Raw genomic sequence first — 51,584 nt, forward strand, 5'->3', positions numbered from 1 at the left:
GGACGGGTAGGGGCGGCGGGGGCGAAAACACCCCCTGCTCAGCCCTCCGTCAGGCCCGCCACCAGCTCGTCCGCCGCCCGGTACGGATCCAGCTCGCCCGCCACGATCCGCTCCGCCAGCGCGCCCAGGTGACGGTCACCGTGCAGGTCGCCGATCCGCTCCCGCAGGGCCGTCACCGCTATGGTCTCGACCTCGCGGGAGGCGCGGGACAGGCGCCGCTCCTCGAGCACCCCCCGCTCCTCCATCCAGGCCCGGTGCTTCTCCAGGGCCTCGACGACCTCGTCGAGGCCCTCACCCCGCACCGCGACCGTCTTCACGATCGGCGGCCGCCAGTCACCGGGACCGCGCGACTCGCCGAGCCCGAGCATGTGGTTCAACTCACGGGCCGTCGCATCGGCACCGTCACGGTCGGCCTTGTTGACCACGTACACGTCACCGATCTCCAGGATCCCGGCCTTCGCCGCCTGGATGCCGTCGCCCATGCCCGGTGCCAGGAGCACGACCGACGTGTCCGCCTGGGACGCGATCTCCACCTCCGACTGGCCCACGCCGACCGTCTCGACGAGGATCACGTCGCAGCCCGCCGCGTCCAGGACGCGGATCGCCTGCGGCGCCGCCCAGGCCAGCCCGCCGAGGTGACCGCGCGTGGCCATGGAGCGGATGTACACGCCCGGGTCGGACGCGTGCTCCGACATACGGACGCGGTCACCCAGCAGCGCGCCGCCCGAGAAGGGCGACGACGGGTCCACGGCCAGGACCCCGACCCGCTTGCCCTGCTTCCGGTACGCCGTCACCAGCGCGGACGTCGATGTCGACTTGCCGACACCCGGAGAGCCGGTCAGGCCCACCACGTACGCCCCGCCCGTCAGGGGCGCCAGCGCCGCCATGACCTCACGGAGCTGCGGGGACGCCCCCTCCACCAGCGAGATCAGCCTGGCCACGGCCCGCGGCCGGCCTTCCCTGGCCTGGGCTACCAGTGTGGGGACGTCCTGCATCACAGCTCCCGTTCAGCGAGTCCGAGTCCGAGTCCGGGTCGGTGAGATCCGGAGAATCCAAAGCGGTCAGAGAGACCAGCGAGGTCAGAGAGGCCAGCGAGGTCAGCGTTTATCCGCGGTTGACGTACCGCGCCGCCCTCACGCCTTCGGTACCCGCACGATCAGCGCGTCCCCCTGCCCACCGCCACCGCACAGCGCGGCCGCGCCCACGCCACCGCCCCGCCGCTGCAGCTCCAGCGCCAGGTGGAGGACCAGACGGGCGCCGGACATGCCGATGGGATGGCCGAGGGCGATCGCGCCACCGTTGACGTTCACCCTTTCCGTGGACACTCCGAGGTCCTTCATTGACTGGACGGCGACCGCGGCGAAGGCCTCGTTGATCTCGATCAGGTCGAGATCCGCGACCTCGACGCCCTCCTTCTTGAGGGCATGCGTGATCGCGTTCGACGGCTGCGACTGCAGGGAGTTGTCCGGTCCCGCCACGTTGCCGTGCGCGCCGATCTCCGCGATCCACTCCAGGCCGAGCTCCTCCGCCTTGGCCCTGCTCATCACGACCACGGCCGCCGCACCGTCCGAGATCTGGGAGGCGGAGCCCGCCGTGATGGTCCCGTCCTTGGCGAAAGCCGGACGCAGCTTGCCCAGCGACTCGGCCGTCGTCTCGCCGCGGATGCCCTCATCCTGGCTGAAAACGACCGGCTCGCCCTTGCGCTGCGGGATCTCGACGGGTGTGATCTCCGCCTCGAAGACACCGTTCTTCTGCGCGGCCGCCGCACGCTGGTGCGAGAGGGCCGCGATCTCGTCCTGCTCGGCCCTGCCGATGCCCAGCTTCGTGTTGTACTTCTCCGTCGACTCGCCCATGGCGATGTTCTCGAAGGAGTCGGTCAGCCCGTCGTGGGCCATCGCGTCGAGCATCTCGACCGCACCGTACTTGTAGCCCTCGCGGGACTTGGGCAGCAGGTGGGGGGCGTTCGTCATGGACTCCTGGCCACCCGCGACGATCACGTCGAACTCACCCGCGCGGATCAACTGGTCCGCGAGAGCGATGGCGTCGAGGCCCGACAGGCACACCTTGTTGATGGTGAGCGCCGGGACGTTCATCGGGATGCCCGCCTTGACCGCGGCCTGGCGCGCCGGGATCTGCCCCGCCCCGGCCTGCAGCACCTGGCCCATGATCACGTACTGCACCTGGTCGCCACCGATCCCCGCACGGTCGAGGGCGGCCTTGATCGCGAAGCCGCCGAGGTCGGCTCCGGAGAAGGACTTCAGCGAACCGAGCAACCGCCCCATGGGCGTACGCGCGCCCGCGACGATCACCGATGTGTTGCCGTTCGTTCCAGTCATGAGGTGCGATCCCCTTCCGGCTTCACAGCCGAGGAGTGAACGAGGGTTTACTTCGAATGTACTGAGCGGTAGGCCATCGCGTCATCTGGCCGTCGGTGTGATCGCGCGCACGTTGCGTAACCACGTCGGTAGCGGTGCACTGAGACCATGCTGACGCGAATCGACCACATCGGGATCGCTTGTTTCGACCTCGACGCGACTGTCGAGTTCTACCGGGCCACGTACGGCTTCGAGGTGTTCCACACCGAGGTCAACGAGGAGCAGGGCGTACGCGAGGCCATGATCAGGATCAGCGGCACGGACGACGGCGGAGCGTCGTACCTCCAGCTCCTGGAGCCGACCAGGGAGGACTCCACCGTCGCGAAGTGGCTGGCCAAGAACGGTGAGGGGGTCCACCACATCGCGTTCGGTACGGCAGACGTGGACGGGGACGCCGCCGAGATCCGCGACCGGGGCGTGCGCGTCCTGTACGACGAGCCCCGGCGCGGTTCCATGGGGTCACGGATCACGTTCCTGCACCCGAAGGATTGCCATGGAGTACTGACAGAACTGGTCACTTCGGCGCCGGTTGAGTCACCTGAGCACTGACCCCCGTACATAGGGGCCGGTAGGGTTGGTCTCGGCCGTCGCCTTGTGAGGAGGCGGCCCGGATTCTGCCGCCTTCCGACGACGGGATCCGAGGGCCGGGGTCCAGGTTTCGGGGGACGAGGGTTAGGGCGGCAGCCCGCGCTCCGCCGTTGATCTGACACCATTCCCCGGGGGCCCCGTTCGGCGGTTGGACGGAGCTCGTTTGGAGAAGCTTGCGACCAGGGGACGGATGGGACCGCGGAGTGCGGGGCTACGAACGCCAGGAGCGAGAGCCGGCGGCTGACGTCGACCACCTCTCTCGGTTCGAGGCCGAGATGGAGCGGCTGAAGACCGAGCGGGAAAAGGCGATCCAGCACGCCGAGGACCTCGGCTACCAGGTCGAGGTGCTGCGCGCCAAGCTTCACGAGGCGCGCCGCACCATCATGTCCCGACCCTCGTTCGACGGGTCCGACATCGGCTACCAGGCCGACCAGATGCTCCGTCAGGCCCAGATGCAGGCCGACCAGCTGCGCTCCGAGGCCGAGCGCGAGCTGAGCCAGGCACGCGCGCAGACCCAGCGCCTCCTCCAGGAGCACGCCGAGCAGGCCGCCCGCCTCCAGGCCGAACTGCACGCCGAGGCCGTGTCGCGCCGCCAGCAGCTCGACCAGGAGCTCTCCGAGCGCCGTCAGACCGTCGAGTCGCACGTCAACGAGAACGTGTCCTGGGCGGAGCAGCTGCGCGCTCGCACCGAGCAGCAGGCCCGCCGTCTGCTGGACCAGTCCCGTACCGAGGCCGACCAGGCGCTCGCCACGGCCCGTACCGAGGCCGAGCGGGTCGCGAGCGAGGCCCGTCAGCGGCTCCAGGACGAGGCGGAGTCGGCCCGTGCCGAGGCCGACCAGATCCTGCGCCGGGCCCGCACGGACGCCGAGCGTCTGCTGAACGCCGCCTCCACGCAGGCCCAGGAGGCCACCGAGCACGCCGAGCAGCTGCGTTCCAGCTCCGCGACCGAGTCGGACAGCGCACGCCGCCAGGCCACCGAACTGAGCCGGGCCGCCGGGCAGCGCATGGCCGAGGCCGAGACGGCGCTGCAGAAGGCCCGCACCGAGGCCGACAAGGTGGTCGCCGAGGCCAAGGAGGCCGCGGCCAAGGCCCTGGCGAACGCCGAGTCGACGAACGAGCAGCGCACTCGGACGGCAAAGGAACAGGTCGCCCGTCTGGTCCAGGAAGCCACGAAGGAGGCCGAGAGCACCAAGGCGACCGCCGAGGAAGTCATCGCGGACGCCCGGGCCGAGGCCGAGAAAATCGTCGCCGAGGCGTCCGAGAAGGCGCGCAGCATCACCGCGGAGGAATCCGCCTCCCAGCTCGCCAAGACGGCGAAGACCGCCGAGGACGTCCTCAACAAGGCGTCGGAGGACGCCAGGAACACCACCAAGGCGGCCTCCGAGGAGGCCGAGCGGATCCGCCGGGAGGCCGAGGCCGAGGCGGACCGGCTGCGCGGCGAGGCGCTCGACCTCGCCGAGCAGCTCAAGGGCGCGGCGAAGGACGACACCGAGGAGTACCGCGCCAAGACGGTCGAGTTGCAGGAGGAGGCGCGCCGGCTGCGCGGCGAGGCCGAGCAGCTGCGCGCCGACGGGGTCGCCGAGGGCGAGCGCATCCGCTCCGAGGCACGCCGCGAGGCCGTCCAGCAGATCGAGGAAGCAGCCAGGACCGCCGAGGAGCTGCTCGCCAAGGCGAAGGCGGACGCGGACGAACTGCGGGCGTCGGCGACGACGGACAGCGAGAAGGTCCGCACGGAGGCCATCGAGCGCGCCTCGACGCTGCGCCGCCAGGCCGAGGACACCCTGGACCGGACCCGCAAGGAGGCCGAGCGGCACCGTGCCGAGGCCGTCGAGCAGTCCGAGGCCACCAAGGAAGAGGCCGAGCGCGCGGCCCGTGAGCTGCGTGAGGAGACCGAGCGCGCGGTCGCGTCCCGCGAGGCGGAGGCCGCCGACGAGCTGAACCGGCTGCACTCCGAGGCCGAACAGCGGCTCACATCGGCGGAGCAGGCGCTCAGCGACGCCCGCGCGGAGGCGGAGCGGATCCGCCGTGAGGCCGCCGAGGAGATCGACCGGCTCCGTGCCGAGGCCGCCGAGCGGATTCGTACGCTCCAGGCGCAGGCCGAGGCCGAGGCCGAGCGGGTGCGCGACGAGGCCGCCTCCGACGCGTCCGCGTCCCGGGCCGAGGGCGAGTCCATCGCCGTACGCCTGCGGTCGGAGGCCGCGGCCGAGGCGGAGCGGCTGAAGTCGGAGGCGCAGGACACCGCCGACCGGGTGCGGGCCGAGGCGCTGGCCGCGGCCGAGCGACTGGCCACCGAGAGCGCCGAGACGCTGGCCGCCGCACAGGAGGAGGCCGCCCGGCGCCGCCGCGAGGCGGAGGAACTCCTCGGCGCCGCCCGGCAGGAGGCCGACCAGGAGCGCGAGCGGGCCCGTGAGCAGAGCGAGGAGCTGCTGGCCTCGGCGCGCAAGCGCGTGGAGGAGGCCGAGGCCGAGGCGCTGCGGCTGATCGAGGAGGCCGACCGGCGCGCCACCGAGATGGTGTCGGCCGCCGAGCAGCACGCCCAGCAGGTGCGTGACTCCGTGGTCGGGCTGCACGAGCAGGCCCAGGAGGAGATCGCCGGGCTGCGCAACGCCGCCGAGCATGTGGCGGACCGTATGCGGCGGGAGGCGGAGGAGGAGTCGGACCGGGTCCGCGGCGACGCGTACGCCGAGCGGGAGCGGGCCAGCGAGGACGCGGCCCGGATCCGGCGCGAGGCGGCGGCGGAGTCGGATGCCGCCAAGTCGCTCGCGGACCGCACGGTTTCGGAGGCGATCGCGGAGGCCGAGCGGCTGCGCGCCGACGCGGCCGAGCACGCCCAGCGCGTACGCACCGAGGCGTCGGACACCGTCGCGGCCGCCGAGCAGGACGCTTCACGCGCCCGCGCGGAGGCCCGCGAGGACGCGAACCGGATCCGCTCGGACGCGGCCACCCAGGCCGACACCCTCATCACCGAGGTGACGGCCGAGGCGGAGCGGCTCACCAACGAGACGGCCGCGGAGGTCGAGCGGCGGCGCGCGGATTCCGTCGCGAAGGCCGACAAGCTCCTCTCGGACGCGACCGGCGAGGCCGAGCGGCTGCGCGCCGAGGCGGCCGAGACGGTCGGTTCCGCGCAGCAGCACTCCGAGCGTGTGCGCGCCGAGGCCGAGCGCGTCAGGGCCGACGCGGAGGCCGAGGCCGAGCGGCTCACGACGGCCGGGCGCGATGAGGCCGACCGGCTGCTGGACGAGACCCGCAGGGACGCCAACAAGCGGCGATCCGAGGCGGCCGAGCAGGTCGACAAGCTGATCACGGAGACGGCCGCCGAGGCCGACAAGCTGATCTCCGAGGCGCAGACGACCGCGCACAAGACCACCGCGGACGCCGAGGCGCAGGCCGACACCATGGTCGGCGCGGCGCGTACGGAGGCCGACCGCCTGGTCTCGGAGGCGACCCGGGAGGGCAACTCGCGGGTGGAGCGGGCCCGTAGGGACGCGGACGAGCTGCTGGTCGGCGCGCGCCGGGACGCCACCGCGATAAGAGAGCGCGCGGAGGAGCTGCGCGACCGCATCACGGGCGAGATCGAGGCACTGCACGAGCGGGCCCGCCGCGAGTCGGCCGAGACGATGAGGGCCGCGGGCGACCGGTGCGACGCGCTCATCAAGGCGGCCGAGGAGCAGTTGGAGAAGGCCCGGGCGAAGGCCAAGGAACTGGTCTCGGATGCCAACTCCGAGGCGGGCAAGGTGCGTATCGCAGCCGTCAAGAAGGCCGAGGGGCTCCTGAAGGAGGCCGAGCAGAAGAAGAACACGCTCGTCCGGGAGGCCGAGGAGCTCAAGGCCGAGGCGATCCGCGAGGCGCGGGCCACCGTCGAGGAGGGCAAGCGCGAGCTGGAGGTCCTGGTGCGGCGCCGCGAGGACATCAATGCGGAGATCTCCCGTGTCCAGGACGTCCTGGAGGCGTTGGAGTCTTTTGAGGCCCCGTCGAGCGGCAAGGACGGCGGCGTCAAGGCAGGCGCCGCGGTGGGCGCACCCCGATCGGGTGGCAAGGTGTCAGACAACTAGCCAGAGGCGCCGATCCGTGCTTGTCGGAGCGTGCCGGAGCCCTCTACGCAGGGTCTCTGGTGAGTAATCTGCTGGTTCGCCACGCAAAAGGGGTGTCATTCTCCAGATCAAACGGTGCATCTGCTCGATGACACGCCGCTTCGCCCCCTAGGATTCCACCTATCACCTCACCGGTCTCATTCGACAGGAACCCCATGAGCGACACTTCCCCCTACGGCTTCGAGCTTGTGCGGCGTGGGTACGACCGCGCTCAGGTGGACGAACGCATCTCTAAGCTCGTCTCCGACCGCGACAGCGCTCTGGCTCGCATCACAGCTCTGGAAAAGCGCATCGAGGAACTGCACCTCGAAACGCAGAACGCCCAGGCCCAGGTCACCGACGCCGAGCCGTCGTACGCCGGTCTCGGCGCGCGCGTCGAGAAGATCCTCCGTCTCGCCGAGGAAGAGGCGAAGGACCTGCGCGAGGAGGCCCGCCGCGCCGCCGAGCAGCACCGCGAGCTCGCCGAGTCGGCGGCCCAGCAGGTGCGCAACGACGCAGAATCGTTCGCTGCGGAGCGCAAGGCCAAGGCCGAGGACGAGGGCGTCCGGATCGTCGAGAAGGCCAAGGGCGAGGCCTCCCAGCTGCGGTCCGAGGCGCAGAAGGACGCTCAGTCCAAGCGCGAGGAGGCGGACGCCCTCTTCGAGGAGACGCGCGCCAAGGCCGCTCAGGCCGCCGCGGACTTCGAGACGAACCTCGCCAAGCGCCGCGAGCAGTCCGAGCGCGACCTGGCGTCCCGTCAGGCCAAGGCCGAGAAGCGCCTCGCCGAGATCGAGCACCGCGCCGAGCAGCTCCGTCTGGAGGCCGAGAAGCTGCGCACGGACGCCGAGCGCCGCGCCCGCCAGACGGTGGAGACGGCCCAGCGCCAGGCCGAGGACATCGTGGCCGACGCCAACGCCAAGGCCGACCGCATCCGTTCGGAATCCGAGCGCGAGCTGGCCGCCCTCACCAACCGCCGCGACAGCATCAACGCCCAGCTGACGAACGTCCGCGAGATGCTCGCGACGCTCACGGGCGCCGCGGTGGCCGCCGCCGGTTCGCCGGCCGAGGACGAGCCGATCACCCGTGGGGTTCCGGCGCAGCAGTCCCGGTAACCAGTAGCGACAGCACAGGCCCGCACCGTCCCCGGACGGTGCGGGCCTGTGGCGTTCTGTGGCGTCCTGTCGCGTGCGTGTGCTGCTGCCCGTCGGCGACGGGTCTCAAGTGGCGGCCCCCGGACCCCCGTCTTAGCGTGAGCCCATGATCGAGCTTGAGGCACTGACCAAGCGCTACGGCGAGAAAGTCGCGGTCAACAACCTCACCTTCACCGTCCGGCCCGGCATCGTGACCGGGTTCCTCGGGCCGAACGGGGCCGGCAAGTCGACGACGATGCGGATGATGCTCGGGCTCGACCGGCCGACCGTGGGTGATGTGCGGATCGACGGCAAGCGCTACGACCAGCTCAAGGACCCGCTGACGTACATCGGCGCGCTCCTCGACGCGAAGGCCGTGCACGGCGGCCGCAGTGCCTACAACCACCTCCTGTGCCTCGCACAGAGCAACGGCATCCCCAAGAGCCGCGTGACCGAGGTCCTCGACGCCGTCGGCCTCACGGCGGTGGCCCGGAAGAAGGCCAAGGGATTCTCGTACGGCATGGGACAGCGGCTCGGTATCGCGGGCGCGCTTCTCGGCGATCCCCGGATCCTGATGTTCGACGAGCCCGTCAACGGGCTCGACCCCGAGGGCATCCACTGGATCCGCACCCTGATGAAATCCCTCGCCGCACAGGGCCGTACCGTCTTCGTCTCCTCACACCTGATGAGCGAGATGGCGCTGACCGCCGACCATCTCGTCGTCATCGGTCAGGGCCGACTGCTCGCCGACACCTCCATGGCGGACTTCATCGAGCGGAACTCCCGGTCGTACGTCCGGATCCGCACGCCGCAACGGGAGCGGTTGCTGGACGTGCTGGGTGGGGCGGGGATCACGGCGGTCGAGGCGGACGGCGGGGCGCTGGAGGTGGACGGCGGCAAGGCCGAATGGATCGGTGAGCTGGCCGCACAGCACCAGGTCGTGCTGCACGAGCTGAGCCCGCAGCAGGCCTCGCTGGAGGAGGCGTTCATGCGGCTGACGGCGGAGTCGGTGGAGTACCACGCGCACACGGGCGCCGTCCCGGCCTCCGGCGAGGCGCTGTCGGCGTCCGCGCGGCAGGCGTGGGGCAGCGACTGGCAGAAGAAGGGGGCCTGAACGTGGCGTCGGTACAGGTCGTCCGTTCCGAGTGGACCAAGATCCGTTCGGTGGCGTCCACGGTGTGGACACTCGGGATCGCCGCGGTCGTCACGATCGCGCTCGGCATGCTGATCTCGGCGCTGCTGAGCCGCGACTGGGAGCACCTGCCCGCGGAGGAGAGGGTCGCCTTCGACCCGACGTACGTGAGCTTCGCGGGGATGAGTCTCGGTCAGCTCGCGATGATCGTCTTCGGTGTGCTGGTGGTGTCGAACGAGTACAGCACCGGCATGATCCGCACCTCGCTGGCCGCCGTCCCGCAGCGCGGCACACTTCTCTTCAGCAAGATCGCGGTGGCGGCCGTGCTCGCGTTCGCCGTCGGCCTCGCGACCAGCTTCGTCGCCTTCCTCCTCGGGCAGTCGATGCTCGGCGAGCACCGTACGTCGCTCGACGAGCCCGGCGTCCTGCGCGCGGTCGTCGGGGGCGGGCTCTACATGACGCTCATCGCCGTGTTCTCCATGGGCGTGGCCGCGATGCTGCGCAGCCCGATGCCGGCGCTGGGCGTCCTGATGCCGTTCTTCTTCCTGGTGTCCAACATCCTCAGCAATGTGTCGGCGACCAAGAAGGTCGCCCGCTACCTCCCTGACCAGGCCGGCAGCAAGATCATGCAGGTCGTCCCACGGGCCGGCGAGACCGCGCCGTACGGGCCGTGGGGTGGTCTGGGGATCATGGTGCTGTGGGTGCTCGCGGCGCTGGTGGGAGGGTACGTGCTGCTTCGGCGACGCGATGCGTGAGCGCTGCGCCGGCTGGGTTGGGTTCGCGTCTGCCGGGTTTGTGTGGGTGGGCGACTGCGGGTCCGTCGTGGTTGAGCGCAGTTCCCCGCGCCCCTGAAGGCCTCGGTTGCGCCCGGCGCTTTTAAGGGGCGCGGGGCTGTGTCGATATGCGGCTCCGCCGCGTGGGCGCGACCAGCCACACACAACTCGCACACGGCGACCGGCAGAACCCGGCAGACGCTGAGCCGCTCCACCCCCGGAGGGAACCGTCAGCACCCCGATATGCTTCTTAACCCTTACGGGGGGCGTGCGCCCCGACGTCCTGAACCTTGTGATGGGTGCGGAGCATGATCGAGGCAGTCGGCCTGACGAAGCGCTACGGCGACAAGACCGCCGTGTACAACCTTTCCTTCCAGGTGCGGCCGGGTACCGTCACCGGCTTCCTCGGGCCGAACGGCTCGGGCAAGTCGACGACCATGCGGATGATCCTGGGCCTGGACAACCCCACCTCGGGGCAGGTGACGATCGGCGGCCACCCGTACCGGAAGCTGCAGAACGCCGCCCGCCAGGTGGGCGCCCTGCTGGACGCCAAGGCCGTGCACGGCGGGCGCAGTGCCCGCAGTCACCTGCTGTGCCTCGCGCAGCTGTCCGGCATCCCGGCGCGCCGGGTGGACGAGGTGCTGGGCGTCGTGGGTCTGCAGGACGTGGCCAAAAAGCGGTCCAAGGGGTTCTCGCTGGGCATGGGACAGCGGCTCGGGATCGCCGCCGCGCTGCTCGGTGATCCCCAGGTGCTGCTCTTCGACGAGCCGGTCAACGGCCTCGACCCCGAGGGCATCCTGTGGGTGCGGAACCTGATGAAGTCGCTCGCGGCGGAGGGACGGACCGTCTTCGTCTCGTCCCACCTCATGAGCGAGATGGCGCTGACCGCCGAGCACCTGATCGTGATCGGGCGCGGGCAGTTGCTCTCGGACATGAGCGTCAAGGACTTCATCGCGCAGAACTCGGCGGGCTTCGCAAGGGTCCGCACGCCCGACACCGAGCCGCAGCAGCGGGAGAAGCTGACGGCCGCCCTGACCGAGGCGGGCGGCCAGGTGCTGCCCGAGGCGGACGGTGGGCTGCGCGTGACCGGCCTGCCGCTGCCGCGCATCAGCGATCTCGCGCACGGCGCCGACGTACGGCTGTGGGAGCTGTCGCCGCACCAGGCCTCGCTGGAGGAGGCGTACATGCGGATGACGCAGGGCGCCGTCGACTACCGGTCGACCATCGACCAGAAGGAAGGGCTGATGCAGCCGCTGCCGCCCGGTGCGCAGCCGCCGGCGCCGGTGCCGGGGCAGGGCCAGCCGGGGTGGTACGCCCCGCCGCCGCCCCAGCAGGGCGGCCAGCCGTTCGCGATGCCGCCGGGCATGCCCCAGGGGCAGCCGCCCGCGGGGCCGTACGGTGCCCCGCCCGCGCCCGGTGCGCCGGCCCCGGGACAGCCCAACCCGTACGCCACCGAGGCCCCCGCGGGCCCGCAGCCGCCCGCACAGCCCTCCGCGCCCGCACATGCCCCCGCCGACCCGAACAAGCCCGAGGACGCCCGATGAGCACGCCCCAGCCTCCCGCGCCCCAGCAGCCCGCTCCCCACTGGCAGGGGGCGCCCGGAGTGTCGTACACGTCGCCGATCCCCGTCGTGCGCACCCACCTCGGGCACGCGCTCGCCTCCGAGTGGACGAAGATCAAGTCGGTGCGCTCGACGATGTGGACGCTGGGCATCTTCCTGCTGCTCGTCGTCGGCATCGGCTTCCTGGTCGCGACGCAGACGGAGGACGAGGCCTTCACGGACGTCCCGTTCACCGTCCCGGCCTTCTTCGGTCTGGTGCTGGGGCAGATCTGCCTCATCACGCTGGGCGTGCTGGTGGTCTCGTCGGAGTACGGCACGGGCATGATCCGTACGACGTTCACGGCCTCGCCGCAGCGGCACCGGGTGCTCACCGCCAAGCTGCTGATCTTCTTCGCGGTTGCGTTCGTCGTGTCGGCCTTCGCCATCGGGCTGGTCGGCCTGTTCACTCAGAGCCTGCACGGCGACACCACGGGCAACGAGTGGGGCGGCACGGTCCTCAAGGGCGCCCTGTACGTCTCGCTGCTGGGCGTCCTCTCGCTCGCGGTGGGCTCGATGCTGCGGCACTCCGCGGGTGCGATCACCGCGATGCTCGGTGTCGTTCTGCTGCCCGCGATCCTGCCCGCGTTCCTGCTGTTCTCCGACAGCATGCGCAAGATCGGCGAGAAGATGCTGGACTACAACGCCCCCAACGCCCTCGCCAAGATCTTCGGGCTGGACAACGAGGCGGGCGGGGGCAACGCCCAGCTGGGCCTCCTGGTGGGTGTCACGGCGGCCGCGATCGTGGGCGCGTACGTGCTGTTGGAGCGGCGGGACGTGTAACGGCGGCAACCCACCGGTGAAACACCGCGCAACCGCACCGGACTTCACCCCCTAGAAGCGTGGCGCGTTACGGGACCGCTGCACCCTTGAGGTGCGGCGGTCCTTCGCGTTCCAGCAGGCCTTGTGCCAGTGGCGGCGGTCGTCGACGCCGGCGTGCTGCGGCCAGGCCACCACGTGCGGGACTCCGGAGGAGATCATCTGGTCGCAGCCCGGGCAGCGGTACGTCTTTCCCTCGGAGCTCGCCCCGGCCACATGGCGCACGCTCCAGTCCTCGCCCTGCCAGTTCTCGCTCGACTGCCAGCCGCCGTAACGGTCCGCCCGGTCCTCGTCGGCGCTCCGGCCGGACGAGTCGGCACCCTTGGGTCGATTGCGACGCGGGGACACAGAACACCTCACGGGGCTGTACAAGGGGGACGGGGTCGCGTCCAGCCTACGCGCGCCGACCACGGGTACGCGTACTCCACGAACCGTCACAGACTCCCCTCCGCACGACGCATTCTGCAGACAATCCGCAAATCTCGCCGACAAGCCGTGTCTTCGTCACGTGTCAGGGGGTTATGCCGGGTGGGGGAGCTCCGGGTCGGGGCGCCGAGAAAGCAGGAAACGCGATGCACGTTGGGACATTTGTACTTGCGGCCCAGTTCCCTGGACAGGGCCAGGGGGAGGCGCTCCACCGCGCCGTCCGGACGGCCGAGGTGACCGAGGAGGCCGGCCTCGACGCGGTCTGGCTGGCCGAACACCACTTCGTGCCGTACGGGACGTGTCCGTCGGCGGTCACGTTCGCCGCGCTCCTGCTCGGGCGCACCCGGCGGATCCGCGTCGGCACGGCGGTCAGTGTGCTCCCCACCGTCCACCCGGTGGCGCTCGGCGAGCAGGCCGCGCTGCTGCACGTGACATCCGGCGGCCGCTTCTCGCTGGGGGTGGGACGCGGGGGGCCGTGGGTGGACCTGGAGGTCTTCGGGGCGGGGATCGAGGCGTACGAGAAGGGGTTCCCCGAATCACTCGATCTGCTGGTGCGGTGGCTGCGCCACCCCTCGGTGGAGGCGTCGGGGGAACGATTCGCCTTCCGTGAGGTCCCGGTCGTCCCCAGGCCCTCGGAGGTGCTGAGCGGCGTCCCGGGCCCGGAGGTCGTCGTCGCCTGCACCTCACCGTCGAGCGTCCGGCTCGCGGCCGAGCACGGCCTGCCGATGCTCCTCGGGATGCACGTAGGGGACGAGGAGAAGGCGGAGATGGTCGCACTGTGGCGCAATTACGCGCGTGCGGCGGGCCGTTCGGCGGACGAGATCGCCGTTGCCGGCCATGTGTCGGCCGGTGTCTGCCAGATCGCGGACCGGCGGACGGACGCCGTCGAGGCGCTCACGAAGGCGATGCCGGGCTGGCTGAAGCACGGCCTGGACGCCCATGTGACGGTCGACGGCCGCGCCCGCGCGATGCGCGACCCCCTGGCGTACACCGAACTGCTCTGCGGGCTGCACCCGGTGGGCACCCCGCGCCTGTGCGCGGACCGGCTGGCCGCGACGTCGGAGCGGACGGGCATCTCGCGCTTCGCCCTGCTCGTCGAGGGTTCGGGCGACCTGGCGGCCACCGAGGAGACCGTCCGGCGGCTGGGCGCCGAGGTGCTCCCCCACCTCGGCTGAGCGGACGCGCCAGGGCCTGTTCTGAGTTCCCCGTCGTCCGCGCGAAGCGCGGGCGCAGCGCCCGCGGCGGAGCCGCTGACGTCCGCAGCCGGTGCGTGCCCTCGGCGTGCGGCGTCGCAGGTCATGTGGCGGAGCCACCTGTCCTGTGGCGTCGTGCGGCGAGTGGGGGTACCTCCCACGCCCTTGAGGCAGTGCGGGAGCATGCCGGGCGTCGGGGCGCAGGCGGGGAACTCAGAACAGGCCCTAGGGCCGCGTCCGGCGGGGAGCTTGCCGCCCCGGTACGAATGCACCTCCCGCGTACGGAGCGGCAAGCAGTGCGGCAAGCCCGCCTCAGCAGTCCCGGAGCTCCGGTGACTGGTTCAGCAGCTGGTTGCGCACGGAGGTGAAGCGAGCCAGCGTGTCGTCCACTGAGGGGTCCAGCGGAAACACGGCCACCCGGTGGCAGTTCTGGAAGGCCAATCGCACACCGAAGTGCCGTTGCAGCGCGCCGCGTATCGCGTCGCTCGCGAGCGCACGCAGCAGCTGGCCACGTGCCTGCTCGTCCGGCGGGGGCGTCTGGTTGTCGGCGAACTCGCCGCCGTCGACCTTCAGCTGGGCCACCAGAGAACTGATCATCTCCCATGCGTAGGGCAGGGAGGTCCGGACGCAGTCGACGAAGGCGGCTTCGTCGACCTCGCCTCGCTCGGCCTGTTCGAGTAGGGCCGGTGAGACGTCGAGCGACATGGGTTCTCCTCTCGCACCCCCGCCCGGGCGGGGGTTGACGGACAGGGAGGGAGTTCGCGATATCGAACACGCTGCGTACACGCACCGCGACCTCCCGTTTATACGTTAAGCACCGGGCGGGGGCCGCACCAGGAGAATGGGTATACGGGGAACTCCCACTAGGACCACAATCAGCCATTGCCGCAATCGGGTTGCCTCTGGCACATGCCGATCGACGGCACGCGCCGGGCGCGGGAGGCGCACGCCGGGCGGCATGGGGGTGTACCTGCACTTCCCCGGGGTCACTCAGGTCGCTCAAGGGGTTCTGAGGAGGGCGAATCGCGTACGGCGGCGGATGTCGAGTAGCGTTTCCGTCCATGCGTCTCGTCATTGCCCGCTGCTCCGTGGACTACGCCGGGCGGCTCACGGCCCATCTCCCCTCAGCCCCCCGTCTGATCCTGGTGAAGGCGGACGGCAGCGTCTCGATCCACGCGGACGACCGGGCCTACAAGCCCCTCAACTGGATGTCCCCGCCCTGCGCGCTGAAGGAGGGCGAGGGAGACGGTGAAGGCACGGCGGGCGTCTGGACCGTCACCAACAAGGCGGGCGAGAAGCTCATCATCACCATGGAGGAGGTCCTCCACGACTCCTCGCACGATCTGGGCGTGGACCCGGGCCTGATCAAGGACGGCGTGGAAGCGCACCTCCAGGAGCTGCTCGCCGACCGTATCGAGACCCTGGGCGAGGGCTACACGCTCATCCGCCGCGAGTACATGACCGCCATCGGCCCCGTCGACATCCTGTGCCGGGACGCCGACGGGCAGACCGTGGCCGTGGAGATCAAGCGGCGCGGCGAGATCGACGGCGTGGAGCAACTCACGCGGTACCTGGAGCTGTTGAACCGCGACCCGCACCTCGCTCCCGTACGCGGCATCTTCGCGGCCCAGGAGATCAAGCCCCAGGCCCGGGTCCTCGCCACCGACCGCGGCATCGGCTGCACGGTCCTGGACTACGACGCGCTCCGCGGCATCGAGGACGACAAGCTGCGGCTGTTCTGAGCGGCGACGCACCTCGGGGGCTTCTGACGGATCTCCGTGGAATAAGGAGCGGCGTTAGGTGCGTGCTCTCGGCGTGCGGCGCGGAGGGTCATGTGGCGGAGCCACCTGTCCCTGCGCGCCGTGCGGCGAGTGGGGGGTACCTCCCACGCCCTTGAGGCAGTGCGGGAGCGTGCCGGGCGTCGCGACGCCGCGGAGATCCGCCAGAAGCCCCCTGGTTCCAGGGCCGGGTCCGCCAGCGGACCCGGCCCTCGGTCGTTCGTCAGATCACCGACGCGTCGCTCTCCGTTTCGCTCGGCGAGCCGGGGGCGCTGCTGTCCGGGGCGCTCGCGGAGCTGCTGGTCTCCGCCGGCCGGCTCGAGGCGGGGCCGCTGGCCGAGGTGCTGGTCTGCGGCGGGGGGTCCGACGACTCCGACTGGCTGGGCGTCGGGCCCGGTGACGTCGGGGAGCCGCTGGGCGACTCCGTCTCCGGCTCCGATTCGGACGGCGTGGGCGACGGCGGCTTGGACGGCGACTTCGTGGGCGACTTGGACGGGGACTTCGTCGGCTTGTCCGGCCCGCCCGTCTCACTCGGTTCGTCCGACGGCGAGCCGCTCCGCGTGGGCGTCGGGTCGTCCGCTGTGCCGAGGGTCCCGTCCGGGCCGGGGTCCGTGGGCTCGGACACGGCGCCCGGGTCGTCGCCCGAGCCCTTCCTCACGCGGTCCGCGCCCAGCTCGCCGTCGTCGACGCCGGTGCTGGCCGACGGGTTGACGCCGACCTGCTCGGCCGGGGGGTCGTCGCTGTTGCCGGAGGTCGCCCCCAGGGTCACCACCGTGCCGAGCACGGCCGCGAGCAGCGCGCCCGCGCCGGCGGCCACCAGGTTGCGCCGGGCACCGCTGACCAGGCGGCCCTTGACGCCGCCCTTGCCGGCGGGACCGGCTCCCGCCTGGTTCGTGACCAGTGTCGAGGTGTCGCCGGGTGTCCGGGGCGGGCCGCCGTACCCGGAGACGAAGCCGGAGGGCACGCCACCGGGAGGCGCAGCCGACTCCTCGTGCCGGGCGTCCGGCACCTCCTCCCCCGCCGCCGTGCGCCCCCCGGGCGGGGTCGCCCCGGAGCGGTCGGCGACCAGCGCCAGCGCGCGCCGGCCCGCGACCGTGCCGCGCTTGTCGGCGAGGGCGCCGCGCAGCCCGATGGACGCCTCCAGCTCGGAGCGGGCCCGGTCGAGCTGCCCGGAGCAGAGCGCGAGGACGCCCAACTCATGGTGGAAGTAGGCCTGATCGCCGACCTCGCCGGTGAGCCGGGCCGCCTCGGCGCCGGACCGCAGCGCCCGCTCCCAGACGCCCCACTGCAAGGCAGCGGCGAACGCGGGCGCGGCCTGCCGGCCCAGCCGTACGGCGGCGCTCTCCTCGTCCTCGCCGGGGGGTGAAGTCGAGAGCGGGGGGGAGAGCGGTACGACGGCGGTCAGCGCGGCGAGCACGGCGTCGGCCTCGGCCGCGACCCGCTCGGGCGTGACCGAGGGGTGCCCGGCCCACCAGGCGTAGTGCTGGGCGGCGGTCTCGGCCCGCTCACCCGCGTCGTCCCCGTACCCGGCGACCTCCAGCTGGGTCTGCACCCCGGCCACGAGCCGGTAGCGCGAGCCGACCGGGGTCACCAGGGCGCAGCCCACCAGTTCGGCGAGGGCGGCGTCCGCGCGGGTGTCCCCCACCAGCGCCGGCAGATGGGCCTGGTGCGGCACCTCGCCGCCGAGCGCGACCGCGAACCGCAACGTGGCGCGTGCCGACTCGCTCAGCCGGGACGCGAGCAGCGCGGCGGGTGCGGCGCCCTCCGCGAGGGACGGCAGCGGTACGTCGTGGCCGTCCCCGGCGTCGAAGGGCGCGTCGACCGGGGCCTCCTGGAAGACGCCGAACTCGTCGAAGGCGTCCGCGTCGCCGCGCAGCCGGTCCCGCTGCCGCAGCAGCGCACCGGACTGCATGAACCGCAGCGGCAGGCCCTCGGACTCGAACCAGAGGTCGCCCGCCCAGTTCGACTCCTCCTCGGTGAGGACGCGGCCGACGGCGCGCTCCAGCAGTTCCAGCCCGCCGGCACGGTCGAGCCCGCCCAGGAACATCTCTTCGAGGGGTGAGTCGGCGGAGGGCGCGGGGACGTCGGGCGTGACGGCGAGCAGGAAGGCGCACTCGGGGGTCGCGTCGAGCAGCTCGTCGAGCGCGCTGCCGCCGAACTCCAGGTCGTCGACGACGACGACCGCGCCGATCTCCCGGACGAGGTCCAGGAGTTGCTCCTGGTCCGGGCGGTGCAGCGGCGCCTTGTAGACGGTGGTGAACAGGTCGTGGAGCAGCTCGCCGCTGGTGCGCCGGTAGCCGGAGAGGCGGACGACGCCGTCCGGGGCAAGGTCCCCGCAGTCCTCGGCGACGAGGTCGAGGAGCGCCGTGCGGCCCGAACCGGAGTGACCGGTGAGGCGGACCGACCGGCCGCGTGCGAGGAGCCGTACGAGCCGTTCACGCTCGGTGTCGCGCTCCAGGAGCGACGGCCGGGGCGGTGGGGGTCCCCCCGCTCGTGGGGGTCCCCCCGCTCGAGCGAAATCGAGAGTGGGGGAGAAGCCGAGAGTGGGGGAGGGTCCCGGCGGGACGGGCGGCCGGGCGGCGCGGTCGATCTCCGCCCGCTCGGCGGCCGGGTGCTTCTCGGGCCGGCCGAGGCGCTCCCGCGGCGGGCAGTTCTCCACCTCGCTGCCGTCGATGGGATTGACGGTGAGCAGACAGTCGCCCGAGACGAGCTGGACGGTGCGGGCGAGCGCCGGAGCAGGCTGGCCGAAATCCGGCGTCAGGGAGTCGCGTGGCGGCCGCGGACGCGGCGCCCGGTCTCCGTCGTCATGGCGGTGCTCTTCGGGTCCCCGGTTCATCGGGTCCATCGGTCTTTGCCCCCCAAGAAGCGTGGTGTGCCTGGGTCCTGTCCCCGGACTCCCGCGCACCGCGCTGTCGCTTCTGGTCCGGTGCCCGCTCCGGGGTCGTCAGGGCGGCGGGCAGCCGAACCCTAAACCTTTGCACAGTATCCACGGAATGCCAGGGTCCCGTGCTGTCCGAGACGTCACAGTCTCGTGAGGATTGCGCGTGTGGCGCCTTTCGCCCCGGGGACGTCCGGGTGCTGCCCGTCCACCGGGTCACACATGAGTCCGTACGTGCGTTCCCGCACGTCCGTTCACTTCCGGGCCGTCCTGTTCAGTGGCGTACCGATTCGCCCCGGTCGTGGTCCGGTGTCACACGCGGGGCAGCGACTCCACTCCGATGCCGCCCTCGATGGCCAGGATCCGGTGCAGCCGGGTGGCCACCAACAGGCGTTGCATTTGCGGAGGCACCTCACGCAGCACCAGCCGCCGTCCACACCGCCCCGCGCGCCGGTGGACCCCCATGATCACGCCCAGTCCCGTGGCGTCCCACGAGTCCAGCCCTGACAGGTCGAGCACCAGATCACCGACTCCGTCGTCGATGGCCGAGTGCAGGACCGTACGGGCGTCCGCCGCGCTGCGTACGTCGAGGCGGCCCCCGACGACCAGCTCGGCGTGGTCGCCCCTGATGTACATATGCGCTCCCCGAGAGTGCGTCTTTCGTACGCCGGTCGTTTCTGATTGATGCAACTTCTGACGGTTCGGGAACCCCGGAAGTTGCCCTCTGTAAGCGAACCGATACCGAATTCACCCCAACGGGTGATACCCGAGGGGCTCATGCGGTTCCCGTGACGTCAGTGTGTGTAGAACCCCTGCCCGCTCTTCCGGCCGATGTCACCCGCGTCAACCATCCGGCGCATCAACTCGGGCGGGGCGAACTTCTCGTCCTGGGACTCGGTGTAGATGTTGCTGGTCGCGTGCAGCAGGATGTCGACCCCGGTGAGGTCGGCCGTGGCGAGGGGTCCCATCGCGTGGCCGAAGCCCAACTTGCAGGCGAGGTCGATGTCCTCGGCGGTGGCCACGCCCGACTCGTACAGCTTCGCGGCCTCGACGACGAGGGCCGAGATGAGCCGGGTGGTGACGAAACCGGCCACGTCGCGGTTGACGACGATGCACGTCTTGCCGACGGACTCGGCGAACTCCCGCGCGGTGGCGAGGGTCTCGTCGCTGGTCTTGTAGCCGCGGACGAGTTCGCAGAGCTGCATCATCGGGACCGGCGAGAAGAAGTGCGTACCGACGACCCGTTCGGGGTGCTCGGTCACCGCCGCGATCTTGGTGATCGGGATGGCGGAGGTGTTGGAGGCGAGCACTGCCCCGTCGCGCACGAGCTTGTCGAGCGCGCGGAAGATCTCGTGCTTGACCTCCAGCTTCTCGAAGACGGCCTCGACGACGATGTCGGCGTCACCGACGGCGTCCAGGTCGGTGGTCGCGGTGATACGGCCCAGGGCGGCCTCGGCGTCCGCGGCGCCCAGCTTCCCCTTGCCCACGAACTTGTCGTACGACGCCTTGATGCCGTCGGTGCCACGGGTGAGCGCCTCGTCGGTGACGTCACGCAGGACGACGTCCCAGCCCGCCTGGGCGGAGACCTGGGCGATACCGGACCCCATGAGACCGGCCCCGATGACGGCGAGCTTCCGTGTCACTGCGCGACTCCCCTGCTGACCCTGACTGACACGCTTTTATGTTTGCTTCTCGGGCGGACACTAGCGCTCGTGAGGGGCTGTGTGACCGGTTAGTAACGCGTGTCACTGTCTCAGGGGGTGAGATGGCTCTCACGCTTCGGCCGACGGGTTCCGTCACGGCGGCCCGAGTGCCGATTCCTCCCGAATTCAGGGCCATTCGAGGGTCATCCGGCGTCGGCGAACGCCATACGGTCACCCCGCCTCCCGTACCGCATAGTTGAGCACCTTCTCGCTCAACAGGCCCTCCATGTAGTCCAGGAGCCCGAGCACCTCGTGGGACACTTCGTCCGGTTTGCGCCCCATGACCATCTCGCGTGCGGTACGCGCCGGCGATGAAGGTCACCGCACCCCAGAAGTTCGGTGCGACGATCAATGCCGTCGCCATGCCGTCCGTGCTCCTGCGATGCGGGACGCGTACGTGGGCCAGTACACGACGGCGTCCATGCTGTACGGGGTGCTGGTCACCCTGGGGCTCACGGCGCCGGCCGTGACGGTGGGGACACGGGTGTTCCGGACGGCCGGGCCTGATTAGGGTGGTCACATGGTCAATCTGACGCGCATCTACACAAGGACAGGCGACCAGGGCACCACGAACCTCGGTGACATGAGCCGGGTGCCCAAGACCGACCTGCGCATCGCCGCCTACGCCGACGCCAACGAGGCGAACGCGGCGATCGGCACGGCGATCGCGCTGGGCGGTCTGGACGAGGAGGTCGTCAAGGTCCTGACCCGCGTGCAGAACGATCTCTTCGACGTCGGTGCCGACCTGTCCACCCCCGTCGCCGAGAACCCGAAGTTCCCGCCGCTGCGGGTCGAGCAGTTCTACATCGACAAACTGGAGGCGGACTGCGACCGCTTCCTCGCCGAGTTGGAGAAACTCCGCTCCTTCATCCTCCCCGGCGGCACACCCGGCGCGGCCCTGCTGCACCAGGCGTGCACGGTCGTACGGCGGGCCGAGCGCTCGACGTGGGCGGCGCTGGAGGTGCACGGGGACACCATGAACCCGCTCACCGCGACCTACCTCAACCGCCTGTCCGACCTGCTGTTCATCCTGGCCAGGACGGCGAACAAGGAGGTCGGGGACGTGCTGTGGGTGCCGGGCGGGGAGCGCTGAGGCGCTAACGGCCCCCGGCGGGCGCGCGCACCGACCGGTACAGGCCCATGACGGCCTGCGCACCCCCGACGCACATCATCACCACTCCGACCTTCGTCAAGGTGACGACCGGGACCTCCACGTCCTCCGTGAACAGCCACAGCGCCAGGCCGACGGCACCGGTGACGACCCCCTCCAGCAGGTTCTTCGACGCTCTGGTCATGAACGGGCACTCTCCTTTTCCGCCGTGAGCCGGTGCTCCTCGCCGGTCCCGCCCCCCGGGTCCTTCCTCGGCCAGATCATGTACGACAGGGTGATCAGTCCGTAGATGACGACCGCGCGCACGGCCGCCCCCTGGAAGCCGCGCAGGGAACTGGCGTCGCCGGAGTCGCCGACGTACCAGACGGCGAGTTCGAGGAGCGCCAGCGCCACCGCGCCCCCGAGCACCGCCCTCAGCCACAGCTTCGCCTCGTGGCGGGCGCGGGCACGGCCGTAGCGCGGCGGCTTCGGCGGGGGCGGGCCGCCGCCCAGGCGGTGGGCCGCGTGGCCGTCGAGCCAGCGGATCGTGTAGTGGCCGAACGCCACCGTGTAGCCGATGTAGAGCGCCGCCAGGCCGTGCTCCCAGCTCGGCTCGGCACCGTTCTTCAGGTCGATCGCCGTCGCGACGAACAGGACCAGCTCCAGCACGGGCTCGCACAACAGCAGCACCACGCTCGTACGGCGCCACTTCAGCAGATAGCGCACGGCGAGGCCCAGTGCCAGCAGCACCCAGAAGCCCACCTCGCAGGCGATGATCAACGCGACGACCACGGTTCGCTCCCTCCTGTCACCCTTCAAGGCTCCCGGCGGGCCGCGCGGCATTCGTCGTCGGCGATGACGAAGTCGCGGTACATCGAAAGATGCAGCCCGGGACCCTCCCCCGGGGTCAGGCGCCGGGTCCGTACGCCGTGTTGGATGGGGCCATGGCCGTACGACTCCCCCGCCCGCACCGCTTCGACGTGTACATCGCGGTGTCCGGTCTGCTCGGCGGACTCGTGCTGCTGGCGATCGGACTGGCCATCCGGACGGCCGAGGATCCGGTCGTGCAGTGGGCGGGGCGCTGGCCCATCCTGGTGCCGCTCGTCGTCATGGCGGGCTGTGAGCTGCTGCGCCGGGCCGCCCCGCGTACGGCGCTGCTGACCGGCACGGCCGCGATCATCCTGGACGCCCTCACCCAGGGCAGCCTGGTCACGGTCCTGATGTTCACCGACCTCATGTACGCGGCCGTCCTGTACGGTCCGCCCGCGTCGGCCCGCCGTATCCCGCGGATCACGGGGCTGCTCGCCGTGGTGGGCACCGTGGTGCCGTTCGCGATGTGGCGGGTCCCTGAGGCCCTGCTGATCGGCGTGGTCATCGGCATCGTGTCGTTCAGTCCCGCGGCCACCGGCCTGATCGTCCGCAACCACCGTGACGCCGCCGAGGCCGCCCGGCTGCGCGCCGAGCAGACCGCGCTGCTCGCCGAACTGGACCGCGGCCAGGCCGTGGCCGCCGAACGGGCCCGCATGGCACGGGAGTTGCACGACATGGTGGCCAACCACCTGTCCGCGATCGCCATCCACTCCACGGCCGCGCTCTCGCTCGACGATCCGGGCACCTCCCGGCAGGCCCTCGGTGTCATCCGGGAGAACAGCGTCGCGGGCCTCGCGGAGATGCGGCGGCTGATCGGGATCCTGCGGGACTCCAGCGGCGACACCGAGCCCTCCGCCGCGCCCACGCTCGACGGGCTCGGCGCGCTCGTCGAGGGCGCCCGCGTCAACGGGCTCGACGTCACGCTCGACGCCGCCCCCGCCCAGGTCCCCGCCCCGGTGGAACTCGCGGCGTACCGCATCGTCCAGGAGTCCCTGACCAACGCCCTCAAGCACGCCTGCCCCGGCCGGGTCACCGTGACGCTGGTCCGGCTGGGCCGTTCCCTCACCGTCGCGGTCACCAGCCCCTTCGGCGACCGCGACAGCCCCCGCGCCCCCGGATCGGGCGCCGGACTGGTCGGCATGCGGGAGCGGACCGCTCTGCTGGGCGGCACCTTCGAGGCCGGCCCCGAGGACTCCCCCGACGGCAAGATCTGGGCCGTGCGGGCCACACTCCCCGTGACCGAAGGAGACCCCCCATGATCCGCGTGCTCGTCGCCGAGGACCAGTCCGCCGTACGTGCCGGGCTCGTGCTCATCCTGCGCAGCGCGTCCGACATCGAGGTGGTCGGCGAGGCCGCCGACGGCGAGCGTGCGGTGGCGCTGGCCCGTGAACTCCGGCCGGATCTGGTGCTGATGGACGTGCAGATGCCGCGCCTGGACGGGGTGTCCGCGACCCGGCAGGTCGTCGCGGAGGGGCTGGCCGACGTGCTCGTGCTGACCACCTTCGACCTCGACGAGTACGTGTTCGGGGCACTGCGGGCCGGGGCGTCCGGGTTCCTGCTCAAGAACACGGAGGCGAGGGACCTGCTGGAGGCGGTCCGGGCGGTGGGCCGGGGTGAGGGGTTGATCGCCCCGGCGGTCACCCGGCGCCTGATCGCCGAGTTCGCCGCCAAGCCGGTACGGGAGCCCGCGGCCGATCCGTCCGTCCTGGACACGCTCACCCGCCGCGAACGCGAGGTCCTCTCCTGCCTGGGGGAGGGGCTGTCGAACGCCGAGGCTGCGGTGCGGCTCGGCATGGCGGAAGCCACCGTGAAAACCCATGTCAGCCGACTGCTCGGGAAGCTGAATCTGCGCAGCCGGGTGCAAGCGGCCGTACTGGCACAGGAGTTGGGCGTTTAGGGCCCAGAGGCACATCGAGCGGCATACTGGTCCAGACCTCTTGACCGCTGGTCCAGACCTTTCTATTCTCACCGCACTGCGCCACGTCATGCACATGTCCGAAACACCCCACACCCCACACCCCAAGGGGCGCGACGTGACGAGACCGCGAGTGCGCTGAGGCCCGAAGGGTCGAGCGCGGTCGCGGTCCCGGCACCGGCTCGGCGCCCCGCCCAAAGGACAAGGAGGCGCGCATGCGCTTCAGGCACAGAGTCGCGGCCGGCTTCGCCACCCTGCTGCTCCCCCTCGCGGGTCTGGTCGGCCTCGCCGCACCGGCCCACGCGGCAGGCGAGGCCACCGCCGGCTACACCAAGACCCAGGACTGGGGCACCGGCTTCGAAGGCAAGTGGACCGTCAAGAACACCGGTACGACCACGATCAGCTCCTGGACCGTCGAGTGGGACTTCCCCTCCGGTACGTCCGTGACCTCGGCCTGGGACGCCGACGTCACCTCCTCCGGCACCCACTGGACCGCCAAGAACAAGTCCTGGAACGGCACCCTCGCTCCAGGCGCCGCCGTCTCCTTCGGTTTCAACGGGAGCGGCTCAGGCTCCCCGGCCAACTGCAAGCTGAACACCGGCAGTTGTGACGGCGGCGGCAGCGTCCCCGGTGACGCGGGACCCTCTGCACCCGGCACCCCCACCGCCTCGGACGTCACCAACACCTCGGTCAAGCTGTCCTGGTCGGCCGCCACCGACGACAACGGCATCAAGAACTACGACGTCCTGCGCGGTGGCACCAAGGTCGCGACCGTGACCACGACCTCGTACACGGACACCGGCCTCACCGCCGGCACCGACTACTCGTACACCGTGCAGGCCCGCGACACCGCCGACCAGACCGGCCCGGTGAGCGGCGCCGTCGCCGTACGGACCACCGGCGGCACCGATCCCGGCCCCGGCGCCGGCTCGAAGGTCAACCTCGGCTACTTCACCGAGTGGGGCGTCTACGGCCGCAACTACCACGTCAAGAACCTGGTGACCTCGGGCTCCGCCTCGAAGATCACACACATCAACTACGCCTTCGGCAACGTCAAGAACGGCCAGTGCGTCGTCGACGACACCTTCGCCGCCTACGAGAAGGCCTACACCGCCGACCAGTCCGTCAGCGGCATGGCCGACACCTGGGACCAGCCGCTGCGCGGCAACTTCAACCAGCTGCGCCAGCTGAAGGCCAAGTACCCGAACATCAAGGTGCTGTACTCGTTCGGCGGCTGGACCTACTCCGGCGGCTTCGGGCAGGCCGCGCAGAACCCGGCCGCGTTCGCCAAGTCCTGCAAGGCCGTCGTCGAGGACCCGCGCTGGGCCGACGTCTTCGACGGCATCGACATCGACTGGGAGTACCCGAACGCCTGCGGCCTCACCTGCGACACCTCAGGTCCCGCCGCCTTCAAGAACCTCATGCAGGCCCTGCGCACCGAGTTCGGCTCGAACTACCTGGTCACCGCCGCGATCACCGCGGACGGTTCCTCCGGCGGCAAGATCGACGCGGCCGACTACGGCGGCGCGTCACAGCACCTCGACTGGTACAACGTGATGACGTACGACTACTTCGGCGCCTGGGCGAACACGGGCCCGACCGCCCCGCACTCGCCGCTCACCTCGTACTCCGGCATCCCGACCGCCGGCTTCAACTCCGCCGACGCGATCGCCAAGCTGAAGTCGAAGGGCGTCCCCGCGGCCAAGCTGCTGCTCGGCATCGGTTTCTACGGCCGCGGCTGGACCGGCGTCACCCAGTCCGCGCCCGGCGGCACGGCGACCGGCGCGGCCACAGGAACGTACGAGGCGGGCATCGAGGACTACAAGGTGCTCAAGAACTCCTGCCCGGCCACCGGCACCATCGCGGGCACGGCCTACGCCCACTGCGGCAGCAACTGGTGGAGCTACGACACCCCCGCCACCATCGGCACGAAGATGACCTGGGCCAAGGACCAGGGCCTGGGCGGTGCCTTCTTCTGGGAGTTCAGCGGAGACACCAGCAACGGAGAGCTGGTGAGCGCCATCAACAATGGCCTGAAGTAGTGACCGTAAGAACTACGCGACATTGACGCTCCCCCAGACTTCGTCCGGGGGGACCCCCACCCAGCGAGTGAATGTGGCTACGCCACATTCACTCGCTGTCCGGGCGGAGCCGCTTCCAGCCAAGCGAGGAAACCGGTCAGCGCGTCCTCGCTCATCGCCAGCTCGAGCCTGGCCCCCCGGTGAAGGCAGGCGAGGATCACGGCGTCGGAGAGCAGAGCGAGTTCCTCCTCGCCCTCGGGGGTGCGGCGCCCGGCCACCTCGATCGCCGAGCGCTCCAGCATGCGGCGCGGGCGCGGGGAGTACGAGAAGACACGGAACCACTCGATGCGGTCGCCGTTGTAGCGGGCGATGCCGTAGCCCCAGCCCTTGCCGTTCTCCTCGCCCTTCTCGGGTTTCTCCGGAGCGTCCCACCGCAGGCTGCAGTCGAAGGTGCCGCCGGAGCGCTGGATCAGCCGTCGCCTCAGACCGAAGACGAACAGCCCCACCACCACGATCGCGACCACCAGCCCGCACACAGTCAGAGCGAGGACCATCGGCACCGACCTCCTCGTCTCCTAGGTAACGGAACGGAAAAAACTCCCACATTCGCCTCAGCCGCGGCTGGGTCCGGATTGGATGAATCCGGTCCCAGCCGCGGCTGAGGTACAGCATCACATGACACTCCCCCAGAACCTTAAAGGTCTGGGAGGTGCCCCCAGATCAGCGCGCGCCCACCGCACGCAGTCGGACGTCCGCGCGGCGCTCGGCGGAGGTGTCGCCCTCCGCCTTCGCGCGCTCGAGCTCCCGCTCCACGTGCTGGACGTCGATCTCGTCCGACAGCTCGGCGATCTCGGCCAGCAGCGACAGCTTGTTGTCCGCGTACGAGATGAAACCGCCGTGCACAGCGGCGACGACCGTTCCACCATCACTCGTACGGATGGTCACCGGGCCCGACTCCAGCACACCGAGCAGCGGCTGGTGACCGGGCATGACGCCGATGTCGCCGGACGTGGTGCGCGCGACGACCAGGGTGGCCTCGCCGGACCAGACCTCTCGGTCGGCCGCGACCATCGCGACGTGCAGCTCAGCAGCCAAGGTGGCTCCTCGGGTCACCACCCGGCGGTTCTGCCGGGTGTTGGGTCAATTCTAGATGGCGTACGGAGGGGGACGGGACGCACCCCATGAGGTACGGTCCGTCCCCCTCACGCACAGAGGTACTGCTCGTCGGAGCCCGGCGTCAGGAAACGCCGAGTTCCTTCGCGTTCTTCTTCAGGTCCTCGATACCACCGCACATGAAGAACGCCTGCTCCGGGAAGTGGTCGTACTCACCGTCGATGATCGCGTTGAACGCGGTGATCGACTCGTCCAGCGGCACGTCCGACCCGTCGACGCCGGTGAACTGCTTGGCGACGTGGGTGTTCTGGGACAGGAAGCGCTCCACGCGACGGGCACGGTGGACGACGAGCTTGTCCTCCTCGCCGAGCTCGTCGATACCGAGGATCGCGATGATGTCCTGCAGGTCCTTGTACTTCTGCAGGACGTTCTTCACGCGCATCGCGGCGTTGTAGTGGTCCGCCGCGATGTACCGAGGGTCGAGGATGCGGGACGTCGAGTCCAGCGGGTCCACGGCCGGGTAGATGCCCTTCTCGGAGATCGGACGGGACAGAACCGTCGTCGCGTCGAGGTGGGCGAAGGTGGTGGCCGGGGCCGGGTCGGTCAGGTCGTCCGCGGGGACGTAGATCGCCTGCATCGAGGTGATCGAGTGACCACGGGTCGAGGTGATGCGCTCCTGGAGGAGACCCATCTCGTCGGCCAGGTTCGGCTGGTAGCCCACCGCGGAGGGCATACGGCCGAGCAGGGTCGACACCTCGGAACCGGCCTGGGTGAAGCGGAAGATGTTGTCGATGAAGAACAGCACGTCCTGCTTCTGCACATCGCGGAAGTACTCCGCCATGGTCAGACCGGCGAGGGCGACGCGCAGACGGGTGCCCGGCGGCTCGTCCATCTGGCCGAAGACCAGCGCGGTCTTGTCGATGACGCCGGACTCGCTCATCTCGTCGATGAGGTCGTTGCCCTCACGGGTGCGCTCACCGACACCGGCGAACACCGACACACCGTCGTGGTTGTTGGCGACGCGGTAGATCATCTCCTGGATGAGCACCGTCTTGCCGACGCCGGCGCCACCGAACAGACCGATCTTGCCGCCCTTGACGTACGGGGTCAGCAGGTCGATGACCTTGACGCCGGTCTCGAACATCTCGGTCTTCGACTCGAGCTCGTCGAAGTTCGGGGCCTTGCGGTGGATGGTCCAGCGCTCGCCCTCGTAGGTCTCGTCGACGTTCAGCACCTCACCGAGGGTGTTGAACACCTTGCCCTTGGTGAAGTCGCCGACCGGGACGGTGATGCCCGTACCGGTGTCGACGACCGCGGCCTGGCGGACCAGACCGTCGGTGGGCTGCATGGAGATCGTGCGGACCAGGCCGTCACCCAGGTGCTGGGCGACCTCCAGGGTCAGCGTCTTCTTGGCACCGTCCTGCGCCGGGTCGTTCACCTCGACGTGCAGGGCGTTGTAGATCTCGGGCATCGCGTCGACGGGGAACTCCACGTCGACGACCGGGCCGATGACCCGGGCGACGCGGCCCGTAGCCGTGGCCGTCTCAACTGTGGTCGTCATTACTTGTCACTCCCCGCGGTCGCGTCGGCCAGGGCTGCGGAGCCTCCGACGATCTCGCTGATTTCCTGGGTGATTTCGGCCTGGCGGGCCGCGTTGGCAAGGCGGGAGAGCGTGTTGATCAGCTCGCCCGCGTTGTCGGTGGCCGACTTCATCGCACGACGGGTGGCGGCGTGCTTGGAAGCAGCCGACTGCAGCAGCGCGTTGTAGATCCGGCTTTCGACGTAGCGCGGCAGCAGGGCGTCGAGGACGTCCTCCGCCGACGGCTCGAAGTCGTACAGCGGCAGGATCTCGCCCTTGGCGGTCGACTCCTGCGCGACCTCGTCGAGGCTGAGCGGAAGCAGTCGGGCCTCGACCGCGTTCTGCGTCATCATCGAGACGAACTCGGTGTAGACGATGTGGAGTTCGTCCACGCCGCCGTCCGCCGTCTCCTGCTCGATGGCCTCGATCAGCGGCGCCGCGACCTTCTTGGCGTCCCCGTACGCAGGCTCGTCGGTGAAGCCGGTCCACTGGTCCGTGATCTTGCGCTCACGGAAGTTGTAGTGGGCCACACCACGTCGGCCGACGATGTACACGTCGACCTGCTTGCCCTCGGCCTCCAGGCGCGCCGTCAGCTTCTCCGCCGCCTTGATGGCGTTGGAGTTGAAGGCGCCGGCCAGACCGCGGTCGCTCGTCAGGAGCAGCACCGCGGACCGGGTGACCGTCTCGGCCTGGGTGGTCAGCGGGTGCTTGGTGTTCGAACCGGTGCCGACCGCCGTGACCGCGCGGGTCAGTTCCTGCGCGTACGGGGTGGAGGCCGCCACCTTGCGCTGCGCCTTGACGACGCGCGAGGCGGCGATCATCTCCATCGCCTTGGTGATCTTCTTGGTCGCGGTGACGGATCGGATGCGACGCTTGTAGACCCGGAGCTGGGCTCCCATGAGTCAGGTCCTTCCTTACGTCACTTGGCGGCGGCCGGGGCGTCCTCGCCGAGCAGCTTGCCGTCCGAGGTCTCGAACTGCTTCTTGAACTCGACGATCGCGTCGCCGACAGCGGTGAGGGTGTCGTCCGACATCTTGCCGCCCTCCTTGATGGAGGTCATGAGCCCCTGCTCCTTGCGGTGCAGGAACTCCAGCAGCTCCTTCTCGAAGCGGCGGATGTCGGCGACCGGCACCTCGTCCATCTTGCCGGTGGTGCCGGCCCAGACGGAGACGACCTGGTCCTCGGTGGCCATCGGCTCGTACTGGTTCTGCTTCAGCAGCTCGACCATGCGCTGACCGCGCTCCAGCTGCGCCTTGGACGCGGCGTCCAGGTCGGAACCGAAGGCGGCGAACGCCTCCAGCTCACGGAACTGGGCGAGGTCCACGCGCAGACGGCCGGAGACCTGCTTCATCGCCTTGTGCTGGGCGGAACCACCGACTCGGGAGACGGAGATACCGACGTTCAGCGCGGGACGCTGACCGGCGTTGAAGAGGTCCGACTCCAGGAAGCACTGGCCGTCGGTGATGGAGATGACGTTGGTCGGGATGAACGCCGAGACGTCGTTGGCCTTGGTCTCGACGATCGGCAGACCCGTCATCGAGCCCTTGCCCATGTCGTCGGAGAGCTTCGCGCAGCGCTCCAGCAGCCGGGAGTGCAGGTAGAAGACGTCACCGGGGTAGGCCTCACGGCCCGGCGGGCGGCGCAGCAGCAGGGACACGGCGCGGTAGGCGTCGGCCTGCTTCGAGAGGTCGTCGAAGATGATGAGGACGTGCTTGCCCTCGTACATCCACTGCTGGCCGATGGCCGAACCGGTGTACGGCGCGAGGTACTTGAAGCCGGCCGGGTCGGACGCCGGGGCGGCGACGATGGTCGTGTACTCCAGCGCGCCGTTCTCCTCCAGCGCGCGGCGGACCGACGCGATGGTCGAGCCCTTCTGGCCGACGGCGACGTAGATGCAGCGGACCTGCTTGTTCACGTCGCCCGAGCGCCAGTTGTCGCGCTGGTTGATGATCGTGTCGACGGCCAGGGCGGTCTTGCCGGTCTGGCGGTCACCGATGATCAGCTGGCGCTGACCACGGCCGATCGGGGTCATCGCGTCGACGGCCTTGTAGCCGGTCTCCATCGGCTCGTGCACCGACTTGCGCTGCATGACCGTGGGGGCCTGCAGCTCCAGGGCGCGGCGGCCGGTGGTCTCGATCTCGCCGAGGCCGTCGATCGCGTTGCCGAGGGGGTCGACCACGCGGCCGAGGTAGCCGTCGCCGACCGGGACGGACAGCACCTCGCCGGTACGGGAGACCGGCTGCCCCTCCTCGATGCCGCTGAACTCACCGAGGACGATGGCGCCGATCTCGCGCTCTTCCAGGTTCAGCGCGAGGCCGAGGGTGCCGTCCTCGAACTTCAGCAGTTCGTTGGCCATGGCCGAGGGGAGACCCTCGACCTTCGCGATGCCGTCGCCGGCAAGGGTGACCGTACCGACCTCCTCGCGCGAGGCCGCGTCCGGCTTGTACGACTGGACGAAGTTCTCCAGCGCGTCCCGGATCTCCTCCGGCCGGATCGTGAGCTCCGCCATCTGGGTTCCCTGCTCTCCTTGTTGGGCCCGAAGTTTCACTTTGGGGGTCTGGGGGCGACCCCCAGGATTCTTCTGCACGGCCCAACCAGGGCCGTAATAAGTACGTACTGCTCTTGAGTTGCCGCGTTGCCGCTAGCTCGCCATGCGACGGCCGGCGTCATCCAGCCGGTCCGCGATGGAGCCGTTGATGACCTCGTCGCCGACCTGCACCCGGATTCCGCCGAGGACCTCGGGGTCCACGTCGATGTTGAGGTGCATCTGGCGGCCGTAGAGCTTCGCGAGGGCGGCGCCCAGGCGCTGCTTCTGCGGGTCGCTCAGCGGAACCGCGGAGGTGACGGTGGCCACCAGTCGGTCCCGGCGCTCGGCGGCGAGCTTGGACAGGGATTCGAGTCCCGCCTCCAGGCTACGTCCACGCGGAGCGGTCACCAGGCGCGTCACCAGACGCTCGGTCGCCACGTTGGCGCGACCACCGAGCAGGCTGCGCAGCAGCTCGCTCTTGGCCTGGGCGTTCGCGGACCGGTTGGTCAGGGCGGCCCGCAGCTCGGTGCTCGAAGAGACGATCCGGCCGAACCGGAACAGCTCGTCCTCGACGTCGTCGAGCGCGCCCGCCTTCTGGGCCGCGGTGAGGTCGGCCGTGTCGGCCAGCTCCTCCAGCGCGTCCACCAGGTCACGCGACTGCGACCAGCGGGAGCGCACGGTGCCGGCCACCAGGTCGGACGTGGCGCCGCTGACCTGACCGCTGAAGATGCGTCCGGACAGGTCGGCCTTGGCGTCAGCGGCCTGCGCCGGGTCGGTGAGGACCCGACGCAAGCTGACCTCGCGGTCGAGCAGCGCGGTGACGGCGGCCAGCTCGTCGGCGAGCTGCGCCGCGTCCACGGACGTGGAGTCCGTCAGCGCGTCGAGACGCTCACGTGCGGCTGCCAGTGCCTCGCGGCTCGCTCCGTTCATCGCGCGGCCTCGGCCTTCGAAGCGGCGTCGTCCAGCCCGTCGAGGAAGCGGTCGATCACACGGCTCTGCCGGGCGTGGTCCTCAAGGGACTCGCCGACGAGCTTGCCGGCCAGTTCGGTGGCGAGCTTGCCGACGTCCTGGCGCAGCGCGGACGCGGCGGCCTTGCGGTCGGCCTCGATCTGGGAGTGGCCGGCGGCGATGATCTCCTCACGCTGCCGCTGGCCTTCCGCGCGCATCTCGGCGATGAGCTCGGCGCCCTGCTCCTGCGCCTCCTGGCGCAGACGCGCGGCCTCGTGCCGGGCCTCGGCGAGCTGAGCCTTGTACTGCTCAAGCACGCTCTGGGCCTCGACCTTCATGGCGTCGGCCTCTTCGATACCGCCCTCGATCGCCGCGCGGCGCTCTTCCAGAACCTTGTTGATGTTCGGGAGCAGCTTCTTCCAGAAGAAGAAGAACACGATGGCGAAGGCGATGGTGCCCACGAGCAGCTCAGGGCCGGGCGGGACAAGCGGGTTCTGCTTCTCCTCGGCCGCCAGCTGTACCAGGTTGGCGATCACATCAGTGCCTTCCGTTGAAAGGTTCGCTCATCACTGTCCGTAGACGAACGGCATGACGATGCCGATGAGGGCGAGCGCCTCACAGAAGGCGAAGCCCAGGATCTGGTTGGCGCGGATCAGACCGGCGGCCTCGGGCTGGCGGGCCAGGGCCTGGGTGCCGTTGCCGAAGATGATGCCGACGCCGACGCCGGGGCCGATGGCGGCGAGGCCGTAGCCGATGGAGCCGAGCGAGCCGGAGACGGCGGCGAGGGTCTCAGTGGCAGCCATGCTGAATCTTCCTTCTCTTTACGGACCGGTGGGAGTTGGCCACCGGACGATCAGGGGTGGGTGGGGTGCTCAGTGGTGCTCGGCGAGAGCGCCCTGAATGTACGAGCAGGCGAGGAGCACGAAGACGTACGCCTGGACGGCCTGCACGAAAAGCTCGAAGACGATCATGACCATGGTCATGATGAAGGAGACACCGGCGGCCGGGATCAGCCAGCTGTTCAGCAGGTACCAGGAGGCGACCGTGAACATCACCAGCATCAGGTGACCGGCGAACATGTTCGCGAAGAGCCGGACCGCGTGCGTGAAGGGGCGGACCAGCAGGTTCGAGAAGAACTCGATGAACATCACGAGCGGGAGAACCCCGCCGAGTTCCTTGTCGTAGCCGGTGACGTTCTTGAAGAAGCCGACGAAACCGTGCCGCTTGAAGGTCACCGAGACCCACACCACATACACGATGCCGGCCAGCACAAACGGGTACGCGATGATCGAGGACACCGGGAACTGGGCCAGCGGGATCACGGACCAGATGTTCATGATCCAGATGAAGAAGAACAGCGAGACCATCAGAGGGACGAACTTCTCGCCCTCCTTCTTGCCGAGGGTCTCGTAGACGATGCCGCGGCGTACGAAGTCGTAGCCGGCCTCGCCGATCATCTGGAGCTTGCCCGGCACCACCTTCGCCTTGCCGAAGGCGAGCGTGAAGAAGGTGACGACCAAGAGGGTGGTGATGAGCGCGAGCAGCATCACCTTGTTGAATTCGAAGCCGCCGACCGTGGCGATCGGCTTGAAGAGGAACGAGTGCAGGCCCGGAGCCGGGAAGCCGCAGCCGTTGTCGGACATGACCCGACAGCTCCAGTCAAAGGCGAGCTGGGTCTGGTCAGCACTCACCGCGGACTCCTTCGACGTGACGCATGGGTACGGCAACCTCGTTGTGTCGGCGCGGCGCGCAGCCGCGGATCGGCACCGGACTGGTGTTACGGATGTGGGGGCGGCTGGAGGGCATCAAGCCTCGCGATTGAGCAGGCGTCAGCTCAGATGCCCGCGCCCGCGATGCCGCAGTTGGCACCGGACGATAGCAGGACTTCGCACACACACTTATACCGGCCCTACCTCTCACGACGAGTGCCCCGATTTTTCGGGCTTGCTGCCCGCGGAGGAATCGGGTTCGACGTAGAGGATCTTGGCCTTCATATGAGCCCGCGTCTGGGCGGCGATCCACACGAGGGTGGTGCCGATGAGCGTGAACGCGAAGGCCCTGGGGTGGAACAGCGTGGTGTTCTTGAACACCGACAGGAAAATGAACAGCAGCAGGATCTGGGCCGCGTAGAGCATCAGACCCATCATCTGGAACAGCTGCGGAAGCGATTTGGCAGTGCGCTGCAGAACGTAGAGCCCGATTCCCATGAAGAGCATCGTGAGCACCGCCGCCACGACGGACCCGATCGCACCCTTGCCGCCGACGACCACACCGCTGACGACGGCAGCGATCGCGCCCGCGGCAGCCGTGGGTACGGCGGCCTGCAGCAGGATCCGGACGTCATTGGACGGCATGGCGGCAACTCCGCTCAGTAAAGGGGGGCAGGTGTCGTCATGGACGAGCGTAGTCCCGGGGTGAGAGGGAGAATCCCCCGCCTGGGACCGTCGCACTGCGGTCCCGCGGCTCTGTCCCCGGTTCTCGTGAACCGTATCACAAACTATTTGATGAGGTCTTTACCTGGCGGGTGTGCCAGCTGTCACACGTGAGAGTGAAGCTGCGCGTCTGTGCAAAAACCGCGCCCTCTTGTCTGGTATTAGGGCGCTTTGCGCCCCGGACGTCGAGTCAAGAGTTAGTCAGATTCTTACCTTCGCGTCAGCGCGAGGTTTGGGCCTTACCTCGGTCCAGCAGACGCGAACGAGCGCCGAGGGCGGTGGCACCGTTGACGCCGGAGACGCCCACGGCCACCGGAGTGCGCTGGTCGGCCGACTCCGCGGAGTCCGCGGCCGCGCCGTACGCGGCACTCGACGCGGCCGGTGCCACGGCCACGGCCTCCTCAGGGCGCCGGCGGCGGTACCGCGGAGGCACGAAGGCCTCGGCCCAGCGCGGGGCGCGCGGCGTGAAGCGGGGCAGCAGGAGCAGCACCAGCCCGACGAAGCTCAGCGCGACCACGCCGAGGACGATCCACATCGAGGCCGAGTTCACCGAGTACGCCAGCGCACCGAAGGCGATCAGCGCGGACCAGAAGTACATGATCAGCACGGCCCGGCTGTGCGAGTGGCCGATCTCCAGGAGGCGGTGGTGCAGGTGGCCGCGGTCGGCGGCGAACGGGGACTGGCCGCGCCAGGTGCGCCGCACGATCGCCAGCACCAGGTCGGCGGCGGGGATCGCGATGATCGTCAGGGGCAGCAGCAGCGGGATGTAGACGGGGACCGTCTGGTGGACCGTCTCGCGCTCCGAACCCGAGAACAGGTTCATGGCGTCGGGGTCGATCTGCCCCGTGACGGAGATGGCGCCCGCGGCCAGGACGAGCCCGATGAGCATGGAACCGGAGTCGCCCATGAAGATCCGCGCGGGATGCATGTTGTGCGGGAGGAAGCCCAGACACATGCCCATGAGGATGGCCGCGAAGAGGGTGGCCGGGGCGGCGGCCTCGATGCCGTAGCTGTACCAGATGCGGTACGCGTACATGAAGAACGCCGCGGACGCGATGCACACCATGCCCGCGGCGAGCCCGTCGAGGCCGTCCACGAAGTTCACGGCGTTGATGGTGATGACGACGAGGGCGACCGTGAGCAGAGTGCTCTGCCACTGGGTCAGTGCGACGTTGCCGACGCCGGGGATGGGCAGCCACAGGATCGTCAGACCCTGCATGACCATGACGCCCGCGGCGATCATCTGGCCGCCCAGCTTGATCAGCGCGTCGATCTCGAACTTGTCGTCCAGGACACCGATGAGCCAGATCAGCGCGGCACCGGAGAGCAGGGCGCGCGGTTCGTTCGAGTTCTCGAAGACCTCGCTGAGGTTGGTCAGGTGGTCGGCGACCAGCAGGCCCGCGCACAGCCCGAAGAACATGGCGATACCGCCGAGCCGGGGCGTGGGTTCTCGGTGGACGTCGCGCGCACGGATCTCCGGCATGGCACCCGCCACGATCGCGAACTTCCGCACCGGCCCTGTCAGCAGGTACGTCACCGCGGCCGTGATGCAGAGTGTCAGCAGGTATTCACGCACAGGCTTCCCCACAGGTCTCGCTGGCCATGTCAGCCCCACACCCTAGCGACGCACGCATATGGTTGGGGACTTCCGGGTAGCGACGATGGTTGCACGTGTGGCTGTCCACGGTGGTGCGCCTACCCCACCTCGGCCGGTATACGAGGGGGACCTTTCAGGACATACCGACCCCTGTCGTGCGCATTCTCACTCCGGGTACGGCGGAAATCTCCCGGTCAGCTCCCGCACTTCTTCACGCGCCCGCCTGCCGGCGGTGTCCTCGCGGTCCTCGCGCAGCACCGCCGCGAACAGAACGGCGATCCGGGCCATCTCCGCCTCGCCCATGCCCTGTGTGGTCAGCGCCGCCGTGCCGAGCCGCAGACCACGGGCGTCGCCGTGGGGCAGGGCACATGTGTCGAGGACCATACCGGCCGCGGCCAGCCGCCCTCGTGCGGTGCGCCCGTCGACGCCGAGCGGCGCGGGATCGGCGATCACCATGTGGGTGTCGGTGCCGCCGGTGGTGACGACGAGCCCCGCGTCGGCCAGCCCCTGGGCGAGCACCCTGGCGTTGGCGACGACCTGATGGGCGTACGCCGAGAAACCCGGTGTCGCAGCCTCACCGAACGCGACGGCCTTGGCTGCGATGGTGTGCATCTGAGCGCCGCCCTGCGTGAACGGGAAGACCGCCCGGTCCACGCGCTCCGCGAGATCGCTGCCGCAAAGGATCATGCCGCCGCGCGGGCCGCGCAGCACCTTGTGCGTGGTGGCGCAGACGATGTCGGCGTACGGCACCGGGGAGGGGGCCGCTCCCCCGGCGACGAGCCCCATGGGATGGGCGGCGTCGGCGATGAGATACGCGCCGGTCTCGTCGGCGACCTCGCGGAAGAAGGCGTAGTCCATGTGGCGCGGATAGGAGATGGACCCGCACACGATGGCCTTGGGGCGGTGGGTACGGGCCAGGGTGCGCACCTGGTCGTGGTCGATGAGCCCCGACTCGGCCTCGACGCCGTACCCGACGAAGTCGAACCAGCGCCCGGAGAAGTTGGCAGGGGACCCGTGCGTCAGATGCCCCCCGAAGGGCAGCCCCATGGCGAGAACGGTGTCCCCGGGCCGCAGCAGCGCCGCGTACGCGGCGAGGACGGCCGACGACCCCGAGTGCGACTGCACATTGGCGTGCTCGGCACCGAAGAGCGCCTTCGCGCGCTCGACGGCGATCCGCTCGGCCACGTCGACGATCTCGCACCCGCCGTGATAGCGCGCCCCGGGATAGCCCTCCGCGTACTTGTTGGCGAGCGGCGACCCGAGGGCCGCGAGCACGGCCGGCGAGGTGAAGTTCTCGGCGGCGATGAGTTGCAGCGTCGTCGACTGCCGGGTCAGTTCGCCGAGCAGGATCTCGGCGAGTTCCGGGTCCTGCCGGCGCAGGACGTCCGCTTCGAGGGTGGGTGTGACCGACATGGTGGACTCCGGGCGTCAGCGCTCCACTGGGTACGGCACCGGCCTTCGACGGGGCCGCTGAGAACCAATGTAGAGCTGTGAACCCTGGGGCGCCCGGTGCCACGTCCAACCCGGTACACCCGCGGCCGGCGGCCTCAGGCCCGCGCGGGGACCCCCGTCAGCGCCGTCACCACCGGATCGAGCGCCTGGTGTATCTCGTCCCCCACCGACTGGAAGAACGGCAGCGGCGCCCCGTACGGGTCGTACACCTCGTCCGCCTCCGCCGTCGGCGCGAGCAGCCACCCGCGTAGGGCCGCACTGGCCCGCACCAGGGCCCGCGCACGCGCGACCAGGCCATCCTCCAGCGGGGGCAGCGTGGCGGGGTCTATCGCGCGGACGAGGCGGGTGAACTCCTTCAGCGTGAAGGTGCGCAGGCCCGCCGAGTGGCCCATGGAGATGACCTGGGCGCGGTGGTCCCGGGTCGCGGTGAGGACCAGGTCGGCGCGGATGACGTGCTCGTCCAGGAGTTCGCGGCCCACGAAGCCGGTGGCGTCCGCGCCGAAGTCCGCGAGGACCGCCTCGGCGTTGGCCTCCATGGGCGCGCCCTCGTGGCCCCAGGTGCCGGCGCTCTCGACGATCAGCGCGCCGCCCAGGACGCCGAGCCGCTGGCTCACGTAATGGCGGGTCAGCCGCTCGGTGATGGGCGAGCGGCACACGTTGCCGGTGCTGACGTGGAGGATGCGGAATCGGTCACGCGGAAGCCCGACGAATGTCGTCGTGATCTCCGCCGCACGTTCCCCGTTCCATATGCCACGCCCCGCGTCAGGGGCCGCCGTCAATTCGCCACCTCAAGGTCGGGTACGACCTTGCGCAGTTCGTCCGCCGACAGCGCGCCCGCACGCAGCAGCACCGGCACCTTGCCCGTGACGTCGACGATCGAGGACGGCACGTTGCCCGGGGTCGGGCCGCCGTCGAGGTAGACGGAGATGGAGTCGCCGAGCATCTCCTGCGCGGCGTCACAGTCCTCCGGCGCGGGATGCCCGGTCAGGTTCGCCGAGGACACCGCCATCGGGCCGACCTCCGTCAGCAGCTCGATCGCGACCGGGTGCAGCGGCATGCGTACGGCGACCGTGCCACGGGTGTCCCCGAGGTCCCACTGGAGCGACGGCTGGTGCTTGGCGACCAGCGTGAGCGCACCCGGCCAGAAGGCGTCGACGAGCTCCCAGGCCATCTCGGAGAAGTCCGTGACGAGACCGTGCAGCGTGTTCGGGGAGCCGATGAGGACGGGGGTGGGCATGTTGCGGCCGCGCCCCTTGGCCTCCAGCAGATCGGCCACGGCCTCCGAGGAGAACGCGTCGGCGCCCACGCCGTACACGGTGTCGGTGGGGAGGACCACCAGCTCGCCACGGCGGACTGCGGAGGCGGCCTCGCGCAGACCCGTCGCGCGGTCGGTCGCATCGTTGGTGTCGTATCGCCGTGCCATCTAGCGAGCCTCCTCGTACACATACTGCTGGACTGAAGTCGGTGGCGTGCTCACGGCATCGCCTTGCGTGCGGTCGCGAAACGCGGCCGGTTGTTGAGGTCGGGGTGGTCGGCCGCGTCGGCCCAGCCCCGCTCCTCGGTGAAGATCCACGGCACCTGGCCGCCCTGGGTGTCCGCGTGCTCGATCACGACGACACCGCCGGGCCGCAGCAGGCGGTGTGCGGTGCGCTCGATGCCCCGGATCAGATCCAGGCCGTCCTCACCGGAGAACAGGGCGAGCTGGGGATCGTAGTCCCGCGCCTCCGGAGCGACGTACTCCCATTCCGTCAGCGGGATGTACGGAGGATTGGAGATGACCAGATCGACCTGGCCGTCGAGGTCGCGGAAGGCGTCCAGGGCGTTGCCCTGACGCAGGTCGACCCTTGATCCGGTCATGTTCTTGCGGGTCCACACCAGGGCGTCCTCGGACAGCTCCACGGCGTGCACCCGGGAACGCGGCACCTCCTGCGCCAGCGCCAGCGCGATGGCGCCGGAGCCGGTGCACAGGTCGACGATGCACGGCTCGACGACATCCATGGCCCGTACGGCGTCTATCGCCCAGCCGACCACGGACTCCGTCTCGGGGCGAGGCACGAACACACCTGGCCCGACCTGGAGTTCCAGGTACCGGAAGAAGGCCCGCCCGGTGATGTGCTGCAAGGGCTCCCGCTGCTCACGGCGCGCGATGACCTCCCAGTACCGGGCGTCGAAGTCCGAGTCCTTCACGGAGTGCAACGCGCCCCGCTTCACGCCGTGTACGAACGCGGCGAGTTCCTCCGCGTCGGTGCGCGGCGAGGGCACGCCGGCGTCGGCCAGCCGCTGGGTGGCCTGGGCCACCTCTGCGAGCAGCAGGTTCACGCAAGTCCTCCGTCTGGTACTCGTACGTGCCTTAAGGGGTCCTTACGCCGCTGCCAGCTTCGCGGCCGAGTCCGCGTCCACGCACGCCTGGATCACCGCGTCGAGGTCGCCGTCCAGGACCTGGTCCAGGTTGTACGCCTTGAAGCCGACGCGGTGGTCCGAGATGCGGTTCTCCGGGAAGTTGTACGTGCGGATCTTCTCGGAGCGGTCGACGGTACGGACCTGGCTGCGGCGGGCGTCGGCGGCTTCCTTCTCCGCTTCCTCCTGCGCCGCCGCGAGCAGCCTGGAGCGCAGGATACGCATCGCCTGCTCCTTGTTCTGCAGCTGGCTCTTCTCGTTCTGGCAGGAGGCGACGACTCCGGTGGGAAGGTGCGTGATGCGCACCGCGGAGTCGGTCGTGTTGACGGACTGTCCGCCGGGGCCGGAGGACCGGTAGACGTCGATCCGAAGGTCGTTCGGGTTGATCTCGACGTCGATCTCCTCCGCCTCGGGCGTGACCAGCACACCGGCCGCGGAGGTGTGGATACGGCCCTGGGACTCGGTCGCGGGCACCCGCTGCACACGGTGCACCCCGCCCTCGTACTTCAGCCGGGCCCACACGCCCTGTCCGGGCTCGGGGGTCTGGCCGCCCTTGGTCTTCACGGCGACCTGGACGTCCTTGTAGCCGCCGAGTTCGGACTCGGTGGCGTCGATGATCTCGGTCTTCCAGCCGGCGCGCTCGGCGTACCGCAGGTACATGCGCAGCAGGTCACCGGCGAACAGGGCCGACTCGTCGCCGCCCGCGCCCGCCTTGATCTCCAGGATGACGTCCTTGTCGTCGCTGGGGTCGCGCGGGATCAGCAGGAAGCGCAGCTTGTCCGTCAGCTCCTCGCGCAGCTTCTCCAGCTCCTTGACCTCGGAGACGAAGTCCGGGTCGTCGGCGGCGAGTTCGCGGGCCGTGTCGATGTCGCCGTTGGTCGACTTCCAGAAGCGGTACGTGGCGATGATCGGGCTCAGCTCGGCATAACGCTTGTTCAGCTTGCGCGCGGTCGCCTGGTCCGCGTGGACCGACGGATCGGCGAGCTTCTTCTCCAGGTCGGCGTGCTCGCCGACCAGTTCCTCGACCGCCTCGAACATCTCCGGCTCCCTGGACTGTCCCCCGCTCCCATCTTGAGCCCGGGGACGTGCGTACGACGAATAGGTGGGCTGCTGTTACCGCAAAACGCCGGTCCCGGAGCCCCCGGAGGGGCACCAAGGACCGGCGCTGTGAGGTCGCTACTTCTTGGCAGCGGCAGCCTTGCCGAAGCGGGCCTCGAAGCGGGCCACGCGGCCACCGGTGTCGAGGATCTTCTGCTTGCCCGTGTAGAACGGGTGGCACTCGGAGCAGACGTCCGCACGGATGGTGCCGGCGGGGATCGTGCTACGGGTGGTGAACGACGCGCCACAGGTGCAGCTGACCTGCGTCTCGACGTACTCGGGGTGGATGTCGCGCTTCAAGGGTGTCTCCTAGTTCAGGGAGGGCGCCGGGTCGCCGCCGCGGGATGCGGGAGCGTGAACCGGAGCCGACGGTCCAGTCTGCCAGGACTGGGTCCATACGCCCAAACCGGGGGTTGCTGTGGTGTATTCCCGCGCGCCCGGGACGGGGGTCGCCTCGGGGGGGGCCAGGTGATCGCCGTGGGCGTGCGCGGATCGTATGTGGCTGGTCGCGCCCACGCGGCGGAGCCGCAAATCGACACAGCCCCGCGCCCCTGAAAAGCCCGGGCGCGCCCTACAAGCCGGGGCGCACGCTCTCAGGACGACTCCACCACTCCGCTCGCCCCGCCATGGGCCGTGCCCTCGGTTGCCGACTTCGGGATCGGCCGGTCGGCCTTCAGTGCCTTCCACACGAGGTCGGCCTTGGTCTTGGCCGTCAGGACGCGGTTGGGGTCCGCGGGGTCGTACCGGACCGGCATCGTGACCATGGTCATCTGCGACGCGCTGATGCCCTTGAGGCCGCTCGCGAAGGACGCCAGGCCCGTGACGGAGCCGAGCTCGGAGTCGGTGGTGACGGTCCGGGTGGCGGTGTCGGCGAGGTCGTACAGCCGCTTCGGGCTGGACAGGACGCCGATGTCCTGGACCTGCTTGACCAGGGCCTTGATGAACGCCTGCTGGAGCTGGATGCGGCCGAGGTCGGAGCCGTCGCCGACGCCGTGCCGGGTGCGTACGAGGCCGAGGGCCTGCTTGCCGTTCAGCGTGTGAGTGCCGGCGTTCAGGTTCAGTCGGCTGTTGGGGTCCTCGATGTTCTGGGTCGTGGTGACCTCGACACCGCCGAGCTCGTCGATGAGCTTCTGGAAGCCGGCGAAGTCGACCTCGATGTAGTGGTCCATACGGATGCCGGTCATGGACTCGACGGTCTTCACCGCGCAGGCCGCGCCGCCGGTCGAGTACGCGGAGTTGAACATGACGTTCTCGGCGGCCGGATACGCCGTGCCGCGGGTGTCGGTGCACTCGGGGCGCTCGACGAGGGTGTCACGCGGTATGGAGACCACGCCGGCCTTCTTGTGGCCCTCGTATATGTGCACGATCATCGCCGTGTCCGAGCGGGCGCTGCCGTCGTCGATGCCGCCGGCCAGCTTCTCGTTGCCGCCCGAGCGGCTGTCGGAGCCGAGGACGAGGATGTCCTGCGAGCCGTTGTCGACGTTCTGAGGCCGGTCGGTGCCGAGGGCCTGGTTGATGTCGACGCTCTTGATGTTGCCGTTGAGCTTGAAGTACACGTAGCCGAAGCCGGTGCCGCCGAGAACGACGATGCCCGCGGCGCTCCAGGCGACGGCCCGGAGTGCCTTGCTCCCCTTGCTCCTGGGCCTGCGGCGGCCGCCCTCGCCGCGGCGGCGGGGGCCCGTGGTGCCGGTCGTGCCTGGGGTGCCGGGTTCCGGCGTGCTCTCGGCGGACATGTGCTCCTCGGTCCTCTTGCGGGTCGGTTGCCCCCTGCTGTCTGGCTCGGGCCTGGTCCGTACCGTCAGACGGCAGACCGGGAGAAAGGGTTGCACATGGCACTGTGACCACCGCGTGGACGAACCGGCACAGTGTGTGATCGACCGTTCCGGTGAGGGCGGGTTCACCTGCGGTTTCACTCGAACAGGTCGTACTGGCCGTAACCGGTGCCGATCAAGATCCCTGTGGCAAAGGTCTCGCGCACAACGCCACTGGGGGCGCCCTCGTGACGAGGGCGCCCCCAGTGGTTCGGTCCGCGAAGCGATCAGTCGCCGTTGCCCGGCATCGGCGTCGTCTTCTGGATCTGGAGCAGGAACTCGGCGTTCGACTTGGTCTGCTTCATCTTGTCGAGCAGCAGCTCGATCGCCTGCTGCTGGTCGAGCGCGTGCAGCACCCGGCGCAGCTTCCAGACGATGGCGAGCTCCTCGTTGCCGAGCAGGATCTCTTCCTTACGGGTACCGGACGCGTCGACGTCCACCGCCGGGAAGATGCGCTTGTCCGCAAGCTTGCGGTCGAGCTTGAGCTCGGCGTTACCCGTGCCCTTGAACTCCTCGAAGATCACCTCGTCCATACGGGACCCGGTGTCCACCAGGGCGGTGGCGAGGATGGTGAGCGAGCCGCCGTCCTCGATGTTCCGCGCCGCACCGAAGAAGCGCTTCGGCGGGTACAGCGCGGTCGAGTCGACACCACCGGACAGGATGCGGCCGGAGGCGGGCGCGGCCAGGTTGTACGCACGGCCCAGACGGGTGATCGAGTCGAGCAGGACGACGACGTCGTGGCCCAGCTCCACCAGACGCTTGGCGCGCTCGATGGCGAGCTCGGCGACCGTGGTGTGGTCCTCGGCCGGGCGGTCGAAGGTCGAGGAGATGACCTCGCCCTTGACCGACCGCTGCATGTCGGTGACCTCTTCCGGACGCTCGTCGACGAGGACGACCATCAGGTGGCACTCGGGGTTGTTGTGCGTGATGGCGTTGGCGATCGCCTGCATGATCATGGTCTTGCCGGTCTTCGGCGGGGCCACGATCAGACCGCGCTGGCCCTTGCCGATGGGCGCGACGAGGTCGATGATGCGGGTGGTCAGGACGCCGGGGTCCGTCTCCAGGCGGAGGCGGTCCTGCGGGTAAAGGGGCGTCAGCTTGGTGAACTCCGGGCGGCCACGGCCGTGTTCGGGTGCCATTCCGTTGACGGAGTCCAGGCGGACCAGCGCGTTGAACTTCTCGCGGCGCTCGCCGTCCTTCGGCTGACGGACCGCACCCGTGACGTGGTCGCCCTTGCGCAGGCCGTTCTTGCGGACCTGGGCGAGGGAGACGTACACGTCGTTCGGGCCCGGCAGGTAGCCCGAGGTGCGGATGAAGGCGTAGTTGTCGAGGATGTCCAGGATGCCCGCGACCGGGATCAGGACGTCGTCCTCGGCGACCTGCGGCTCGGCGATGTCGTCGCGGCCACGGCGGCCACGGCGGTCGCGGTAGCGCCCGCGACGGCCCCGACGGCCGTCGAAGTCGTCCCCGTCCTCGTCGGCGCGCTGCTGACGGCCGCCGCCCTGCTGGCCCTGCTGCTGGCCGCGCTGCTGCTGGCCGCTCTGCTGGTCGTCGCCCTTGCCGCGGCGGTCGCGGTCGCGGTCCCGGCCACGCTCGCGGCGGTCACGGCGGCCCTGACGGCCCTCGCCGCCCTGGTCACCGGCCTCGCCCTGCGGCTGGGCCGGGGTCTCGGCCTTCGGCTCGCTCTTGGCCTCGGCGGCAATGCCGGTCCCCGGATCGGGGCTGCCGGCCTCGGCGGTGGCGCGACGGCGGCGGCGCTCGGTGGGCGCGTCCTCGCTCGCCGGCTGCGGCTGGCCGGGGATCTCGATCTGCTGCTGGGCCACGGCCTGCTCGGCGGGCGCCTCCGTGACGGCCTTCGTGGCCTTCGCGGCCTTCTTGTCGGCGGGAGCCTCGGCATCGGCGGAAGCGTTGTCGCCCGTACGCGCCTTCGAGGTGGCGCGGCGCTTCGGCTTGGTCTCGGTGGCTGCGTCGGCCTTCGCCGTGGCGCCCCCGGACGCCTGCGCCTCCTTGATGACCTCGATCAGCTGGCTCTTGCGCATACGCGCGGTGCCCCTGATGCCGAGGCCGGATGCGACCTGCTGCAACTCGGCCAGCACCATGCCCTCAAGGCCGGTACCGCGGCGCCGCCGCGAGCCGGCACCGGTGGCAGGCGCGGAAGCGTCCGTGGCGGGCGCGGCAGCGGTCTCCTCGACACGTGCGCCCATCAGATCGGTGGTGTCGCTCACGAAGGGTCCTTCCCTGGAGCGGACGTCGGCCTGTCTGGCTCGGCGACCGGTTGTGCTGTCCGGCTTCGGTCCTTGCTGTGTGGACCGTGCCGGGGCGGTGGTCCGCCAAAGGCGGCGGAGGTGAACTCTGATGATTCGGAGCTTCCCTGAGCCATGGCACTGAGTGTCTGTGTCACAAGGCTCGGTCACGCCGATTCCGGAGCGTGCTCGGCAGATCGCTCAGTGCCTGCGTACGACATACTGCGTGACGGACGAGACACGGTGCGATTTGGGAAGCTCCCGGAAGAAAAGTCGTCCCGGACGGGGACACGAAGCACCTCGCCATGGTGGGGTCGGGTGCAGACTTGAGGTTAACACTACCGGATCCAACAAACATTCCCCCTCTCGAAATCCGGCAACCGTGTGTCAGGTGGCAAGCGGAAGCACGCTCGCTCCCTGGGCGTCGAGCTCCAGCCGGTTGGCGGCCCAGCCCGCGCCGGCCAGGTCGGCCACCTTGTCGGCGCTGTCCCCGTCGGCCAGTGCGAGGACCGTCGGTCCGGCGCCGGAGATCACCGCGGGCACTCCATCGGCCCGCAGCCGCTCCACCAGTGCGGCGCTGTCCGGCATGGCCGGGGCGCGGTACTCCTGGTGCAGCCTGTCCTCGGTGGCGGGCAGCAGCAACTCGGGGCGCCTGGTCAGCGCCTCGACGAGCAGGGCCGCACGGCCCGCGTTGGTGGCGGCGTCGACGTGCGGGACGGTGCGCGGGAGCAGTCCGCGGGCCGTCTCCGTCAGTACCGGCTTACCCGGTACGAAAACCACCGGAACGATGGAATCGGCGGGCTCCATCCTGATGGCCCGCGCGGCGCCGCCCTCCATCCAGGAGAGCGTGAAGCCGCCCAGCAGGCAGGCCGCGACGTTGTCCGGGTGCCCCTCGATCTCGGTGGCCAGTTCGAGCAGCGCGGTGTCGTCGAGGCGGGAGTCGCCGCCTATCGTCACGGCGCGCGCGGCGACGATGCCGGCGCAGATGGCCGCCGAGGAGGAACCGAGGCCGCGTCCATGCGGAATGCGGTTGGCGCAGACGATTTCGAGGCCGCGGGGCTGTCCGCCGAGCAGGTCGAAGGCGGTACGCAGGGAGCGGACGAGGAGGTGACCCTCGTCACGCGGGAGGGTCTCGCTGCCCTCACCCGCGATGTCGATGTGCAGGCCGGAGTCGGCCACCCGGACGACCACGTCGTCGTAGAGGCCCAGCGACAGGCCGAGGGCGTCGAAGCCCGGGCCGAGGTTGGCGCTGGTGGCGGGGACGCGCACCCGGACGGCGGCGGCGCGGAACGCTGGACCGGCCATCGCTCGATGACTCTCCTTGAGCTTGAGCTGCGAGTTTGTCGAAGGTCGAAGACATTCGATGCGTACGGAAGACCCGTGAGGCCGCTGTCGACGGGACCCGGGGATCACTGTCGACGACGCGGCACCGCGGCATATGCGGCGGGCGGGTTCAGTACAGCCTATCGAAGGAAGGTTCTGTGGCGACATAGGGCGCACGGGAGGCGCACGATGCGTGTCGTAAGCCCCCTGTGCCCCCCTTGTCGGGTGCCATGCGGGGTTATCCCCCGGGAGTGCCCTCCATATGCCGGAGCGCGGTGTCCTGCGCGGTCCTGCGCGGCGCGCATGGGCACCATGCGCGGTCTCACGCAGGGCCGACGCCCTCCCGGGGCCCGGCGTCCTACGCGAGACCGAGGCGCTCGGCCGCCGTCGCCGCGTCCACGGGGACCGTGACCGGCTGGGGGGCGCCGGCCACGGCCCAGTCGGGGTCCTTGAGGCCGTTCCCGGTGACCGTGCACACGATGGTCTGGCCGGGGTCGACCTTGCCCTGCTCGGCGGCCTTCAGCAGACCGGCCACCGACGCGGCGGACGCGGGCTCGACGAAGACGCCCTCCTGTGCGGCCAACAGCCGGTAGGCGCGCAGGATCTCACGGTCCGTCACCTCGTCGATGAAGCCGCCCGACTCGTCCCTCGCCGCCAGCGCGTACTGCCAGGAGGCGGGGTTGCCGATGCGGATCGCGGTGGCGATGGTCGACGGGTCCTTGACGACCTCGCCGCGCACGATCGGGGCGGAGCCGGAGGCCTGGAAGCCCCACATGCGCGGGGTCCGCCCGGCGATCCCGTCGGCCGCGTACTCCTTGTAGCCCTTCCAGTAGGCCGTGATGTTGCCCGCGTTGCCCACCGGCAGCACATGGATGTCGGGGGCGTCGCCGAGCATGTCCACGATCTCGAACGCTGCCGTCTTCTGGCCCTCGATACGCACCGGGTTGACCGAATTGACCAGTGCCACCGGGTAGTTGTCGGACAGTTCACGCGCGAGGGTGAGGCAGTCGTCGAAGTTGCCGTCGACCTGGAGGATCTTCGCGCCGTGCACGAGGGCCTGGCCCATCTTGCCGAGCGCGATCTTGCCCTGCGGCACGAGCACGGCGGACACCATCCGGGCCCGTACGGCATACGCGGCGGCGGAGGCGGAGGTGTTGCCGGTCGACGCGCAGATGACGGCCTTCGCACCCTCCTCCTTGGCCCGGGTGATGGCCATCGTCATCCCGCGGTCCTTGAAGGAACCGGTCGGGTTCGCGCCCTCCACCTTGAGATGAACGTCACAGCCCGTGCGCTCGGAGAGCACCTGTGCGGGCACGAGGGGCGTGCCGCCCTCGCGGAGCGTCACGACCTGCGTGGTGTCCGAGACCGGCAGCCTGTCCCGGTACTCCTCGATGATTCCGCGCCACTGGTGGGTCATTGCTGGTTACTCTCCTTCAACCCGCATGATGCTGGCGACACCCCGCACGGTGTCGAGCTTGCGCAGCGCCTCGACGGTCCCGCTCAGGGCGGCGTCGGACGCGCGATGGGTGACGACGACGAGGGAGGCCTCGCCGTCCTTTCCCTGCTGGCGCACCGTATCGATAGAGACACCGTGCTCAGCGAAAACGGTGGCGACCTGGGCGAGAACACCCGGTTTGTCGGCGACGTCGAGGCTGATGTGGTACCGCGTGACGACGTCACCCATGCCCGACACCGGCAGGGCGGCGTACGCCGACTCACCGGGTCCGGTGGCACCGTTCAGCCGGTTGCGGCACACGGCGACCAGGTCACCGAGGACGGCGGACGCGGTGGGGGCGCCGCCCGCGCCCGGCCCGTAGAACATCAGCTGCCCGGAGGCGTCCGACTCGACGAACACGGCGTTGTACGCGCCGCGCACGGAGGCGAGCGGGTGGGTGAGCGGAATCATCGCGGGGTGCACACGGGCGGTCACGGAAGCACCGTCCTCGGCCCGCTCACAGATGGCGAGCAGCTTGATGGTGCAGCCCATCTCCTTGGCGGAGGCGAAGTCGGCGGCGGTGACCTCGGTCATGCCCTCGCGGTAGACGTCGTCGAGCCGTACGCGCGTGTGGAAGGCGATCCCGGCCAGGATGGCGGCCTTGGCGGCGGCGTCGAACCCCTCGACGTCGGCGGTGGGGTCGGCCTCGGCGTACCCGAGCGCGGTGGCCTCGTCGAGGGCCTCCTGGTATCCGGCCCCCGTGCTGTCCATCTTGTCGAGGATGAAGTTGGTGGTGCCGTTGACGATCCCCAGCACCCGGTTGACCTTGTCACCGGCGAGCGACTCGCGCAGCGGGCGGATCAGCGGGATGGCACCGGCGACGGCGGCCTCGTAGTAGAGGTCCGCGTCGTGGTCCTCGGCGGCGGCGTGCAGCGCGGCACCGTCCTGGGCGAGCAGCGCCTTGTTGGCGGACACGACGGAGGCGCCGTACTCGAAGGCGGTGGTGATGAGGGAGCGCGCGGGCTCGATGCCGCCGATCACCTCGACGACGACGTCGATGTCCCCGCGTTTGACGAGCGCGGTGGCGTCGGTGGTGACGAGCTCGGCGGGAATGCCCTCACGCACCTTGGAGGGCCGCCGTACCGCAACCCCGGCGAGCTCCACCGGGGCACCGATCCTGGCGGCGAGGTCGTCGGCGTGCGTCGTCATGATGCGCGCCACCTCTGAGCCGACAACCCCACAGCCCAGCAGCGCCACCTTCAGCGGACGCGTACGCATCATCCGACCTCGTTTCCTCACATACCGAATACGGTGGAACCAGTCTCACGCACCGGACGGGAGTTTCTGCCTCCCGTCCGGATCGTGAGACATTGATTTCATTTTCTTGGTGGGGGAAGACAGGAGATCTTCCACCCCGGGTCACGGCGCCGGTCGCTCAGCGTCGATCGTTCTGTGCCGGTCGTTCTGTGCGGTCGTTCTGTGCGGTCGTTCCGTGCCGGTCGCTCAGCGCCGGTCATTCAGCCGACATCGAGGCGCAGGAGGTCCTCCTCCGTCTCGCGGCGGACGATCACCCGGGCCTCGCCCTCGTTGACGGCGACGACGGGCGGGCGGAGCGCGTGGTTGTAGTTGCTGGCCATGGAACGGCAGTACGCACCGGTCGCGGGCACGGCGATGAGGTCACCCGGTGCCAGGTCGGCGGGCAGGAACGCGTCCTTCACCACGATGTCCCCGCTCTCGCAGTGCTTGCCGACCACGCGGACGAGCATGGGCTCGGCGTCACTCGTGCGGGAGACCAGGGCGACGCTGTACTCGGCGTCGTAGAGCGCGGTCCGGATGTTGTCGGACATACCGCCGTCGACGGAGACATACGTACGGAGCCCGTCGAGCGGCTTGATGGTGCCGACCTCGTAGAGCGTGAAGGCGGTCGGCCCGACGATGGCGCGCCCCGGCTCGACGGAGATACGCGGAGTGCGCAACTGGGCCCGCTCGCACTCGCGGCCGACGATCTCGGTGAGCGCCTTGGCGATCTCGTGCGGCTCACGCGGATCGTCGTCACTGGTGTACGCGATGCCGAGCCCACCGCCGAGGTCGATCTCGGGAAGCTCGACGCCGTGCTCGTCCCGGACCTGCTTCAGCAGCCCGACCACGCGGTGAGCGGCCACTTCGAAGCCCGAGGTGTCGAAGATCTGCGACCCGATGTGGCTGTGGATGCCAATGAGTTCGAGCCCGTCGAGCTGCAGGGCACGCCGTACGGCCTCGGCGGCCTGCCCCCCGGCGAGCGGAATGCCGAACTTCTGGTCCTCGTGGGCGGTGGCGATGAACTCGTGCGTGTGCGCCTCCACTCCGACCGTGACGCGGATCTGCACCCGCTGCCGCGTCCCCAGCTCCTGGGCCACATGCGCGACTCGCACGATCTCCTGGAAGGAGTCGAGCACGATCCGCCCGACACCGGCCTCGATGGCGGTGCGGATCTCTGCGGTGGACTTGTTGTTGCCGTGGAAGGCGATGCGCTCGGCGGGCATGCCGGCGGAGAGCGCGGTGGTGAGCTCGCCCCCGGAACACACGTCGAGGTTGAGCCCCTCTTCGTGCAACCAGCGCACGACGGCGCGGGAGAGGAAGGCCTTGCCGGCGTAGAAGACATCGGCGTCGTGCCCGAAGGCGGTGCGCCAGGCCCGCGCCCGGGCCCGGAAGTCGGCCTCGTCGACGAAGTAGGCGGGCGTGCCGAACTCCTCGGCCAGCGTCTTCACATCGACCCCGCCGACGCTGACGACGCCTTCGGGGGCACGGGTCACGGTCTGTGCCCACACCTTGGGGTCGAGGGTGTTGAGGTCGGAGGGCGGGGCGGAGTAATGGCCATCGGGGAGGACGTCGGCGTGACGGGGCCCTGCGGGGTGTGCGGAACGGCTCATGACGTGTCGGGCTCTCTTGGACTCTCTGGGCTCTCTGAGCCCTCTTGGCTCTCTTGGCTCACTGAGTTCTCTGTGGGGTTCTCTGTGGGCTCAGAGGTGGTCGGGTGCGTCGATGCCGAGCAGGGACAGGCCGCCGGCCAGCACCGTCCCGGCGGCTTCGGCGAGGGCCAGCCGGGCACGGTGGGCGGCCGAGGGTTTCTCCTCACCGCGTGGGAGCACCGTGTGCTGGAAGGCGAGCAGGGCGTCGGCGACGGCGACGAGCTGCCGGGCCAGCCGGTCGGGGGCCCGGTGCGCGGCGGCGTGGGCGAGGGCGTGGGGGTATTCGGCCAGGGCGGTGACGAGGGGGGTGTCCTCGCGGGGGG

Annotated in this window: 46 protein-coding genes and 2 pseudogenes; 14 read left to right on the plus strand and 34 right to left on the minus strand. The window is 70.0% G+C overall.

All coding sequences use genetic code 11. The features are described from left to right. Window positions 1-38: 38 nt before the first annotated feature. Both meaB and FPZ41_RS13260 read right to left on the minus strand, forming a co-directional pair. Window positions 39-995 (minus strand): methylmalonyl Co-A mutase-associated GTPase MeaB, encoded by a 957-nt coding sequence (gene meaB, locus FPZ41_RS13255; RefSeq protein ID WP_152862280.1) that lies wholly within the window; start codon window positions 993-995, stop codon window positions 39-41. 138 nt (window positions 996-1,133) lie between these two features. Beyond that, the gene (locus FPZ41_RS13260; protein ID WP_152862282.1) at window positions 1,134-2,336 is read right to left on the minus strand and encodes an acetyl-CoA C-acetyltransferase; all 1,203 of its coding nucleotides are present in this window, start codon (window positions 2,334-2,336) and stop codon (window positions 1,134-1,136) included. 147 nt (window positions 2,337-2,483) lie between these two features. Here FPZ41_RS13260 and mce point away from each other — a divergent pair, with 147 nt between their 5' ends. The 7 genes from mce to FPZ41_RS13295 all read left to right on the plus strand — a co-directional run bounded on the left by mce (window position 2,484) and on the right by FPZ41_RS13295 (window position 12,448). Then, the gene (mce, locus tag FPZ41_RS13265) at window positions 2,484-2,924 is read left to right on the plus strand and encodes a methylmalonyl-CoA epimerase (protein WP_152862284.1); all 441 of its coding nucleotides are present in this window, start codon (window positions 2,484-2,486) and stop codon (window positions 2,922-2,924) included. A 242-nt stretch (window positions 2,925-3,166) separates the two neighbouring features. Continuing rightward, window positions 3,167-7,015, plus strand: coding sequence for a polarized growth protein Scy (gene scy, locus FPZ41_RS13270; protein WP_322620183.1), 3,849 nt, complete (start codon window positions 3,167-3,169; stop codon window positions 7,013-7,015). A 194-nt stretch (window positions 7,016-7,209) separates the two neighbouring features. Continuing rightward, entirely contained in the window at window positions 7,210-8,145 is a 936-nt protein-coding gene (locus tag FPZ41_RS13275; protein WP_131570376.1) for a coiled-coil domain-containing protein, read from the plus strand. A 145-nt stretch (window positions 8,146-8,290) separates the two neighbouring features. Continuing rightward, complete coding sequence (locus FPZ41_RS13280) at window positions 8,291-9,277, plus strand: ATP-binding cassette domain-containing protein (RefSeq protein WP_228022707.1); 987 nt, start codon at window positions 8,291-8,293, stop codon at window positions 9,275-9,277. A 2-nt stretch (window positions 9,278-9,279) separates the two neighbouring features. After that, entirely contained in the window at window positions 9,280-10,050 is a 771-nt protein-coding gene (locus FPZ41_RS13285) for an ABC transporter permease (protein ID WP_322620184.1), read from the plus strand. Between the two features lie 326 nt (window positions 10,051-10,376). Then, on the plus strand, window positions 10,377-11,612 hold the full coding sequence (locus FPZ41_RS13290) for an ABC transporter ATP-binding protein (RefSeq protein ID WP_152862288.1): 1,236 nt from the start codon (window positions 10,377-10,379) through the stop codon (window positions 11,610-11,612). Next, on the plus strand, window positions 11,609-12,448 hold the full coding sequence (locus tag FPZ41_RS13295; RefSeq protein WP_152862290.1) for an ABC transporter permease: 840 nt from the start codon (window positions 11,609-11,611) through the stop codon (window positions 12,446-12,448). Before FPZ41_RS13290 ends, FPZ41_RS13295 begins: the two co-directional genes overlap by 4 nt. Before the next feature lie 51 nt (window positions 12,449-12,499). Here FPZ41_RS13295 and FPZ41_RS13300 read toward each other — a convergent pair whose 3' ends face one another. After that, window positions 12,500-12,832 carry an ATP/GTP-binding protein gene (locus FPZ41_RS13300; RefSeq protein ID WP_322620185.1) on the minus strand — a complete coding sequence of 111 codons (333 nt, stop codon included), beginning with the start codon at window positions 12,830-12,832 and terminating at the stop codon, window positions 12,500-12,502. Window positions 12,833-13,056: 224 nt separating this feature from the next. Between FPZ41_RS13300 and FPZ41_RS13305 the strand changes: the two genes are divergently transcribed. Further along, window positions 13,057-14,085: an LLM class flavin-dependent oxidoreductase gene (locus tag FPZ41_RS13305; protein WP_131559064.1), complete on the plus strand. Its 1,029-nt coding sequence runs from the start codon at window positions 13,057-13,059 to the stop codon at window positions 14,083-14,085. A 330-nt stretch (window positions 14,086-14,415) separates the two neighbouring features. Here FPZ41_RS13305 and FPZ41_RS13310 read toward each other — a convergent pair whose 3' ends face one another. After that, entirely contained in the window at window positions 14,416-14,808 is a 393-nt protein-coding gene (locus FPZ41_RS13310; RefSeq protein WP_131559062.1) for an SCO5389 family protein, read from the minus strand. A 356-nt stretch (window positions 14,809-15,164) separates the two neighbouring features. On the opposite strand from FPZ41_RS13310, the gene nucS reads away from it, so the two are divergent. Beyond that, complete coding sequence (gene nucS / locus FPZ41_RS13315; protein WP_152862294.1) at window positions 15,165-15,845, plus strand: endonuclease NucS; 681 nt, start codon at window positions 15,165-15,167, stop codon at window positions 15,843-15,845. A 259-nt stretch (window positions 15,846-16,104) separates the two neighbouring features. Here nucS and FPZ41_RS13320 read toward each other — a convergent pair whose 3' ends face one another. The 4 genes and pseudogenes from FPZ41_RS13320 to FPZ41_RS13335 form a co-directional block, all read right to left on the minus strand. Next, complete coding sequence (locus FPZ41_RS13320) at window positions 16,105-18,726, minus strand: ATP-binding protein (protein ID WP_152862296.1); 2,622 nt, start codon at window positions 18,724-18,726, stop codon at window positions 16,105-16,107. A gap of 345 nt (window positions 18,727-19,071) precedes the next feature. Continuing rightward, entirely contained in the window at window positions 19,072-19,395 is a 324-nt protein-coding gene (locus FPZ41_RS13325) for an STAS domain-containing protein (protein ID WP_131559056.1), read from the minus strand. Between the two features lie 158 nt (window positions 19,396-19,553). After that, window positions 19,554-20,402 (minus strand): 3-hydroxyacyl-CoA dehydrogenase family protein, encoded by an 849-nt coding sequence (locus tag FPZ41_RS13330; protein WP_322620186.1) that lies wholly within the window; start codon window positions 20,400-20,402, stop codon window positions 19,554-19,556. A 231-nt stretch (window positions 20,403-20,633) separates the two neighbouring features. Continuing rightward, window positions 20,634-20,756: pseudogene (locus FPZ41_RS13335) on the minus strand (TetR/AcrR family transcriptional regulator); the annotation flags it as partial. A gap of 5 nt (window positions 20,757-20,761) precedes the next feature. On the opposite strand from FPZ41_RS13335, the pseudogene FPZ41_RS13340 reads away from it, so the two are divergent. Both FPZ41_RS13340 and FPZ41_RS13345 read left to right on the plus strand, forming a co-directional pair. Next, a pseudogene (locus FPZ41_RS13340) lies at window positions 20,762-20,973 on the plus strand (ABC transporter permease); the annotation flags it as partial. Window positions 20,974-20,982: 9 nt separating this feature from the next. After that, the gene (locus FPZ41_RS13345) at window positions 20,983-21,555 is read left to right on the plus strand and encodes a cob(I)yrinic acid a,c-diamide adenosyltransferase (protein ID WP_152862298.1); all 573 of its coding nucleotides are present in this window, start codon (window positions 20,983-20,985) and stop codon (window positions 21,553-21,555) included. 4 nt (window positions 21,556-21,559) lie between these two features. Here FPZ41_RS13345 and FPZ41_RS13350 read toward each other — a convergent pair whose 3' ends face one another. Both FPZ41_RS13350 and FPZ41_RS13355 read right to left on the minus strand, forming a co-directional pair. Then, the gene (locus FPZ41_RS13350) at window positions 21,560-21,757 is read right to left on the minus strand and encodes a DUF5708 family protein (RefSeq protein ID WP_152862300.1); all 198 of its coding nucleotides are present in this window, start codon (window positions 21,755-21,757) and stop codon (window positions 21,560-21,562) included. After that, window positions 21,754-22,344, minus strand: coding sequence for a hypothetical protein (locus FPZ41_RS13355; RefSeq protein WP_322620187.1), 591 nt, complete (start codon window positions 22,342-22,344; stop codon window positions 21,754-21,756). The genes FPZ41_RS13350 and FPZ41_RS13355 overlap by 4 nt, the downstream gene beginning before the upstream one ends. Window positions 22,345-22,496: 152 nt before the next feature. Between FPZ41_RS13355 and FPZ41_RS13360 the strand changes: the two genes are divergently transcribed. From FPZ41_RS13360 to FPZ41_RS13370, 3 genes are all read left to right on the plus strand, one after another. Beyond that, window positions 22,497-23,681 carry a sensor histidine kinase gene (locus FPZ41_RS13360; protein WP_152862304.1) on the plus strand — a complete coding sequence of 395 codons (1,185 nt, stop codon included), beginning with the start codon at window positions 22,497-22,499 and terminating at the stop codon, window positions 23,679-23,681. Continuing rightward, on the plus strand, window positions 23,678-24,319 hold the full coding sequence (locus FPZ41_RS13365; protein ID WP_152862306.1) for a response regulator: 642 nt from the start codon (window positions 23,678-23,680) through the stop codon (window positions 24,317-24,319). Before FPZ41_RS13360 ends, FPZ41_RS13365 begins: the two co-directional genes overlap by 4 nt. 233 nt (window positions 24,320-24,552) lie before the next feature. Next, window positions 24,553-26,379 carry a glycoside hydrolase family 18 chitinase gene (locus tag FPZ41_RS13370; RefSeq protein ID WP_152862308.1) on the plus strand — a complete coding sequence of 609 codons (1,827 nt, stop codon included), beginning with the start codon at window positions 24,553-24,555 and terminating at the stop codon, window positions 26,377-26,379. Between the two features lie 77 nt (window positions 26,380-26,456). Here the strand turns inward: FPZ41_RS13370 and FPZ41_RS13375 are convergent, their stop codons facing one another. From FPZ41_RS13375 to FPZ41_RS13490, 24 genes are all read right to left on the minus strand, one after another. Then, window positions 26,457-26,912: a DUF2550 domain-containing protein gene (locus FPZ41_RS13375; RefSeq protein WP_152862310.1), complete on the minus strand. Its 456-nt coding sequence runs from the start codon at window positions 26,910-26,912 to the stop codon at window positions 26,457-26,459. Between the two features lie 166 nt (window positions 26,913-27,078). Then, entirely contained in the window at window positions 27,079-27,453 is a 375-nt protein-coding gene (locus tag FPZ41_RS13380) for a F0F1 ATP synthase subunit epsilon (RefSeq protein ID WP_152862312.1), read from the minus strand. A gap of 142 nt (window positions 27,454-27,595) precedes the next feature. Beyond that, complete coding sequence (gene atpD / locus FPZ41_RS13385) at window positions 27,596-29,032, minus strand: F0F1 ATP synthase subunit beta (protein WP_152862314.1); 1,437 nt, start codon at window positions 29,030-29,032, stop codon at window positions 27,596-27,598. Continuing rightward, window positions 29,032-29,949, minus strand: a complete 918-nt coding sequence (locus tag FPZ41_RS13390) for a F0F1 ATP synthase subunit gamma (protein ID WP_152862316.1) — start codon at window positions 29,947-29,949, stop codon at window positions 29,032-29,034. The genes atpD and FPZ41_RS13390 overlap by 1 nt, the downstream gene beginning before the upstream one ends. Window positions 29,950-29,969: 20 nt before the next feature. Continuing rightward, a complete protein-coding gene (gene atpA, locus FPZ41_RS13395; protein WP_131559033.1) occupies window positions 29,970-31,559 on the minus strand; it encodes a F0F1 ATP synthase subunit alpha in 1,590 nt (529 codons plus the stop codon). A 132-nt stretch (window positions 31,560-31,691) separates the two neighbouring features. Further along, on the minus strand, window positions 31,692-32,507 hold the full coding sequence (locus FPZ41_RS13400; RefSeq protein WP_131559032.1) for a F0F1 ATP synthase subunit delta: 816 nt from the start codon (window positions 32,505-32,507) through the stop codon (window positions 31,692-31,694). Next, entirely contained in the window at window positions 32,504-33,061 is a 558-nt protein-coding gene (locus FPZ41_RS13405; RefSeq protein ID WP_322620188.1) for a F0F1 ATP synthase subunit B, read from the minus strand. Before FPZ41_RS13405 ends, FPZ41_RS13400 begins: the two co-directional genes overlap by 4 nt. A 30-nt stretch (window positions 33,062-33,091) precedes the next feature. Further along, entirely contained in the window at window positions 33,092-33,328 is a 237-nt protein-coding gene (gene atpE / locus FPZ41_RS13410) for an ATP synthase F0 subunit C (RefSeq protein WP_131559028.1), read from the minus strand. Between the two features lie 69 nt (window positions 33,329-33,397). Next, on the minus strand, window positions 33,398-34,168 hold the full coding sequence (gene atpB, locus FPZ41_RS13415; protein WP_152862339.1) for a F0F1 ATP synthase subunit A: 771 nt from the start codon (window positions 34,166-34,168) through the stop codon (window positions 33,398-33,400). Window positions 34,169-34,441: 273 nt separating this feature from the next. Then, a complete protein-coding gene (locus FPZ41_RS13420; protein WP_152862318.1) occupies window positions 34,442-34,879 on the minus strand; it encodes a hypothetical protein in 438 nt (145 codons plus the stop codon). Between the two features lie 298 nt (window positions 34,880-35,177). After that, entirely contained in the window at window positions 35,178-36,533 is a 1,356-nt protein-coding gene (locus FPZ41_RS13425; protein WP_322620189.1) for an MraY family glycosyltransferase, read from the minus strand. A 186-nt stretch (window positions 36,534-36,719) separates the two neighbouring features. Further along, window positions 36,720-37,967 carry a serine hydroxymethyltransferase gene (locus FPZ41_RS13430; RefSeq protein WP_152862319.1) on the minus strand — a complete coding sequence of 416 codons (1,248 nt, stop codon included), beginning with the start codon at window positions 37,965-37,967 and terminating at the stop codon, window positions 36,720-36,722. A gap of 134 nt (window positions 37,968-38,101) precedes the next feature. Then, complete coding sequence (locus tag FPZ41_RS13435; RefSeq protein WP_152862321.1) at window positions 38,102-38,785, minus strand: arsenate reductase/protein-tyrosine-phosphatase family protein; 684 nt, start codon at window positions 38,783-38,785, stop codon at window positions 38,102-38,104. Continuing rightward, window positions 38,782-39,429: an L-threonylcarbamoyladenylate synthase gene (locus FPZ41_RS13440; RefSeq protein ID WP_131559019.1), complete on the minus strand. Its 648-nt coding sequence runs from the start codon at window positions 39,427-39,429 to the stop codon at window positions 38,782-38,784. Before FPZ41_RS13440 ends, FPZ41_RS13435 begins: the two co-directional genes overlap by 4 nt. Window positions 39,430-39,479: 50 nt before the next feature. Then, window positions 39,480-40,325 carry a peptide chain release factor N(5)-glutamine methyltransferase gene (gene prmC / locus FPZ41_RS13445; protein WP_131559017.1) on the minus strand — a complete coding sequence of 282 codons (846 nt, stop codon included), beginning with the start codon at window positions 40,323-40,325 and terminating at the stop codon, window positions 39,480-39,482. A 42-nt stretch (window positions 40,326-40,367) separates the two neighbouring features. Next, window positions 40,368-41,441, minus strand: coding sequence for a peptide chain release factor 1 (gene prfA, locus FPZ41_RS13450; RefSeq protein ID WP_152862323.1), 1,074 nt, complete (start codon window positions 41,439-41,441; stop codon window positions 40,368-40,370). Between the two features lie 138 nt (window positions 41,442-41,579). Continuing rightward, window positions 41,580-41,801, minus strand: coding sequence for a 50S ribosomal protein L31 (rpmE, locus tag FPZ41_RS13455; protein WP_131559013.1), 222 nt, complete (start codon window positions 41,799-41,801; stop codon window positions 41,580-41,582). A gap of 293 nt (window positions 41,802-42,094) precedes the next feature. Beyond that, a complete protein-coding gene (locus FPZ41_RS13460) occupies window positions 42,095-43,234 on the minus strand; it encodes an LCP family protein (protein ID WP_152862325.1) in 1,140 nt (379 codons plus the stop codon). A 305-nt stretch (window positions 43,235-43,539) separates the two neighbouring features. Further along, window positions 43,540-45,537 carry a transcription termination factor Rho gene (gene rho / locus FPZ41_RS13465; protein WP_322620190.1) on the minus strand — a complete coding sequence of 666 codons (1,998 nt, stop codon included), beginning with the start codon at window positions 45,535-45,537 and terminating at the stop codon, window positions 43,540-43,542. 405 nt (window positions 45,538-45,942) lie between these two features. Further along, window positions 45,943-46,860 (minus strand): homoserine kinase, encoded by a 918-nt coding sequence (gene thrB / locus FPZ41_RS13470; protein WP_152862327.1) that lies wholly within the window; start codon window positions 46,858-46,860, stop codon window positions 45,943-45,945. Window positions 46,861-47,236: 376 nt separating this feature from the next. After that, window positions 47,237-48,295 carry a threonine synthase gene (gene thrC, locus FPZ41_RS13475; protein ID WP_152862329.1) on the minus strand — a complete coding sequence of 353 codons (1,059 nt, stop codon included), beginning with the start codon at window positions 48,293-48,295 and terminating at the stop codon, window positions 47,237-47,239. 6 nt (window positions 48,296-48,301) lie between these two features. Continuing rightward, window positions 48,302-49,594: a homoserine dehydrogenase gene (locus FPZ41_RS13480; RefSeq protein WP_131559003.1), complete on the minus strand. Its 1,293-nt coding sequence runs from the start codon at window positions 49,592-49,594 to the stop codon at window positions 48,302-48,304. Between the two features lie 236 nt (window positions 49,595-49,830). Beyond that, on the minus strand, window positions 49,831-51,222 hold the full coding sequence (gene lysA, locus FPZ41_RS13485; protein ID WP_152862331.1) for a diaminopimelate decarboxylase: 1,392 nt from the start codon (window positions 51,220-51,222) through the stop codon (window positions 49,831-49,833). 90 nt (window positions 51,223-51,312) lie between these two features. Next, window positions 51,313-51,584: DALR anticodon-binding domain-containing protein (locus tag FPZ41_RS13490; protein ID WP_265584218.1), on the minus strand; the 272-nt coding region annotated here is incomplete at its 5' end.

It is taken from the genome of Streptomyces acidicola (genome assembly GCF_009377235.1).
Taxonomy (GTDB): domain Bacteria; phylum Actinomycetota; class Actinomycetes; order Streptomycetales; family Streptomycetaceae; genus Streptomyces; species Streptomyces acidicola.

Excerpts from the sequence above, each read along its gene's own strand:
- FPZ41_RS13305 (WP_131559064.1), top strand. The coding sequence starts at position 13,057 with ATGCACGTTGGGACATTTGTACTTGCGGCCCAGTTCCCTGGACAGGGC.
- FPZ41_RS13260 (WP_152862282.1), bottom strand. The coding sequence starts at position 2,336 with ATGACTGGAACGAACGGCAACACATCGGTGATCGTCGCGGGCGCGCGT.
- FPZ41_RS13295 (WP_152862290.1), top strand. The coding sequence starts at position 11,609 with ATGAGCACGCCCCAGCCTCCCGCGCCCCAGCAGCCCGCTCCCCACTGG.
- FPZ41_RS13360 (WP_152862304.1), top strand. The coding sequence starts at position 22,497 with ATGGCCGTACGACTCCCCCGCCCGCACCGCTTCGACGTGTACATCGCG.
- FPZ41_RS13480 (WP_131559003.1), bottom strand. The coding sequence starts at position 49,594 with ATGATGCGTACGCGTCCGCTGAAGGTGGCGCTGCTGGGCTGTGGGGTT.
- FPZ41_RS13440 (WP_131559019.1), bottom strand. The coding sequence starts at position 39,429 with ATGGCACGGCGATACGACACCAACGATGCGACCGACCGCGCGACGGGT.
- FPZ41_RS13325 (WP_131559056.1), bottom strand. The coding sequence starts at position 19,395 with ATGTACATCAGGGGCGACCACGCCGAGCTGGTCGTCGGGGGCCGCCTC.
- prfA (WP_152862323.1), bottom strand. The coding sequence starts at position 41,441 with ATGTTCGAGGCGGTCGAGGAACTGGTCGGCGAGCACGCCGACCTGGAG.
- meaB (WP_152862280.1), bottom strand. The coding sequence starts at position 995 with ATGCAGGACGTCCCCACACTGGTAGCCCAGGCCAGGGAAGGCCGGCCG.
- FPZ41_RS13365 (WP_152862306.1), top strand. The coding sequence starts at position 23,678 with ATGATCCGCGTGCTCGTCGCCGAGGACCAGTCCGCCGTACGTGCCGGG.
- FPZ41_RS13310 (WP_131559062.1), bottom strand. The coding sequence starts at position 14,808 with ATGTCGCTCGACGTCTCACCGGCCCTACTCGAACAGGCCGAGCGAGGC.
- thrB (WP_152862327.1), bottom strand. The coding sequence starts at position 46,860 with ATGGCCGGTCCAGCGTTCCGCGCCGCCGCCGTCCGGGTGCGCGTCCCC.
- atpD (WP_152862314.1), bottom strand. The coding sequence starts at position 29,032 with ATGACGACCACAGTTGAGACGGCCACGGCTACGGGCCGCGTCGCCCGG.
- FPZ41_RS13290 (WP_152862288.1), top strand. The coding sequence starts at position 10,377 with ATGATCGAGGCAGTCGGCCTGACGAAGCGCTACGGCGACAAGACCGCC.
- atpB (WP_152862339.1), bottom strand. The coding sequence starts at position 34,168 with ATGTCCGACAACGGCTGCGGCTTCCCGGCTCCGGGCCTGCACTCGTTC.
- FPZ41_RS13370 (WP_152862308.1), top strand. The coding sequence starts at position 24,553 with ATGCGCTTCAGGCACAGAGTCGCGGCCGGCTTCGCCACCCTGCTGCTC.
- nucS (WP_152862294.1), top strand. The coding sequence starts at position 15,165 with ATGCGTCTCGTCATTGCCCGCTGCTCCGTGGACTACGCCGGGCGGCTC.
- lysA (WP_152862331.1), bottom strand. The coding sequence starts at position 51,222 with ATGAGCCGTTCCGCACACCCCGCAGGGCCCCGTCACGCCGACGTCCTC.
- FPZ41_RS13350 (WP_152862300.1), bottom strand. The coding sequence starts at position 21,757 with ATGACCAGAGCGTCGAAGAACCTGCTGGAGGGGGTCGTCACCGGTGCC.
- FPZ41_RS13280 (WP_228022707.1), top strand. The coding sequence starts at position 8,291 with ATGATCGAGCTTGAGGCACTGACCAAGCGCTACGGCGAGAAAGTCGCG.
- atpA (WP_131559033.1), bottom strand. The coding sequence starts at position 31,559 with ATGGCGGAGCTCACGATCCGGCCGGAGGAGATCCGGGACGCGCTGGAG.
- mce (WP_152862284.1), top strand. The coding sequence starts at position 2,484 with ATGCTGACGCGAATCGACCACATCGGGATCGCTTGTTTCGACCTCGAC.
- FPZ41_RS13275 (WP_131570376.1), top strand. The coding sequence starts at position 7,210 with ATGAGCGACACTTCCCCCTACGGCTTCGAGCTTGTGCGGCGTGGGTAC.
- atpE (WP_131559028.1), bottom strand. The coding sequence starts at position 33,328 with ATGGCTGCCACTGAGACCCTCGCCGCCGTCTCCGGCTCGCTCGGCTCC.
- FPZ41_RS13320 (WP_152862296.1), bottom strand. The coding sequence starts at position 18,726 with ATGGACCCGATGAACCGGGGACCCGAAGAGCACCGCCATGACGACGGA.
- FPZ41_RS13375 (WP_152862310.1), bottom strand. The coding sequence starts at position 26,912 with ATGGTCCTCGCTCTGACTGTGTGCGGGCTGGTGGTCGCGATCGTGGTG.
- FPZ41_RS13420 (WP_152862318.1), bottom strand. The coding sequence starts at position 34,879 with ATGCCGTCCAATGACGTCCGGATCCTGCTGCAGGCCGCCGTACCCACG.
- FPZ41_RS13345 (WP_152862298.1), top strand. The coding sequence starts at position 20,983 with ATGGTCAATCTGACGCGCATCTACACAAGGACAGGCGACCAGGGCACC.
- FPZ41_RS13430 (WP_152862319.1), bottom strand. The coding sequence starts at position 37,967 with ATGTCGGTCACACCCACCCTCGAAGCGGACGTCCTGCGCCGGCAGGAC.
- FPZ41_RS13390 (WP_152862316.1), bottom strand. The coding sequence starts at position 29,949 with ATGGGAGCCCAGCTCCGGGTCTACAAGCGTCGCATCCGATCCGTCACC.
- thrC (WP_152862329.1), bottom strand. The coding sequence starts at position 48,295 with ATGACCCACCAGTGGCGCGGAATCATCGAGGAGTACCGGGACAGGCTG.
- FPZ41_RS13460 (WP_152862325.1), bottom strand. The coding sequence starts at position 43,234 with ATGTCCGCCGAGAGCACGCCGGAACCCGGCACCCCAGGCACGACCGGC.
- FPZ41_RS13400 (WP_131559032.1), bottom strand. The coding sequence starts at position 32,507 with ATGAACGGAGCGAGCCGCGAGGCACTGGCAGCCGCACGTGAGCGTCTC.